General features: G+C 72.0%; 53 protein-coding genes and 1 pseudogene (2 of these 54 cut by a window edge). 27 read left to right on the forward strand and 27 right to left on the reverse strand.

Annotated elements, in window-relative coordinates; genetic code table 11:
* The 8 genes from AB0Q90_RS36205 to AB0Q90_RS36240 all read right to left on the reverse strand — a co-directional run.
* A protein-coding gene (locus AB0Q90_RS36205) for an FAD-dependent oxidoreductase (RefSeq protein ID WP_363158429.1) crosses the window boundary here: on the reverse strand, positions 1-239 show its 5' end (the start). It extends 1,387 nt beyond the left edge of the window; 239 of the gene's 1,626 nt are visible here — the first part of the coding sequence; it begins with the start codon at positions 237-239; its stop codon lies beyond the left edge, outside the window.
* Positions 223-459: a hypothetical protein gene (locus tag AB0Q90_RS36210; RefSeq protein WP_363158428.1), complete on the reverse strand. Its 237-nt coding sequence runs from the start codon at positions 457-459 to the stop codon at positions 223-225. Before AB0Q90_RS36210 ends, AB0Q90_RS36205 begins: the two co-directional genes overlap by 17 nt.
* 22 nt (positions 460-481) lie before the next feature.
* Positions 482-1,327, reverse strand: coding sequence for an SAM-dependent methyltransferase (locus tag AB0Q90_RS36215; protein WP_363158427.1), 846 nt, complete (start codon positions 1,325-1,327; stop codon positions 482-484).
* Between the two features lies 1 nt (position 1,328).
* Entirely contained in the window at positions 1,329-2,120 is a 792-nt protein-coding gene (locus AB0Q90_RS36220) for a methyltransferase domain-containing protein (protein WP_363158426.1), read from the reverse strand.
* A 44-nt stretch (positions 2,121-2,164) separates the two neighbouring features.
* Entirely contained in the window at positions 2,165-2,881 is a 717-nt protein-coding gene (locus AB0Q90_RS36225; RefSeq protein WP_363158425.1) for a hypothetical protein, read from the reverse strand.
* A gap of 4 nt (positions 2,882-2,885) precedes the next feature.
* Positions 2,886-3,125 carry a hypothetical protein gene (locus AB0Q90_RS36230; protein WP_363158424.1) on the reverse strand — a complete coding sequence of 80 codons (240 nt, stop codon included), beginning with the start codon at positions 3,123-3,125 and terminating at the stop codon, positions 2,886-2,888.
* Positions 3,126-3,355: 230 nt separating this feature from the next.
* Positions 3,356-3,514, reverse strand: coding sequence for a hypothetical protein (locus tag AB0Q90_RS36235; protein WP_363158423.1), 159 nt, complete (start codon positions 3,512-3,514; stop codon positions 3,356-3,358).
* 59 nt (positions 3,515-3,573) lie between these two features.
* Complete coding sequence (locus AB0Q90_RS36240; RefSeq protein ID WP_363158422.1) at positions 3,574-3,714, reverse strand: hypothetical protein; 141 nt, start codon at positions 3,712-3,714, stop codon at positions 3,574-3,576.
* Between the two features lie 181 nt (positions 3,715-3,895).
* On the opposite strand from AB0Q90_RS36240, the gene AB0Q90_RS36245 reads away from it, so the two are divergent.
* Both AB0Q90_RS36245 and AB0Q90_RS36250 read left to right on the forward strand, forming a co-directional pair.
* Positions 3,896-4,336 (forward strand): DUF6278 family protein, encoded by a 441-nt coding sequence (locus tag AB0Q90_RS36245; protein WP_363158420.1) that lies wholly within the window; start codon positions 3,896-3,898, stop codon positions 4,334-4,336.
* 128 nt (positions 4,337-4,464) lie between these two features.
* Complete coding sequence (locus tag AB0Q90_RS36250; RefSeq protein WP_363158419.1) at positions 4,465-5,208, forward strand: amino acid ABC transporter ATP-binding protein; 744 nt, start codon at positions 4,465-4,467, stop codon at positions 5,206-5,208.
* A 260-nt stretch (positions 5,209-5,468) separates the two neighbouring features.
* Here the strand turns inward: AB0Q90_RS36250 and AB0Q90_RS36255 are convergent.
* A pseudogene (locus AB0Q90_RS36255) lies at positions 5,469-6,454 on the reverse strand (CocE/NonD family hydrolase).
* Between the two features lie 114 nt (positions 6,455-6,568).
* The gene (locus AB0Q90_RS36260) at positions 6,569-7,327 is read right to left on the reverse strand and encodes a hypothetical protein (protein ID WP_363158418.1); all 759 of its coding nucleotides are present in this window, start codon (positions 7,325-7,327) and stop codon (positions 6,569-6,571) included.
* A gap of 81 nt (positions 7,328-7,408) precedes the next feature.
* On the opposite strand from AB0Q90_RS36260, the gene ggt reads away from it, so the two are divergent.
* Complete coding sequence (ggt, locus tag AB0Q90_RS36265) at positions 7,409-9,208, forward strand: gamma-glutamyltransferase (protein WP_363158417.1); 1,800 nt, start codon at positions 7,409-7,411, stop codon at positions 9,206-9,208.
* Here ggt and AB0Q90_RS36270 read toward each other — a convergent pair whose 3' ends face one another.
* The gene (locus tag AB0Q90_RS36270) at positions 9,209-11,746 is read right to left on the reverse strand and encodes an ATP-dependent Clp protease ATP-binding subunit (protein WP_363158416.1); all 2,538 of its coding nucleotides are present in this window, start codon (positions 11,744-11,746) and stop codon (positions 9,209-9,211) included.
* Positions 11,747-11,936: 190 nt separating this feature from the next.
* On the reverse strand, positions 11,937-12,704 hold the full coding sequence (map, locus tag AB0Q90_RS36275; RefSeq protein ID WP_363158415.1) for a type I methionyl aminopeptidase: 768 nt from the start codon (positions 12,702-12,704) through the stop codon (positions 11,937-11,939).
* A 32-nt stretch (positions 12,705-12,736) separates the two neighbouring features.
* Between map and AB0Q90_RS36280 the strand changes: the two genes are divergently transcribed.
* The 9 genes from AB0Q90_RS36280 to AB0Q90_RS36320 all read left to right on the forward strand — a co-directional run bounded on the left by AB0Q90_RS36280 (position 12,737) and on the right by AB0Q90_RS36320 (position 23,946).
* Positions 12,737-12,988 (forward strand): helix-turn-helix transcriptional regulator, encoded by a 252-nt coding sequence (locus AB0Q90_RS36280; protein WP_363158414.1) that lies wholly within the window; start codon positions 12,737-12,739, stop codon positions 12,986-12,988.
* 132 nt (positions 12,989-13,120) lie between these two features.
* Positions 13,121-14,914, forward strand: a complete 1,794-nt coding sequence (locus tag AB0Q90_RS36285; RefSeq protein ID WP_363158413.1) for a hypothetical protein — start codon at positions 13,121-13,123, stop codon at positions 14,912-14,914.
* A gap of 158 nt (positions 14,915-15,072) precedes the next feature.
* Positions 15,073-15,915 carry a nitrilase-related carbon-nitrogen hydrolase gene (locus tag AB0Q90_RS36290; RefSeq protein ID WP_363158412.1) on the forward strand — a complete coding sequence of 281 codons (843 nt, stop codon included), beginning with the start codon at positions 15,073-15,075 and terminating at the stop codon, positions 15,913-15,915.
* The gene (locus tag AB0Q90_RS36295; protein WP_363158411.1) at positions 15,912-17,195 is read left to right on the forward strand and encodes an aspartate aminotransferase family protein; all 1,284 of its coding nucleotides are present in this window, start codon (positions 15,912-15,914) and stop codon (positions 17,193-17,195) included. The genes AB0Q90_RS36290 and AB0Q90_RS36295 overlap by 4 nt, the downstream gene beginning before the upstream one ends.
* A gap of 26 nt (positions 17,196-17,221) precedes the next feature.
* Complete coding sequence (locus AB0Q90_RS36300; RefSeq protein ID WP_363158410.1) at positions 17,222-18,754, forward strand: PucR family transcriptional regulator; 1,533 nt, start codon at positions 17,222-17,224, stop codon at positions 18,752-18,754.
* A gap of 155 nt (positions 18,755-18,909) precedes the next feature.
* The gene (locus tag AB0Q90_RS36305; RefSeq protein ID WP_363158409.1) at positions 18,910-19,752 is read left to right on the forward strand and encodes a nitrilase-related carbon-nitrogen hydrolase; all 843 of its coding nucleotides are present in this window, start codon (positions 18,910-18,912) and stop codon (positions 19,750-19,752) included.
* 82 nt (positions 19,753-19,834) lie between these two features.
* Entirely contained in the window at positions 19,835-21,238 is a 1,404-nt protein-coding gene (hydA, locus tag AB0Q90_RS36310; protein WP_363158408.1) for a dihydropyrimidinase, read from the forward strand.
* Positions 21,239-21,249: 11 nt separating this feature from the next.
* Entirely contained in the window at positions 21,250-22,269 is a 1,020-nt protein-coding gene (locus AB0Q90_RS36315) for a TIGR03842 family LLM class F420-dependent oxidoreductase (RefSeq protein WP_363158407.1), read from the forward strand.
* Positions 22,270-22,416: 147 nt separating this feature from the next.
* Positions 22,417-23,946 carry an NCS1 family nucleobase:cation symporter-1 gene (locus tag AB0Q90_RS36320; RefSeq protein WP_363158406.1) on the forward strand — a complete coding sequence of 510 codons (1,530 nt, stop codon included), beginning with the start codon at positions 22,417-22,419 and terminating at the stop codon, positions 23,944-23,946.
* A 24-nt stretch (positions 23,947-23,970) separates the two neighbouring features.
* On the opposite strand, the gene AB0Q90_RS36325 is transcribed toward AB0Q90_RS36320, so the two are convergent.
* On the reverse strand, positions 23,971-24,633 hold the full coding sequence (locus AB0Q90_RS36325; protein WP_363158405.1) for a hypothetical protein: 663 nt from the start codon (positions 24,631-24,633) through the stop codon (positions 23,971-23,973).
* A 147-nt stretch (positions 24,634-24,780) separates the two neighbouring features.
* A complete protein-coding gene (locus tag AB0Q90_RS36330; protein WP_363158404.1) occupies positions 24,781-25,794 on the reverse strand; it encodes a carboxymuconolactone decarboxylase family protein in 1,014 nt (337 codons plus the stop codon).
* A 167-nt stretch (positions 25,795-25,961) separates the two neighbouring features.
* Here AB0Q90_RS36330 and AB0Q90_RS36335 point away from each other — a divergent pair, with 167 nt between their 5' ends.
* The 7 genes from AB0Q90_RS36335 to AB0Q90_RS36365 all read left to right on the forward strand — a co-directional run bounded on the left by AB0Q90_RS36335 (position 25,962) and on the right by AB0Q90_RS36365 (position 35,880).
* Positions 25,962-27,059: a sensor histidine kinase gene (locus tag AB0Q90_RS36335; RefSeq protein ID WP_363158403.1), complete on the forward strand. Its 1,098-nt coding sequence runs from the start codon at positions 25,962-25,964 to the stop codon at positions 27,057-27,059.
* Positions 27,060-27,143: 84 nt separating this feature from the next.
* Positions 27,144-27,809 carry a response regulator transcription factor gene (locus tag AB0Q90_RS36340; protein ID WP_363158402.1) on the forward strand — a complete coding sequence of 222 codons (666 nt, stop codon included), beginning with the start codon at positions 27,144-27,146 and terminating at the stop codon, positions 27,807-27,809.
* A gap of 88 nt (positions 27,810-27,897) precedes the next feature.
* Positions 27,898-31,011, forward strand: a complete 3,114-nt coding sequence (locus AB0Q90_RS36345) for a BTAD domain-containing putative transcriptional regulator (RefSeq protein ID WP_363158690.1) — start codon at positions 27,898-27,900, stop codon at positions 31,009-31,011.
* 49 nt (positions 31,012-31,060) lie between these two features.
* Positions 31,061-32,872 (forward strand): gamma-glutamyltransferase, encoded by a 1,812-nt coding sequence (locus AB0Q90_RS36350; RefSeq protein WP_363158401.1) that lies wholly within the window; start codon positions 31,061-31,063, stop codon positions 32,870-32,872.
* 116 nt (positions 32,873-32,988) lie between these two features.
* Entirely contained in the window at positions 32,989-33,834 is an 846-nt protein-coding gene (locus AB0Q90_RS36355) for an inositol monophosphatase family protein (protein WP_363158400.1), read from the forward strand.
* A 130-nt stretch (positions 33,835-33,964) separates the two neighbouring features.
* A complete protein-coding gene (locus AB0Q90_RS36360) occupies positions 33,965-35,374 on the forward strand; it encodes an NAD(P)/FAD-dependent oxidoreductase (RefSeq protein ID WP_363158399.1) in 1,410 nt (469 codons plus the stop codon).
* Positions 35,371-35,880, forward strand: coding sequence for an O-acetyl-ADP-ribose deacetylase (locus AB0Q90_RS36365; protein WP_363158398.1), 510 nt, complete (start codon positions 35,371-35,373; stop codon positions 35,878-35,880). The genes AB0Q90_RS36360 and AB0Q90_RS36365 overlap by 4 nt, the downstream gene beginning before the upstream one ends.
* Before the next feature lie 15 nt (positions 35,881-35,895).
* Here AB0Q90_RS36365 and AB0Q90_RS36370 read toward each other — a convergent pair whose 3' ends face one another.
* Together AB0Q90_RS36370 and AB0Q90_RS36375 are read right to left on the reverse strand one after the other, a co-directional pair.
* Positions 35,896-36,294 carry a hypothetical protein gene (locus AB0Q90_RS36370; RefSeq protein ID WP_363158397.1) on the reverse strand — a complete coding sequence of 133 codons (399 nt, stop codon included), beginning with the start codon at positions 36,292-36,294 and terminating at the stop codon, positions 35,896-35,898.
* On the reverse strand, positions 36,284-36,886 hold the full coding sequence (locus AB0Q90_RS36375) for an RNA polymerase sigma factor (protein ID WP_363158396.1): 603 nt from the start codon (positions 36,884-36,886) through the stop codon (positions 36,284-36,286). The genes AB0Q90_RS36370 and AB0Q90_RS36375 overlap by 11 nt, the downstream gene beginning before the upstream one ends.
* Positions 36,887-37,214: 328 nt before the next feature.
* Between AB0Q90_RS36375 and AB0Q90_RS36380 the strand changes: the two genes are divergently transcribed.
* Together AB0Q90_RS36380 and AB0Q90_RS36385 are read left to right on the forward strand one after the other, a co-directional pair.
* Positions 37,215-38,738 carry an ABC transporter substrate-binding protein gene (locus AB0Q90_RS36380; protein WP_363158395.1) on the forward strand — a complete coding sequence of 508 codons (1,524 nt, stop codon included), beginning with the start codon at positions 37,215-37,217 and terminating at the stop codon, positions 38,736-38,738.
* 6 nt (positions 38,739-38,744) lie between these two features.
* A complete protein-coding gene (locus AB0Q90_RS36385; protein WP_363158393.1) occupies positions 38,745-40,499 on the forward strand; it encodes an ABC transporter permease subunit in 1,755 nt (584 codons plus the stop codon).
* Between the two features lie 20 nt (positions 40,500-40,519).
* Here AB0Q90_RS36385 and AB0Q90_RS36390 read toward each other — a convergent pair whose 3' ends face one another.
* The gene (locus tag AB0Q90_RS36390) at positions 40,520-41,656 is read right to left on the reverse strand and encodes an MFS transporter (RefSeq protein WP_363158689.1); all 1,137 of its coding nucleotides are present in this window, start codon (positions 41,654-41,656) and stop codon (positions 40,520-40,522) included.
* Positions 41,657-41,675: 19 nt separating this feature from the next.
* Positions 41,676-42,032, reverse strand: coding sequence for a metalloregulator ArsR/SmtB family transcription factor (locus tag AB0Q90_RS36395; protein ID WP_363158392.1), 357 nt, complete (start codon positions 42,030-42,032; stop codon positions 41,676-41,678).
* Between the two features lie 57 nt (positions 42,033-42,089).
* Between AB0Q90_RS36395 and AB0Q90_RS36400 the strand changes: the two genes are divergently transcribed.
* From AB0Q90_RS36400 to AB0Q90_RS36420, 5 genes are read left to right on the forward strand one after another with little or no spacing between them, the layout of a single operon-like run.
* Positions 42,090-44,006 carry a heavy metal translocating P-type ATPase gene (locus AB0Q90_RS36400; protein WP_363158391.1) on the forward strand — a complete coding sequence of 639 codons (1,917 nt, stop codon included), beginning with the start codon at positions 42,090-42,092 and terminating at the stop codon, positions 44,004-44,006.
* 49 nt (positions 44,007-44,055) lie between these two features.
* The gene (locus AB0Q90_RS36405; RefSeq protein ID WP_363158390.1) at positions 44,056-45,531 is read left to right on the forward strand and encodes an AlkA N-terminal domain-containing protein; all 1,476 of its coding nucleotides are present in this window, start codon (positions 44,056-44,058) and stop codon (positions 45,529-45,531) included.
* A 9-nt stretch (positions 45,532-45,540) separates the two neighbouring features.
* Positions 45,541-46,095: a methylated-DNA--[protein]-cysteine S-methyltransferase gene (locus AB0Q90_RS36410; RefSeq protein WP_363158389.1), complete on the forward strand. Its 555-nt coding sequence runs from the start codon at positions 45,541-45,543 to the stop codon at positions 46,093-46,095.
* A 42-nt stretch (positions 46,096-46,137) separates the two neighbouring features.
* A complete protein-coding gene (locus tag AB0Q90_RS36415) occupies positions 46,138-46,599 on the forward strand; it encodes a DUF6325 family protein (protein ID WP_363158388.1) in 462 nt (153 codons plus the stop codon).
* Between the two features lie 30 nt (positions 46,600-46,629).
* Positions 46,630-46,923 carry an SHOCT domain-containing protein gene (locus AB0Q90_RS36420; RefSeq protein WP_363158387.1) on the forward strand — a complete coding sequence of 98 codons (294 nt, stop codon included), beginning with the start codon at positions 46,630-46,632 and terminating at the stop codon, positions 46,921-46,923.
* A gap of 12 nt (positions 46,924-46,935) precedes the next feature.
* Here AB0Q90_RS36420 and AB0Q90_RS36425 read toward each other — a convergent pair whose 3' ends face one another.
* The 3 genes from AB0Q90_RS36425 to AB0Q90_RS36435 are packed head-to-tail and all read right to left on the reverse strand — an operon-like array spanning position 46,936 to position 49,349.
* Positions 46,936-47,676: a Sir2 family NAD-dependent protein deacetylase gene (locus tag AB0Q90_RS36425; protein WP_363158386.1), complete on the reverse strand. Its 741-nt coding sequence runs from the start codon at positions 47,674-47,676 to the stop codon at positions 46,936-46,938.
* A gap of 50 nt (positions 47,677-47,726) precedes the next feature.
* On the reverse strand, positions 47,727-48,218 hold the full coding sequence (locus tag AB0Q90_RS36430) for an NUDIX hydrolase (protein ID WP_363158385.1): 492 nt from the start codon (positions 48,216-48,218) through the stop codon (positions 47,727-47,729).
* Between the two features lie 60 nt (positions 48,219-48,278).
* Positions 48,279-49,349 (reverse strand): ADP-ribosylglycohydrolase family protein, encoded by a 1,071-nt coding sequence (locus tag AB0Q90_RS36435; protein WP_363158384.1) that lies wholly within the window; start codon positions 49,347-49,349, stop codon positions 48,279-48,281.
* 170 nt (positions 49,350-49,519) lie between these two features.
* Between AB0Q90_RS36435 and AB0Q90_RS36440 the strand changes: the two genes are divergently transcribed.
* Positions 49,520-50,638 carry a glycerate kinase gene (locus tag AB0Q90_RS36440; RefSeq protein WP_363158688.1) on the forward strand — a complete coding sequence of 373 codons (1,119 nt, stop codon included), beginning with the start codon at positions 49,520-49,522 and terminating at the stop codon, positions 50,636-50,638.
* Positions 50,639-50,872: 234 nt separating this feature from the next.
* On the opposite strand, the gene pssA is transcribed toward AB0Q90_RS36440, so the two are convergent.
* The 6 genes from pssA to AB0Q90_RS36470 all read right to left on the reverse strand — a co-directional run.
* Complete coding sequence (gene pssA / locus AB0Q90_RS36445; RefSeq protein WP_363158687.1) at positions 50,873-51,691, reverse strand: CDP-diacylglycerol--serine O-phosphatidyltransferase; 819 nt, start codon at positions 51,689-51,691, stop codon at positions 50,873-50,875.
* Positions 51,692-51,713: 22 nt separating this feature from the next.
* Positions 51,714-52,370: a phosphatidylserine decarboxylase gene (locus AB0Q90_RS36450; RefSeq protein WP_363158383.1), complete on the reverse strand. Its 657-nt coding sequence runs from the start codon at positions 52,368-52,370 to the stop codon at positions 51,714-51,716.
* Between the two features lie 170 nt (positions 52,371-52,540).
* Positions 52,541-53,746, reverse strand: a complete 1,206-nt coding sequence (locus AB0Q90_RS36455; RefSeq protein ID WP_356925391.1) for an acyl-CoA dehydrogenase family protein — start codon at positions 53,744-53,746, stop codon at positions 52,541-52,543.
* Between the two features lie 2 nt (positions 53,747-53,748).
* On the reverse strand, positions 53,749-54,261 hold the full coding sequence (locus AB0Q90_RS36460; protein WP_015656728.1) for a MaoC family dehydratase: 513 nt from the start codon (positions 54,259-54,261) through the stop codon (positions 53,749-53,751).
* Positions 54,262-54,265: 4 nt separating this feature from the next.
* Complete coding sequence (locus AB0Q90_RS36465; RefSeq protein WP_007385825.1) at positions 54,266-55,231, reverse strand: CoA ester lyase; 966 nt, start codon at positions 55,229-55,231, stop codon at positions 54,266-54,268.
* Positions 55,228-55,838: the final stretch of a protein meaA gene (locus tag AB0Q90_RS36470; RefSeq protein ID WP_363158382.1), read on the reverse strand. Its footprint extends 1,417 nt past the window's final position; 611 of the gene's 2,028 nt are visible here — the last part of the coding sequence; its start codon lies off the right edge, out of view; the stop codon is at positions 55,228-55,230. Before AB0Q90_RS36470 ends, AB0Q90_RS36465 begins: the two co-directional genes overlap by 4 nt.

Consider the following 55,838-nt stretch of genomic DNA (forward strand, 5'->3'; position numbering starts at 1 on the left):
GCCGGCAGCATACGGCCCACCGGCCGGCCGGCCGCGACCAGCGCGTCGGCGTGCCCGCGCAGGTCGAGCACCTCCAGCGTCCTGGGGTACAGGGCCATGGCGCGCGACTGCGCGGAGGTGCTCAGGCGGCGCTCCAGGACCGTGCACGACACACCGGCGGCGGCCAGTTCACAGGCCAGCGCGAGTCCGGTCGGTCCGGCTCCGACGATGATCACGGACTGTTCAGGGGTGGGAGCCATGGGTTCCTCCTTGGCGGGTGGTCAGCGGCAGGGCCGGCTGTGCGGGCGCGCCGACGGGCGGCCGGCCCACGCGCGCCGTCCAGGCACCGGTACGGAGGACGAGGGCGCCGGGCGACGGCCGTCCTCGTCGGGGGCGAGGGCGTGGGACATCGCCGAACACGGCGGTGAGCAGGGCCACCGCCGTGTTCCCCGATCGCTCCCGCTCCGGGGGCTCGCTCATCTCGGCTCCGTCCGGGAGAGGTTCAGTAGTAGTGCCGCATCAGCTCGTCCACCCACTCGGGCTGTACGACGTCCTCGGGCGGCGCGAACTGGCGCAGATACGGCTTGATGTCGAGGACGGGCGTGCCGTCCACGGCGTCGAGCCCGCGCACATGCACGTCCAGCCCGTCCACCTTCAGCAGCCGGCAGCGCGAGACCCCGATGCGGTTGGGGCGGTTCTTGGCGCGCTGGGCGAAGATCCCGGCCCGCGGCCACTCGGGGTTGCCGCGCGGATGCCGGGCCCCCGTGTGGATCTTCTCCGGCTCGACCCGGTGGAAGTGGAAGACGACCTCCACGTGGGAGAAGGCATCCAGGCCGAGCAGTGCCTCGGGGGTGAACCGCTCCGCGTCCAGCCGGATCACCGACGTCACGTTCCCCCAGTGGTCGTCGGAGAGGTCGGTGCGGTCGGTGCGGACGTGCGCGATCGGCACGATCCCGCCGATCGCGTCCGGCCGCGGTTCCTCCAGGTGCGAGAACCACACCTCGTCCCGGACCAGCAACTCGCCCTCGGCGGCGCGCTGCACCGTCAGATAGGTGTCGTCGGCCCGCACGTCCAGCAGCTCGGCCAGCCGGCCCTGGATCAGCCGCAGCAGCGCGCCCACCTGGTCCTTGCTGTAGCTCTCCTTGCACACCACGAACCCGACCGGCGCCGGGGTGACATCCGCCGTGCGCCACTCGGGCCGGTAGTAGGTGCCGGGTTCCAGCCGCTGCCACCACAGCCAGCAGTGGCCGTCGGGCAGGCCGAGCAACTCCTCCACATCGGCGGCGAGTCGTTCGAGACAGGCGCTGCCCGGACTGGCGGCGGGGGAGAACAGCCTGATGACCGGCATCTCAGCGCCCCCCGCCCCGCGGCTTGATCCCGATCACCAGGCAGGTGCGCAGCGGAACGAGGAACGCGTCGCCGTGCGCGCGAATCCCCAGCGCCTCGCGGTGGGCCGCGGGTGCCTGGGCCAGCCGGCGCCGGACCGACGCCTCGGTCGCGGTCGCGGCGCTGTCGCAGCGGCGCCGCACCGGCATGTCGGCGCGGTCCTCGGTCTGCCCGCCGCGGGCCACGGGGACCCTCAGCCCGGCGCCCTTGAGGAGGGCGATCCACTCCGTGCGGGTGTGGCTGCGCCGGTGCGTGGGGTCGCGCAGGACCTCCAACTCGTTGCCCAGTGCATCGATCTCGGGATCCTCGTGCCCCTCCAGGTCGATCACGGCGAGCCGCCCGCCGGGCCGCAGCAGCCGGGCCATCTCGCCCACGGCCCTCGGCACGTCGGGGAAGCGGTGCGCGGCAAGCCGACAGGTCACCAGATCGAACGAGCCGTCGGGGAAGGGAAGTTCCGCCGCGTCGGCCCGAACCGTCTGCACGGCGACCGAGCGTGCGGCGGCGAGGGCGCGGAAGGCCGCCAGCCGCGCGGGTTCGGGGTCCACACCGACGAGACGGGCCGGGTAGTCGGCGGCGAAGGACAGCGCCAGCCGGCCCGTACCGCAGGCGATGTCGCAGATCGCGCTGCCGGTCTGCGGTCCGAGCGCTCTGTGCAGCGCCTGCGTGGACGGGTTCGACCGATGCGTCCCGCCCGTCGCGAGGGTGTCGACGACCATGGGGGGACGCCGGCTGGAGAGCGTACCGCTCGCGGGCATGCCGTTCCCTTTCCTGTGGTGCCGCTGCTGGATCCGGAGCATCGTCATGAGGTCATGTCCATCAGCGAGATGAGCGCGGGCAGCGGATCCCGGGCCGGACCCGGACCGCACGGGTTCAGGGTGTGACCGACCCCTTTGAACACATGGACCCGGACCGCCGGCGAGTGGGGGCCGATGAGGTGACGGGCGGACCAGTCGGCGTACATGGCCGGTTCGAACACCGCGGGCGGCAGCTCGTCCTCCGCGTCGTCGGTGAGATAGCCGACCAGGTCGAAACCGCCGTAGACCAGCTCGATCAGGGGGATGCGGGAGATGAGGAAGGCGTCCGACTCCACCACCGTGCCGATCAGGACGACGCGGTCGGCGTGCGGGGGTACGCCGGACTCCAGCAGCCGCAGCAGGGCCTGGCCGCCGAGCGAGAAGCCGACCAGTGACAGGGGGCCGGTCGTCAGGTGGCGGCTGCCGTTCAGCAGTTGTTCCAGTCGCTCGGCGTGGGCCCGCTCGTCGGCCTCCGACGCGGGGGCGCCGGGCTCCCGGGCCGGCATGTCGCAGCGCAGCACCTGGGCCCCGGCCGCCACCAGACGTTCCGTCAGATCGGTCAGCAGCAGGTCGTCCCGGCCCTCGCCGTCGAGCGCCGTGACGCTGCCGGGGCCGGCGAGCAGCACGGTGGAGGTCGCCGGCGCCGCGGGGAACGACCGCATCGCCCGATACGGCCTGCCGTCCGGGTCCCGGCGCCACTGGATGTGCCGGTGGATGCTCATCGGTTCACCTCCCGCACGCGGCTTCGGCCTCGGTCGGCCGGAGGGTCACCGGGGAGGCATGTTCCCCCTCCGGACCGCCGAGGCCGGCTCTCGGGTGGCTCCGCGGGGCGCCGTCGTGCGCCGACCGGTCGGCGCGGTCGATGGAGCGGCCGCTCGGGCCGATGCGCGGCGCGGGGTGCTTCCGGAGCGGTCCGGTGCCGGCGCGCACGGCGGTGGTGGCTGCTGCGGCAACCGTCCTGCTCATCGGGACCTCGTCTCCTCACGCCTGTTCGGGCACGGTCCGCGCTTCCGGATCACGCCCGGTCACGGGCCCTTCCCGGCCCGTCCCTCTACGGGCCGGGAAGGCCGTGCAGCGCTCGTTTACGCCCTCGCCCCGTCCCCACGGTCGGGGGCTGTCGAGCGCTCTCCGGGACCCGTCCCTCGTCGGGCCCGGGAGGTCGTTCTCCGCCTCGGTTCCGGTCGGCACGTCAGGGGTCAGATCTCGACCTCGATGACGGTGGCCTCGGTGATGTTGGTGGCCTCCACCAGGGTCTCGACGGGCGCGGTGGCCGAGGCGGCGGCGACGGCGCTCAGGGTGATGCCCTCCTCGCCCGGCTCCAGATGGATGCGGATGACCTTCGTCTCTTCGTGCATGTCCGTGTTCCCTTCGGTGAGGGGCGGCAGCGATGGCACCGCCCGCGGACGGGGCCCGCTCACGTGCTGGGGAGCGGGGTGGGTGCGGCGCGGCGTGCTGCGTCCTGGAGTCCGGGCGAGTCCGTCCGGCCGCGGACCGTGCGCTCCCGCAGGAGAGCGACTCGTCCGCCCTCGTTCACCTGGCAGGGGATCTTCTGCACGACTTCCCGCCTTTCGGAAGCCCGGAGTCCACATTTCTGAACTCATTGCTCAGTGAACTCATTACCCGATGAACTCTACGGACGTTGAATAACTTTTGGCAAGGGGGGTCCCGGGGCCGTGTCCCGTCTGTGTCCCGCGTGCCGGTAGTGCTGGAGGCGTCCTCGATGCGAGGCTGAGCGTATGAACATCCCTTTCCTGGGCAACTGGCGGAAGAGGCACGGCCCCGCCTTCGGCGTCGCGGTGTTCTCGGACGGCGACGAAGGCCGCGAGGGCATCGCCGAGCTGCTCTCCGAGTGCGACCTGCTGCGCTCCCAGGCGGCCCGGGAGGGAATCCAACTGGACGACACCGCGGCCTCGTTGGAGGCGCTCGACCAGCTGCTGCCGCGCTGGCGGGACGACGAGGAGGTGCTGCCCTGGCTCGGCAATGACGCGGGCCTGTATCTCGGCACCGTCATCGTGCGCACCGTCCCCGGGGCGCTCTGGGAGATCTGGCCCAACGGTCAACCCGTCGTCCGGCTCGCCTCCGGGCGCGAGTTCGACGTCGTGGCATCCGGGCACGAGTGGGCTTCGAGCGGAGTCCCCGAGCTGTCGCAGCTGTATGCGGAGGTCGCGGAGGCGTGAATCCCTGGCCTGAGCTGCGGCTTAAATACGGCTAATGCCCGAAAAGTGCGTGTCGTCCATTAACTCCACTTGTGTCTGGATAGTTTGCGGCAACCACGACACAGCTGAGACTGAGATAGGGCTGGGGCATGGTTGTCGATCCGTTGATCGAGCTACGTGACGTGAACAAGTACTTCGGGGAGCTGCATGTCCTGCAGGACATCAACCTCACCGTCGGCAAGGGGGAGGTGGTCGTGGTCATCGGCCCGTCGGGGTCGGGAAAGTCGACGCTGTGCAGGGCGATCAACCGGCTGGAGCCCATCCGCTCCGGCACGATCCTGCTCGACGGAAAGCCGCTGCCCGAGGAGGGCAAGGCCCTCGCGCGGCTCCGGGCCGACGTCGGCATGGTCTTCCAGTCCTTCAATCTCTTCGCCCACAAGACGGTTCTGCAGAACGTCTCGCTGGGCCAGATCAAGGTCCGGGGACGCAAGAAGGAGCAGGCCGACCAGCGCTCCCGTCAACTCCTCGACCGCGTCGGCCTCGCCGACCAGGCCGACAAGTACCCGGCCCAGCTCTCCGGCGGCCAGCAGCAGCGCGTGGCCATCGCCCGCGCCCTCGCCATGGAGCCCAAGGCGCTGCTCTTCGACGAGCCGACCTCGGCCCTCGACCCGGAGATGATCAACGAGGTCCTTGAGGTCATGCGGCAGTTGGCCCACGAGGGCATGACCATGGTCGTCGTCACCCACGAGATGGGCTTCGCCCGCTCCGCCGCCAACCGCGTCGTCTTCATGGCCGACGGCCGCATCGTCGAGGACCGCAGCCCCGAGGGGTTCTTCACCGCGCCGGAGAGCGAGCGGGCCAGGGACTTCCTCTCCAAGATCCTCAAGCACTGACCGGGGGGAGTACGCCCATGTGCCCTACCACACCTGTGCCTTCGGCGGGGCCGGGCGGCCGGTGCTCGCGGCCCGGCCGCCGCCCGGGACGACCGGCGCGCCGGGCCTCGACTAGGATGTGCCGTTCGTCCCCGTAGCGGCCGCACAGGCCGCCCCGGTCCACCGGGGGACGCTGCTGCCGGCCGGGGAAACCGCAACGGCACCCCGGGCCGCAGGGGGCAGCAGACACAGAGCCATACCCGCCCGGCGCCGGCCGGAGATCACTGCTCGCGCAGGGGGATCGACACGTACGACGGGTCGTTCGCCGGCGAGGAGAAGGTCAGCTGAGCGCCGGACGGGTTGTGCTCGCTGCAGAGCGGGTCGACTGTGTCGACCACCAGGGCCGGCCGATGGCCCGCCGGGACGTCGTAGGCCGTGGAGAACAGCTCCACGTCGACGCCGAACGGCCGCCCGGGCGTGCGTCCGTGGAAGGTGTACGGCGCGGTGCTGACCAGCTTGCCGAGGCCGAGCGCCCCCACGTCGTAGAGGCAGGCGACAAGGGTGCCGCTCTCCTTGGTGGGGGTGAGGGTGGTGTGCAGGCGGACCGTGCCGCGCACCCGCTGGACGGTGGGGTACTTCTCCGACTGCCACACGGCCGCCCAACGGCGCGGGAGCAGGGGGATGGCGGCCGTCGGGGGCACCTTGGCGATCTGGTCGAGGAGGCCGGACAGCAGCACGATTCCGCCGTCCGTGACCGTTCCGGTTCATCCCGTGATGACGCTGGTGCTCCGCCCCTGTCCGTCGTGCGCGGCGATGACGCAGGCTGATCCCGGCGCCGTACGAGGCGTCCATCATGCCGATCCGCTGCGCGTCTGCCGGGGTGTTGACGAGTGCCCAGTCGATGACTTTGGAGGCGTCGGCCATGTCGGGCGGGCCGGCTGCTTTGTCTCGCCGCCCGACTGCCGGAAGCCGCGCGCTTTGCAACTGGCCACTGGATAGCCGGAGTCCGCCAACTTCTGGGCGTGGGCGAGGTGCTCGGCCTACGGCATGCCCCAGCTCGTGGGGAGTATCAGCAGCGGGTAGCGGGGCGTGCCTCGGCGCCGGCGAGCGTGGCGACATTCGCCTTGAGGGCCGTGCCGCCCTAACCGGCGATGTCGACGAAGCGGATGCCGCCCGTCGACGCCGACGCGACGGGGGCGACGTCGGCGATCAGGGCCGCCGAGACGACGCCCACGGCGGTGGTGCGCAGAGACTTGCGGTGTTCCACGGGGCACTCCTCACTCGTGTCAGTGCAAAGTGACGCGACGGTAACCGCGGCCTCTTACCGTAGGTAACCCGTCGGTAAGTTGCGCGGGAGTAGCGATTGTTGAGTTGGGGGGACTCAGGAGGCGCGGTGGGAGTTCCGGGGAGCTGCCGCAGCCGGCAGGGGTGCCTGCGCGGTCCGGGTGACATCGCCGACCAGTTCGACCACGTCCGGACCGTAGGCCTGGGAGTTGATCACCTTCAGGAGCAGGACGAAGGAGCCGGTGCCGTACTTGCGGGCCAAACGCTCGTGGTTGCGGGCCAGATAGCGGGTCGCCGCCTGGTTGGTGATGGCGCGCTGGCCGCAGAAGAGGAAGACCGGCCGGCTCTGCTTCGGGTCGCCCGCGGTGAGCCGGGCCAGCAGGACGTACTCCGCCACGCCCGCCTCCAGGCGGTAGCGCTCGGTGCCGATCTGGAACGCGCCCCGGTCCGGGCCGGGTTCGGGGTCGATGTTGACGCGTATCCCGGGCAGCATCGCCGACATGTGCGCCACCATGCGCCGGTTCGAGCCGGGGCCTCCCACACAGAACTCGGTGCGCTCGCCGAAGCCCTGATGGACCGAGTCCTGGGTGACCACCTGGACATGGGCGCCGCAGTCCTTGATCAGCGCGGACAGCTCCAGCAGCGCGAACACGTCGAAGCGGTGCACCGCCGGCTCGGAGGTGGCCGGGTCGCGGTTGACGACGAGCAGTGACTCCGAGTTCTCCGGTAGCCCGAGGAAGGCCTGCTTGCGGCGGAGCTTGCGCCGCCACAGATAGGTACGGGCGATCCAGCCCAGTCCCGCGCTGATGGCCGCCGCCACCACGCCGAGGACGATGTTGCGCACGTCGTCATTCATGGGGGCGCATGGTAGCGGGTGCTCCTGACGGGGCCATGTCCATCTAATAGGCTGCGCGAACGGTCTCCCCCGGAGGTGCGGATGCGTCGTCCTGTCGCGCGCAAGCTGTCGGTCCTGGCGGTCTCGGCCGCCGTCGTGTCGGTGGGGGCCGCGGCGCCTCCCTCCGCTGAACATACGGCCGTCGAGAAGGCCCCCGTCGCCGTCGGATACGGCGGCGCCGTCGCGAGCGTCGACCCGGACGCCTCCGCCGCCGGTATCGAAGTGCTCAGAAGGGGCGGCAACGCCGTCGACGCGGCCGTCGCCACCGCCGCCGCCCTGGGCGTCACCGAGCCCTACTCCGCGGGCATCGGCGGCGGCGGTTACTTCGTCTACTACGACGCCAAGTCCCGTGCGGTACGCACCATCGACGGCCGTGAGACCGCCCCGCTGAGCGCGGACTCCGGTCTCTTCCTGGAGAACGGCACGCCGATCCCCTTCGCCGAGGCCGTCAGCAGCGGACTGAGCGTGGGCACCCCCGGCACGCCCGCCACCTGGCAGCGGGCGCTGGACAAGTGGGGGAGCAGGAGCCTCGGGACGCTGCTGAAGCCCGCCGAGCGCCTCGCCCGCGACGGCTTCACCGTGGACGCCACCTTCCGCGCGCAGACCGCGGCCAACGAGACCCGGTTCCGCTACTTCCCGGACACTGCCGAGCTGTTCCTGCCGGGCGGCGAGCTCCCGGTCGTCGGCTCTACCTTCAAGAACCCCGATCTCGCCCGCACCTACGCCGAGTTGGCGACGAAGGGCGTCGGCGCGCTGTACCGGGGCGACCTGGCGAAGGACATCGTCGACACGGTCAACGCCCCGCCCGTGGACCCGGCCTCCGGCTGGAAGGCCCGCCCCGGCGACCTCACCGCCGAGGACCTGGCCGCCTACCGCACCAGGCTCCAGGCGCCCACGAAGACCTCGTACCGCGGTCTAGGCGTCTACTCCATGGCGCCCTCCTCCTCCGGCGGTACGACCGTCGGCGAGGCGCTCAACATCCTGGAGAACACCGACCTCTCCGAGGCGAGCGACGTCCAGTACCTGCACCGCTACATCGAGGCGAGCCGCATCGCGTTCGCGGACCGCGGGCGCTGGGTCGGCGACCCCGCCTTCGAGGACGTACCGACGAAGGAGCTGCTGTCGCAGAAGTACGCCGACTCGCGCGAGTGCCTGATCGAGGACGACGCCGTGCTCACGAGCCCGCTCGCGCCCGGCGACCCGCGTGATCCGGCGGGCTGCGAAGCGAGCGGTACGGCGGCCCCGACCACCTACGAGGGCGACAGCACCACCCACCTCACCGTGGCCGACAAGTGGGGCAACGTCGTCTCCTACACGCTGACCATCGAGCAGACCGGCGGCAGCGGCATCACCGTCCCGGGCCGTGGGTTCATCCTCAACAACGAGCTCACGGACTTCTCCTTCGCCCCGGCCAACCCGGCCGTCCACGACCCGAACCTGCCGGGCCCGGGCAAGCGTCCGCGCTCCTCGATGTCCCCGACCATCGTCCTCGACCAGCACAACAAGCCGGTCGTGGCGCTCGGTTCACCCGGCGGCGCGACCATCATCACCACCGTGCTGCAGACCCTCACCGGGTTCCTCGACCGGGGCGTGCCGCTCGTCGACGCCATCGCCGCGCCGCGCGCCAGCCAGCGCAACCAGACCACCACCGAACTCGAACCGGGGCTCTACGACAGCCCGTTGAAGGCCGAGCTGGAGTCGATCGGGCACGGGTTCCGGCTCAACCCCGAGATCGGCGCGGTGGCCGGCGTGCAGCGGCTGCCGGACGGCAAGTGGCTCGCCGCCGCCGAGAAGGTACGGCGGGGCGGCGGCTCGGCGATGGTCGTGTACCCGGCGCCGTAGTCACAACTCGGGGGCGGGCGCGGTGTCTTCCGTGCGGAAGGCCAGCCGTCCGCCCTCGACGTCCACCGTCACCCGGCCGCCCTCCTCGACCCGGCCGTCCACCAGCAGCCGGGACAGCCGGTTGTCGACCTCGCGCTGGATGGTGCGGCGCAGCGGGCGGGCGCCGTACTCGGGCTGGTAGCCGCGTTCGGCCAGCCAGTCCACGGCCGCCTCGGTGAACTCCACCGTGACGTCCTGCGCGTGCAGCAGCCGGCGCGTCCGGTCCAGCAGCAGGTTGGTGATCTGCCGCAGCTGGTCCGGGTCGAGCTGCTTGAACACCACGATCTCGTCGATGCGGTTGAGGAACTCGGGCCGGAAGTGCTCGCGCAGCGGCCGGAGGATCCGCTCGCGCCGCGCCTCCTCGTCCGACTCGGTGTCACCCGCGCCGAAACCGATGCCCGCGCCGCGCCGGGTGATCGCCTCCGAGCCGAGGTTGGACGTCATGACGATCACGGTGTTGGTGAAGTCCACCGTGCGGCCCTGGCTGTCGGTCAGCCGGCCGTCGTCGAGGACCTGCAGCAGGATGTTGAAGACGTCCGGGTGCGCCTTCTCCACCTCGTCGAGCAGCAGCAGCGAGTACGGATGGCGGCGCACGACCTCGGTGAGCTGGCCCGCCTCCTCGTGCCCGACGTAGCCGGGCGGGGCGCCGACCAGGCGGCTGACGGTGTGCCGCTCCTGGTACTCGCTCATGTCGAGGCGCACCATGCGCTCCTCGCTGCCGAACAGCGCCTCCGCCAGGGCGCGCGCCAGCTCGGTCTTGCCGACGCCGGTCGGCCCGAGGAAGAGGAAGCTGCCGATCGGCCGGTCGGGGCTGGCGAGCCCGGCCCGCGAACGCAGCACCGCCTCGGACACCACGCGCACGGCCTCGTCCTGGCCGACGACCCGCTCGTGCAGATGCTGCTCCAGGCCCAGCAGCCGGTCCTTCTCCTCCTCGGTCAGGCTGCTCACCGGGATGCCGGTCTGCCGCGACACGACCTCGGCGACGGCCTCGGCGGTGACCTCCAGGTTCTGCCCCTCGTCGGCCTCGCCGTCCCCGGCGTCCGCGATCCGCTGCTTCAGCTCCACGATCCGGTCGCGCAGCTGGGTGGCCTGCTCGTACTGTTCGTCCGCGACGGCCTGGTCCTTGTCCCGGGCCAGCTGCTCGACCTCGCGCTCCATGGCCCGTACGTCCGTGCCCTTGGTGCGCGCCCGCAGCCGTACCCGGGCGCCCGCCTGGTCGATCAGGTCGATCGCCTTGTCCGGCAGCCGGCGGTCGGAGAGATAGCGGTCGGACAGCTCCACCGCGGCGACGAGCGCGTCGTCGCTGTAGCGGACCTGGTGGTGGGCCTCGTAGCGGTCGCGCAGGCCGCGCAGGATCTCGATCGCGTCGGCGGTGGTCGGCTCGGGCACCAGGATCGGCTGGAAGCGGCGGGAGAGCGCCGCGTCCTTCTCGATGCGCCGGTACTCCTCCAGCGTGGTGGCGCCGACGATGTGCAGCTCGCCGCGGGCGAGGGCCGGTTTGAGGATGTTCCCGGCGTCCATCGCACCGCCCTCGCCGCCGCCTCCGGCGCCGACGACCGTGTGCAGCTCGTCGATGAAGACGATCAGCCGGTCGGAGTGGGCGCGGATCTCGCCCACGATGTTGGTCATCCGCTCCTCGAAGTCGCCCCGGTAGCGGGTGCCCGCGACGACCGCCGTCAGGTCGAGGGCCACCACGCGCCGCCCGATCAGTACGTCCGGCACGTCCCCGTCGGCGATCCGCTGGGCCAGGCCCTCCACGATCGCGGTCTTGCCGACGCCCGCGTCGCCGATCAGCACGGGGTTGTTCTTGCCGCGCCGGGAGAGCACCTCGATGGTCTGTTCGATCTCCTCGTCGCGTCCGATCACCGGGTCGATCCGGCCCTGGCGGGCCAGGTCGGTGAGGTCCCGGCCGAACTTGTCCAGGGTCGGGGTGTCGGCGGAGCGGGGCCGCTCCGGCCGCTGTGCGGTCTCCGGCGCCTCGGACGGCAGGCCCGCGGGGGAGAAGCGGGCCGAGTTCAGGATGTGCCCGGCGGCCGAGTCGGGGTTCGCGGCGAGCGCGCTGAGCACGTGCTCCGGGCCGATGTAACCGGCGCCGCGGGACCTGGCCAGGTCGTGCGCGTCCAGCAGGGCCCGCTTGGCGGCCGGGGTGAGCGACAGCGAGGTCGGGGGCGGCACCTCGCCGGGTGGGTGCTGGACCGGGCCGGAGCGCTCGTCGATCTCCGTGGCCAGGGAGTCGGGGTCGGCCCCGGCCCGGCTGAGCAGGCTCCGGGTCGGCTCGGCGGACAGCGCCGCGCGCAGCAGGTGCTGGGTGTCGAGGTCCCGGCTGCCGTGCTCGGCGGCGTACTGGGCGGCGCCGCGCACGAGTTCCCTGGCCGGCTGGCTGAGCAGCTGGCCGATGTTGATCTGACGGGGACCGGGGCGCGGGCCGCCGAAGAAGCGGGCGAGGAATTCGCCGAAGGGGTCGCCGTAGCCCTCCGGGCTGTTGAAGCCGTTGGTCATCGGTTCCGTACCTTCGCTGACGACGTACCGGAAGCGGGTGCCCGGCACTACGTGCGCTTATGCCACGATTGCACGAACTTGTGCGAGGGGCATGCGCAGGGCGCCTGCGGATGGGGGCTTCGGGGGGTCGTCGGCGGGCGCGGGTGAGTTGTGGTTGCTCGCGCAGTTCCCCGCGCCCCTGAAGGGCGCTTCACCTCGCTGTCAGGATGCGAGGGCCGCCCTCCGTGATCGCCACCGTGTGTTCCGCGTGGGCCGCCCTTGAGCCGTCGTTCGTCCTGAGGGTCCAGCCGTCCGGGGCCGCGTGGTAGCCGTCCGTGCCGCCCGCGATCACCATGGGCTCGATGGCGAGGACCATGCCACGGCGCAGGGGGAGGCCGCGGGCGGGGCGGCCCTCGTTGGGGACCGGGGGGTCCTCGTGCATACGGCGGCCGATGCCGTGGCCGCCGAAGTCCTCGGGGATGCCGTAGCCGGCCTTGCGGCACACCGTGCCGATCGCGTGGGCGATGTCGCCGATGCGGTTGCCGACGACGGCTGCCTCGATGCCGGCCGCCAGGGCCCGCTCGGCCGTCTCGATCAGGCGCAGGTCCGCCGGGCGCGGGGTGCCGACGGTGAAGCTGATCGCGGAGTCGCCGACCCAGCCGCCCAGTTCGGCGCCGAAGTCGATGGAGACGAGGTCGCCGTCGCGCAGCCGGTAGGCGGTCGGGATGCCGTGCACGATCGCGTCGTTCACCGAGGCGCAGACGACGGCCGGGAAGGGCGTCGGCGCGAAGGAGGGGCGATAGCCGAGGAAGGGCGACGAGGCGCCCGCCGCGCGCAGGACGTCGTGCGCCACCTCGTCCAGCTCCAGCAGGGAAACGCCCACGTCGGCGGCTTCCCGTACGGCCGTCAGGGCGCGGCCGACGACCTGTCCTGCCTCGTACATGGCATCGATCGATGTGTCTGTCTTGAGCTCCACCATGCCAATTACTATACCGGTATTAGAATGGGGGCATGGTACGTACCCCTCTCACCCCCGAAGAGCGCGAGCGCGGCGAGCGGTTCGGCCGTCTGCTCCGTGAGGCCCGCGGCGGCCGCAGCATGGCGGAGGTCGCGGCGGCCGCCGGCGTCTCCGCCGAGACGCTCCGCAAGATCGAGACCGGCCGTGCGCCGACCCCGGCGTTCTTCACGGTGGCCGCGCTGGCCCAGGTGCTCGGGCTGTCGCTGGACGAGCTGGTCGTGATGTGCGCGCCGGTCGGTGTGTGAGGGGACCTGACCTCACGTTGTGCCAGCGCGGGCGTACTCTGCGTCCGGCCGGAAAACTCCCCGTAGCGTCCCCGTAACACGACTGGTGTTGCCTTACGGACCGGAGTGCTCCGGTCTGGCGGGAGTTGGGCGATGACTGTGAAACAACTCCCGGGACAGGTGCGGGAGTTCGCGAACTACCTGGACGGTCTGCTGGCGCGCCTGGATCAGGGCGGCGGCTGGTGCGGGGTGTTCTGGCAGCGCGATCCTGACGGCATGCAGGCCTGCGTCGACGGGCGTGAAGTGCCGCCCTGGGACGTGGTGGAGGCGCTGCTCCAGGATCTTGCGGCGGGGTACGGCCCCGATGCCGCCCGCGCCGAGGCCGAACACGCCCGTGCACTGCACGCCGCCGCGCTCACCGCGTACGACGCCCGGCCCGGCGGCCGGGACGCCCTCGGTGACCGCCTCGACGTCATGCTCCGCGAACAGCGCTACGCCGCCGAACGGCAGGCGGAACTGGGCCGCTTGCTCGCCGTCGCGACCTCCCCGGAGGAGGCCGACGCCATCCGCCTCGACCTCGCCTGGGCCCGCGACGACCATGAGCGGGCGACGGCCCGGTGCGCGGAACTCCGGGCGCGGAAGGAGGAGTTGGAGCGCCTCGACGCCAGTGGACAGGCGGCGGCGATCCGACGGGGGCGCGGGGACGAGGGGAGTGCGGTGTTCCGGGTCGAGGGGGTCGAGGGGGGAGCCTCGGAACGGGCGGCCGGGCCCTCGGGGGCGCGGGGCGCCCCGCACGAAGGCGACGGGTGGGGTCCCGCGGTGCCTCAGCAGCGAGCGGCACAGGGGCGGTGGGACGCACCGCACGCGGGGGCCCCTGCGGGGGCGCAGAGCCGGGCCGCCGGTCGACGCTTCGAGGCGACCGGGGATGGGGCAGCGGCTTCCGGCGCTGGGCGGTTCGATGTGACTGGGCCTGGGGCGGGGGCTTCCGGTGCCGGGCACCCCGCCCCCGGGTCGGATGCCTTTGGCCCCGGCGTCGGACACCCCGCCCCCGGTCCGGACGCCTATGGCCCCGGCGCCGGACAAACCACCCCCGCTACCCCCTGGTCGCACGCCGACTCCACCCACCCCACCCCACAGTCGGCGGCGCCCACCCCGCAGCCGCCGGCGCCCACCCCGCCGCCAGCGGCTCCCGCCCCACAGCCGGCGCCCCCCGCCCCCAAGCAGCGCAAGCGCCGCCGTGGCAGTGCACGGTTCGCCGGGATGGCGGAGGAGGAGGTCGCTCCCGTCGCCGTGCCGCCCGCTGTCGTGCCGGTGCTGCCCGAGCCGGCCGCGGGGTCCGGCCGTACCCCGCGCGGTGCGCGGTTCGCGGGGGCCGACGCCGTGGAGCAGCCGGAGCCGCAGGCCGTGCCGCTCGACGGGGCGGACCGGCAGGAGATCGCCGGGGCCGTCGCCAGGCTCGTGCGGCTGCGCACCGAGGGCCGTAGCGGCGAGGCGCACGCCCTGCTGGCCGAGATCGCGTACTCGGCCGCTGCCCGCTACCCGCTGCTCGCCGTGGAGATGCAGCACGCCGGGCTGGGCGCCGACTGGGCCACCCTGCTCTGGGAGGCCGCCTCACTGCCCGCCGACCGGCTGGTCGCCGCGGCCGACGCCCTGGTCGCCGGGGGCCGCGGCGCCGACGCGGAGCAGATCCTGCGGCAGGGCGTGGTCCGGCCCCCCGAGGAGATAGGGCGGGCCGTGCTGGGGCTGGCGCAGGAGGGCCGCCGGCGCGAGATCCGCGCGCTGCTCGACGCCTACGTCCGCGTCCGCACCCCCGAGGAGGCCGCCCGCAGCGCCGCCGCCGACCCGCAGACCCTCGTACCGTTGCTTCTGGAGGCCGCGCGGAGCGTCTCGGAGCAGCGGCACTGGGACCTCGTCCATGCGCTGCGGGTCGCCGGATTCACCACCTGACCGGGTGTGTCGCTCACCCGCAGGAGTGTGAAACCTGATCGACTCAGCGGGTTAACGACGATGGTCTTGGCAAGCCTGTCCGGGAGGCTTACGTTCGTCCCTCTACGGCCTGCGTCTACGGGCGTAGAGGCTCTGACGTCCCGTCGAAGGAGCAGCTCATGGCCAACGTCGTCCGCGCCGCCCTGGTCCAGGCCACCTGGACCGGCGACACCGAGTCCATGGTGGCGAAACACGAGGAGCACGCCCGCGAGGCAGCCCGCCAGGGCGCCAAGGTCATCGGGTTCCAGGAAGTCTTCAACGCTCCCTACTTCTGTCAGGTGCAGGAGCCGGAGCACTATCGGTGGGCCGAACCGGTGCCCGACGGGCCGACCCTGCGTCGTATGCAACAGCTCGCGCGCGAGACCGGCATGGTGATCGTCGTGCCGGTCTTCGAGATCGAGCAGTCGGGCTTCTACTACAACACCGCGGCCGTGATCGACGCCGACGGCTCGTACCTCGGCAAGTACCGCAAGCACCACATCCCGCAGGTCAAGGGCTTCTGGGAGAAGTACTACTTCAAACCGGGCAACGCCGGCTGGCCCGTCTTCGACACCGCCGTGGGCAAGGTGGGCGTCTACATCTGCTACGACCGCCACTTCCCGGAGGGCTGGCGGCAACTCGGCCTGAACGGCGCCCAGTTGGTGTACAACCCGTCCGCCACCCACCGTGGTCTGTCCTCCTACCTGTGGCGTCTTGAGCAGCCCGCGGCGGCCGTCGCCAACGAGTACTTCGTCGCCGCGATCAACCGCGTCGGCGTCGAGGAGTACGGAGACAACGACTTCTACGGGACGAGCTACTTCGTCGACCCGCGCGGACAGTTCGTGGGCGGGACCGCCAGTGACACCAAGGAGGAACTCCTCGTCCGCGACCTCGACTTCGACGTCATCGAAGAGGTGCGGCAGCAGTGGGCCTTCTACCGAGACCGCCGCCCCGACGCCTACGAAGGGCTGGTGCAGCCGTGACCGACCTCTACGCCCGCCATCGCACCGTCCTCCCCGACTGGCTCGCCCTCTACTACGAGGAGCCCCTGGAGATCACCCACGGCGAGGGCCGCCACGTCTGGGACGCCGAGGGCAACAAGTACCTCGACTTCTTCGGCGGCATCCTCACCACGATGACCGCGCACGCGCTGCCCGAGGTGACCAAGGCGGTGAGCGAGCAGGCCGGGCGGATCATCCACTCCTCGACCCTGTACCTCAACCGTCCGATGGTCGAACTGGCCGAGCGCATCGCCCAGTTGAGCGGCATCCCGGACGCCCGCGTGTTCTTCACCACCTCCGGCACCGAGGCCAACGACACCGCGCTGCTGCTGGCCACCGCCTACCGGCGCAGCAACACGATCCTGGCCATGCGCAACAGCTACCACGGCCGCTCCTTCAGCGCGGTCGGCATCACCGGCAACCGCGGCTGGTCCCCGACCTCCCTCTCCCCGCTCCAGACGCTCTACGTCCACGGCGGCGTCCGCACCCGTGGCCCCTACGCCGGGCTCAGCGACGACGCCTTCATCGCGGCCTGCGTCGAGGACCTGACGGACCTGCTCGGCCACACCCGCGCGCCCGCGGCCCTGATCGCCGAGCCGATCCAGGGCGTCGGCGGCTTCACCTCCCCGCCGGACGGCCTCTACGCCGCCTTCCGCGAGGTGCTCGCCGAGCGCGGCATCCTGTGGATCGCCGACGAGGTGCAGACCGGCTGGGGCCGCACCGGCGACCACTTCTGGGGCTGGCAGGCGCACGGCGCTTCGGGGCCGCCGGACATCGTCACCTTCGCCAAGGGCATCGGCAACGGCATGTCCATCGGCGGGGTCGTGGCCCGCGCCGAGGTCATGAACTGCCTGGACGCCAACAGCATTTCCACCTTCGGCGGCACCCAGATCACCATGGCGGCGGGCCTCGCCAACCTGACGTACCTGCTGGAACACGACCTCCAGGGCAACGCCCGACGGGTCGGCGGGCTGCTCATCGAGCGGCTGCGGGCGGTCGCCGCGCACGTCCCGCACGTGCGCGAGGTGCGCGGCCGCGGCCTGATGATCGGCATCGAGCTGGTGAAGCCCGGCACGGACCAGGCCGATCCGGAGGCCGCGAGTGCCGTCCTGGAGGCGGCCCGCGCGGGCGGACTGCTCATCGGCAAGGGCGGCGGACACAGCACCAGCGCGCTGCGCGTGGCCCCGCCGCTGTCCCTGTCCGTCGCGGAGGCGGAGGAGGGCGCCGCGATCCTCGAAAGCGCTCTGAGGAGCCTGCAATAAGACAGTCAGTGAGGGAAGCGACAGCCATGACCACCACCCTGGAACCCGCCCTGTCGGTCCGTCAGGTCCTCACCCTGGAACGGGTGCTCGCCGGGGAGCCCGAGGTGGTGGCCGGCGCCGGTCAGCTCGACCGGCCCGTGCGCTGGGTGCATGTGGCGGAGGCCGCCGATGTCGGCGTGATGCTCACCGGCGGCGAGATGGTCCTCACCACCGGCGTGCTCCTCGCCGGCGACGAGGACAAGCAGGCCGAGTACATCCGGTCCCTGCACCGTGCGGAGGCGTCGGCCGTCGTCCTCGGACTCGGGCGCGCCTTCCCGGCCGCGCCGGACGTGATGCGCCGGGCGGCCGAGCGGTGCGGGCTGCCCATGGTCGTCCTGCACCGGCCCTTTCCCTTCGCCGAGCTGACCGAGGAGGTCCAGTCCCGGCTGGTGCGGCGGAAGTTCGCCGCCGTCAGCCTGTCGGAGTCGGTCCGCACCGCCCTCACCGGTCTGATCACCGCGGGCGCCCCGCTCCAGCGCCTGATCGACGAGATCGCCCAGCACAGTGCCTGTCCCGTCGTCGTCACCAACCTCGCGCACCGCGTGCTGGCCACCGCGGGGGAGCGGCCGGCCGTGGACGACGTGCTGCGCGACTGGGAGCGCATCGCCCGTCAGGCCGGCGGCAGCGAGGGCGACGGCTGGATCCGTTCCGAACTCGGCGGGCGCGGCGAACGCTGGGGCCAGATCATGCTGTGCGGCTACCGCGGCGACACCGCCACCGGACGGCTGCTCGCCGACCGCGCGGCCGAGGCCCTGGTCCTGCACCGCATGCTCGGCGGCAACTCCGCCTGCACCTGGGAGGAGCAGTCCGCACAGAGCCTGTTGACCGACCTGGTCAGCGGGGTCGTACCGGCCCGGCAGCTGCTGCCGCGGGCGCGGGCGGCGGGACTGCCGGTCAACCGGCGCACGTTCGTGCCGATGGTGGTGCGGGACGGCGATCCGGCCGAACTCGACCGTGTCCTAAGGCTGCTGGGGCTGCCCGGCCTCGTCGCCGAGCTCGCCGACGGGGCCACCGCGGTGCTGCTGAGTCTCGCCCGGGACCAGGACGCCGCCGTGCTCACGGCCAACTTCGCGGCCCGGCTGACCCGGACGGTCGTGGCCGCCGCGGACCCGAGAACCGCGTGGGACGACGTTCCCGCCGGTATGCGCGAGGCTCAGCACGTCGCGGACGCCGTCGCCTCGGGCGTGCTCGACCTCCCGCTCGTCGTCCGCCTCAGGGACGTCCATCTGCGCGGCCTGATCCGGCTGTTGCGGGACGACCCACATGTGCAGTCCTTCGCGGAGCGGGAGTTGGACGGGCTGCTGTGCGGGGCCGGGGACGATCTGCTCGCCGTACTGCGCACCTATCTCGCCACGGGCCGCAACAAGTCCCGCACCGCCCAGCTCCACCACGTCTCCCGGCCCGCGCTCTACCGCCGGCTGGAGGCCATACAGGCGCGCCTCGGGGTCGACCTCGACGACTTCGAGCAAGCGGCGTCGGTGCACATCGCGCTCCTCGCGCATGACGCGCAACAGGGGTGAAACATGGGACGACCTGGGAAAACGGTGGTGAAACATGGGCCCACGACAGGGTGACACCGTGGCACGCCGGGCGCCCGCAGACGTGACACGGTGCAACTCAAAGCCGGTTTTCGGACTTCCTAGTCTTCTCGCACACCGAGCGACCGGAGGTCCCGATGAGCAGAGTGATCCGTGCCGCCCTCTTCCAGACCGCGTGGACGGGCGACAAGGAATCGATGATCCAGGTGCACGAGCAGGCGGCCCGCGACGCGGCCGCCCAGGGTGCTCAAGTCCTGTGCTTCCAGGAGCTGTTCTACGGGCCGTACTTCTGCCAGGTCCAGGACAAGGCGTTCTACGAGTACGCCGAGCAGATTCCGGACGGGCCGATCGTCAAGCGATTCCAGGCGCTGGCCAAGGAGTTGGGCATCGTCCTGATCCTGCCGATGTACGAGGAGGAGCAGCCCGGCGTCCTCTACAACACCGCGGCCGTGATCGACGCGGACGGCTCGTACCTCGGCAAGTACCGCAAGCACCACATCCCGCAGGTGCCCGGCTTCTGGGAGAAGTTCTACTTCCGCCCCGGCAACAGCGGTTGGCCGATCTTCGACACGGCCGTAGGCAAGATCGGCGTCTACATCTGCTACGACCGCCATTTCCCGGAGGGCTGGCGGGCGTTGGGCCTGGCCGGTGCCGAGATCGTCTTCAACCCGTCCGCCACCTCACGCGGCCTGTCCGCCTACCTGTGGCAGCTGGAGCAGCCGGCGGCGGCCGTCGCCAACGAGTACTTCGTCGGCGCGATCAACCGGGTCGGGGTCGAGGAGCTGGGCGACAACGACTTCTACGGGACGACCTACTTCGTCGACCCGGAGGCCCAGTTCGTCGGCGAGGTGGCCTCCGACAAGGAGACCGAACTCGTCGTCCGCGACCTGGACATGGCCAAGCTGCGCGAAGTCCGCGACCGCTGGCAGTTCTACCGGGACCGCCGCCCCGACGCGTACGAGCCGCTGACCGCTCCGTAGCCGACCGCGACGTCCGCCGGTCCGGCGCACGGGGGCCGGGCCGGCGGCACCGACCGACTCGCACGACACCAGGAGAGGGAGCATGAGCAGCCGTACCGTGATCCGTGGTGGTCTTGTCATCACCGCGTCCGACGAGATCCACGCCGATGTCCTGATCGAGGACGGCCGCATTGCCGCCCTCGCCGCCTCCGGCACCCCGGCCGCCGAGGCCTGGACGGCCGAGCGGACCATCGACGCCACCGGGAAGTACGTCATCCCGGGCGGGGTCGACGCCCACACCCACATGGAGCTGCCGTTCGGCGGCACCTTCGCCTCCGACACCTTCGAGACCGGCACCCGGGCCGCCGCGTGGGGCGGTACGACGACCATCGTCGACTTCGCCGTGCAGAGCGTGGGGCACAGCCTGCGCGAGGGGCTCGACGCCTGGCACGCCAAGGCCGAGGGCAACTGCGCCATCGACTACGGCTTCCACATGATCGTCTCCGATGTGAACCAGGAGACGCTCAAGGAGATGGACCTGCTGGTCGAGGAGGGAGTCACCTCCTTCAAGCAGTTCATGGCCTACCCGGGCGTCTTCTACAGCGACGACGGCCAGATCCTGCGCGCCATGCAGCGCTCCGCCGAGAACGGCGGCCTGATCATGATGCACGCCGAGAACGGCATCGCGATCGACGTCCTGGTGGAACAGGCCCTGGCGCGCGGGGAGACCGACCCCCGCTATCACGGCGAGGTCCGCAAGGCCCTGCTGGAGGCCGAGGCCACCCACCGCGCCATCAGGCTCGCGCAGGTCGCGGGGGCTCCGCTGTACGTCGTGCACGTCTCGGCCATGGAGGCAGTGGCCGAGCTGGCGCGGGCGCGCGACGAGGGGCTCAACGTCTTCGGCGAGACCTGCCCGCAGTACCTGTTCCTGTCGACCGACAACCTCGCCGAGCCCGACTTCGAGGGCTCGAAGTACGTGTGCTCGACGCCCCTGCGCCCCAAGGAGCACCAGGCCAAGCTGTGGCAGGGCCTCAGGACCAACGACCTCCAGGTCGTCTCCACCGACCACTGCCCCTTCTGCTTCGTGGGCCAGAAGGAGCTGGGCCGGGGCGACTTCTCGAAGATCCCCAACGGGCTTCCGGGCGTGGAGAACCGGATGGACCTGCTCCACCAGGCCGTCGTCGACGGGCACATCTCGCGCCGCCGCTGGATCGAGATCGCCTGCGCCACCCCGGCCCGGATGTTCGGGATGTACCCGAAGAAGGGCACGATCGCGCCGGGCGCCGACGCCGACGTGGTCATCTACGACCCGCACGCCGAGCAGACCGTCTCCGCCGAGACGCACCACATGAACGTCGACTACTCGGCGTACGAGGGCAAGCGCATCACGGGCCGGGTCGAGACGGTCCTCTCGCGCGGCGAACCCGTCATCACCGAGCGGGAGTACACCGGACGCGCGGGTCACGGCGTCTACACCCCGCGCTCCACCTGTCAGTACCTCAACTAGGAGTGGCGCACATGGACTTCGGACTCGTCCTGCAGACCGACCCGCCGGCCTCCAAGGTCATCAGCCTGATGAAGCGGGCCGAGCGCAACGGCTTCACCTACGGCTGGACCTTCGACTCCGCCGTGCTGTGGCAGGAGCCGTTCGTGATCTACAGTCAGATCCTGTCGAACACCACGAAGTTGACGGTCGGGCCGATGGTCACCAACCCGGGCACCCGCACCTGGGAGGTCACCGCCTCGACCTTCGCCACCCTCAACGACATGTTCGGCAACCGCACGGTGTGCGGCATCGGACGCGGCGACTCCGCGATGCGCGTCGCGGGCCGTGCGCCCAACACGCTGGCCCGTATCAGCGAGGCCATGAAGGTCATCCGGGCGCTGGGCTCCGGTAAGGAAGCCGACCTCGGCGGCACGGTCGTCAGGTTCCCCTGGATCAAGGAGGACGCCCAACTCCCCGTATGGATGGCCGCGTACGGCCCCAAGGCCCTGAAGATGACGGGCGAGGAGGCCGACGGGTTCATCCTCCAGCTGTCCGACCTGTATCTGACGGAGTACATGGTCAAGGCGGTGAAGGACGCGGCCGTCGCCGCCGGGCGCGACCCTGCCGAGGTGAAGATCTGTGTCGCCGCCCCGGCCTACGTCACCGAGGACGACTCGCCCGAGGCGCTCGCCCACGCGCGCGAGCAGTGCCGTTGGTTCGGCGGCATGGTCGGCAACCATGTGGCCGACCTGGTGTCGAAGTACGGCGAGCACTCCGCGGCCGTACCCGATGAACTCACGGACTACATCAAGGCCCGTGAGGGGTACGACTATTCGCACCACGGACGCGCCGACAACCCCGACACCGCGTTCGTGCCCGACGAGATCGTCGACCGGTTCTGCATCATCGGCCCGGTCGAGAAGCACATCGAGAAGCTGAACGCGCTGCGTGAACTCGGCGTCGACCAGTTCGCCGTCTACGACATGCATGACGCCCAGGAGGCCGTCATCGACGCGTACGGGTCGACGGTGATCCCGGCCGTCAACGGCTGAGGCCAACGGCTCAGGTCCCTCCCCACTCCTGTGAACTCCCCCTTCCCGCCGTCCCGGGAAGGGGGTCCAGGGCGCGATTTCGCGCACCCCCCATCGGCGTTACCCGCACGGCCTTTCCCGTCCCGCCTTCCCTTGATTGGCCTGCCCATGACCGACACCGCTCCCACGGCCATACCGCCGTCCTCCCAAGTCACCCTCGCCGACGGCCGGGTGGAGATCGCCCCGGGTGCCCCCGCTCCCAGCGGCCCCTACGCCAACGAGGACCTGCTGCCGGTCCCGGTGGAGAAGCGCACCTGGACCACGTACAACTTCTCCGCGCTGTGGGTCGGCATGGCCCACAACACCGCCTCCTGGACCCTCGCCTCCGGGCTCATCGCCGTCGGCATGGACTGGAAGCAGGCGGTGCTCACCATCGCGCTGGCCAACGTCATCGTGCTGGTGCCGATGCTGCTCACCGGGCACGCCGGACCGAAGTACGGCATCCCCTTCCCGGTCTTCGCCCGCGCCTCCTTCGGTATCCGTGGCGCCAACCTCCCCGCTGTCGTACGGGCGTTGGTGGCGTGCGGCTGGTTCGGCATCCAGACCTGGATCGGCGGCGAGGCGATCTACTTCCTCGCCGGGAAGCTCATCGGCGACGGCTGGACGGACGCCGGGAGGATCGGCGGCTACGCCTGGACCATGTGGCTGTCGTTCGCGATCTTCTGGGCGCTCCAGGTCGCCATCATCTACCGGGGCATGGAGACGATCCGCCGCTTCGAGAACTGGGCGGCGCCCTTCGTGCTGGTGGGCGCCTTCGTGATGCTGTGGTGGATGAGCGACAAGGCCGGCGGCTTCGGCCCGCTGCTCGACCAGCCCTCGAAGCTGGGCTGGGGCGGCGACTTCTGGAAGCTGTTCTGGCCGTCCCTCATGGGCATGATCGGCTTCTGGTCCACGCTGTCGCTGAACATCCCTGACTTCACCCGGTACGGCAAGAGCCAGAAGGCCCAGACCTGGGGTCAGGCGCTCGGCCTGCCGACGACGATGACCCTCTTCGCGTTCCTGTCGGTGATGGTCACCTCCGGTTCGGCGGCGGTGTACGGCGAGCCGATCTGGGACCCGGTACAGCTCGCCGCGAAGACCGACAACGTGGTCGGACTGCTCTTCGCGCTGGTGACCGTGCTGGTGGCGACCCTGTCCGTGAACATCGCGGCCAACCTGGTCTCACCGGCCTTCGACTTCTCCAACATCGCGCCCCGGAAGATCAGTTTCCGGGCCGGCGCGCTCGCCACCTGTGTCCTCGGCGTGCTGATCTTCCCGTGGAAGCTGTACTCGGACCCGCAGGGCTACATCTTCACCTGGCTCGGCCTGGTCGGCGGTCTGCTCGGCACGGTCGCGGGCATTCTCATCGCCGACTACTGGCTGCTGCGCCGCGCCCGGCTCGACCTGGCCGACCTGTATCGCACGGGCGGCCGTTACTGGTACGAGGGCGGCTGGAACTGGCGGGCCGTCGTCGCCTTCCTGACCGGCGGCGTGCTGGCCGTCGGCGGCGCCGACTTCGATCCGCTGATCGACGGGCGGCCGATTCCGGCGCTGGCCGATCTGGCCGACTACGGCTGGGCGGTGGGTCTGGCCACGTCGATGCTGCTGTACCTGGCGCTGATGAAGCTGACGCCTCCCGCGGTGCGAACCGACGCCTGAGCGCACGGGGGAGGGCGGCCGGTCCTACCGGTCGCCCTCCAGCGCCGCCACCGCGTCCTTGGCGGCCTTGATGGCCCCCTTGTTGATCTCGTCCGTGGCCGGTGCTTCCTTCGATTCGAAGTCGCTGCCGTTGTACGTGACGACGATCAGCGCGTTGGACGCACGGGCGATCACGACGCCCTCGCGGGTCTCCTGCTTGTCCTCGGTGGTCAGGTTCACCACCGAGTAGCCCGCGTCACCGAGTCCCGGTACGTCCCCTCCGCCGCTCTTGTCCGCAATGCGCTCCTTGTATGACTTCTCTGCCGCTTCGTCCGACTTGGCGACCTCGAAGGACACGTCGAGCCAGCGGTAGTCGTAGCCCTTGAGTGCGTTCCAGGAGCAGGTGCGCCGCAGCTTCGTGTCCGTCGACGGGATCTCCTTGCCGGCCGCCTTGGCGCCCGGAACAAGCGATTTGACCGTTTTTTCGGTAATGCTGTCGCAGGGCGCGGGAGCACTGGAGTACGTCTGCGACGCGGCCGCCGTCGACGGGGCGGAGGCGGACCTGTTCTCCGTCTTCTGCCCCGCCTCGGGCTCGGCGGCAGGCGCCGCGGAGAGCGGACCGGACGTCAGGGTCCAGCCCGCCACGGCGAGCACGGCGACGGGAGACAGACGTGCGGTGAGGACGAGCGGCAGGGAAAAGGAACGCACGGCGCACTTCTCGTGGGGGACGGACGGTGCGGAAGGTGTCCGCACTGCGGACGGGACGACAGTGTCACACGACTCCCTGTGGGGCGGAAGTGCCAACTCGCTCCGTGCCGACGCGGTCACAGGACCTGACCACGTTGACGCTCGTGGTCATGACGTCCCGCGGGTGGCGGCGGGCCGGGAGAGCGTGCTCTCGATGCGGTCGACGGCCAGGAAGGCGCCGTACGCGATCAGATGCACCAGACAGTGGTCGGTGTGTTCCGGGCGCCGCCAGGCCGCCACGTCCTCGTCCGTGATCCGGTACGGCGCGAGCGCCGCCAGCAGCGCGAGGCGCGCGCCGGGCCGCTCCCGCCGGTCCGGGAAGCCGTCCAGGGCGAGCGGCGGGTGCGCTCCGTCCCAGTCCTGCAGGGTCTGCTCCATGAGGTCCTGGTCGTCGGGGCCGAGCAGGTCGGCGCCCGCCATGGCCGCCCTGAGCAGCGCCGCGTAGGCGGGACCGACGGGCGTGCCGCCCGCCCATGCGGGGGCCTCGCCGGCGTCGGGCAGATCGAGCAGGGTGAGGGCCGCTCCGGGCCGGGCCGGACGGCGTACGGTGCGGGCGAGGGTGCGGCCCGTGAGGCTGCGTACCGCCCGGAAGCGCTGGGCGTTGCCCGGCAGCAGGCTCTCGGTCAGCAGCGCGGACACGATCCGGTTGATGAAGTGGAAGGCGAGCACGGTGCCGAGGTAGCCGGGGGCGTGCTCGCGCGGGAACGGGAACGGCCCGGCGTCGAGGCCGCCCGGCACGCGGCTCCGCCTGCCCCACTCCAGTACGCGCGCGTGCTCCTCGTTCTCCGGCCGCTCGCCACGGGCCACGCGCTCGGCCAGGGCGTGGTCGCCGGTGGCGTGCAGCAGCACGGTGTGCGCGTCCACGCAGAACGGGCACTTGTTGGCGAGCGAGGCGCCCAGCGCCGCCAGCTCCTTGCCGGTGCGGCTGCCGGGGCCCGCGATGAGCGACTCGCGCATCAGGGCCCAGGTGGGCGCCAGGAGTTCGGGCGCGGAGGACAGCACGACGAAGGTGGGCGGGTCGGCGATGCCGAAGTCCCGGCCGATCTGCGCGAGGACGTCGGCGACGCGGCCCGTGGCCGCCTTGGGAGGCAGAGGCTCGGTGTAGCGGAAGGGTGAGGTCATGGGCAGCAGCGTGCGCCGCTCGGGTGCTCCCGGTCGTCGTACCGCCGAATGCAGTTGACGCTGCGCCGGCCGGGCGGCCCGCCAACGGAAAGTACTGCGTGGGGAGTAGTCGGGGAGTTGTCCACAGGGCTGACGCCGGTGTCGGTGCGAGCGTCTAGTGTGCGGGCATGAGCGGGCACTCGGTCACACGCAGGCGCTTCGCCGACGCGGCCCTCGCGGTCGTCGTCGGCGCCTTGGTGCTGGCCTCGGCCGCCGGTGACGCGGACACCACCGCCGTCGACTACGCGCTCATCGCGCTGAGTTCGGCCGCCCTGGGGTTCTACCGGGCGGCTCCGCGGGCCGTGCTGGCGGTGGCGACCGCGACCGGCGCCGCGTACGTGCTGCACGCCCACCCCGGCACGCTCGCCGCGCTGCCGGTGATCGGGGCGGTCCACACGGCGTCCCGGGTGGGGCACCGGGCGCTCGCGGCGGCGGCCGGCGGGGTGTTCCTCGTGGCGTACGTCGCGACCGGCCCCCAGGACGTGCTGGAGAGAGCGACACTGCTCGCGGGCTGGTTCCTGTGCGCCGTCGTGACGGGCCTGGCCGACCGCAACTGGCAGGCCTACCTGCGCCAGACCGAACAACGCGCCCTGGAGGCGGAACGCACCCGCGAGGAGGCGGCGCTGCGCCGCGCGGGCGAGGAACGCCTGCGCATCGCACGGGAGTTGCACGACTCGCTCACCCACAGCATCTCGATCGTGAAGCTCCAGGCGGGCGTTGCCGTGCACCTCGCCCGCAAGCGGGGCGAGGAGATACCGCCCGCCCTGCTCGCCATCCAGGAGGCGAGCGGCGAGGCGATGCGCGAACTGCGCGCCACGCTGGAAGTGCTGCGCACCGACGAGCCGACCGGCACCCCCGCCCTGCTGGTGGAGCGGGCGCGGGCGGCGGGCCTGGCCGTCGAACTGACCGTGACCGGCGAGGAACGCCCCCTGACCGCGACGGTCGACCGGGCCGTCTACCGCATCGTGCAGGAGGCGCTGACCAACGCGGCCCGACACGCGGGCCCGGCGAAGGTGCACGTCGTGCTGGACTACGGCACCGACGACGTCACGATACGGATCGAGGACGACGGCACCGCCGACCCAAACCGGCCGCCCACGGCCGGCGTCGGCCTCACCGGGATGCGTGAACGGGTCAGCGCCCTCGGCGGCACCCTGCTCGCCGCCCCGCGCGCGGAGGGCGGATTCGCGGTACGGGCCGAACTGCCGCTGGGGGAACCGGGATGACGAGTGTGGTGCGGGCCGAACCAGCGCTGGGGGAACCGGGATGATCAGAGTCGTGCGGGCCGAACCGCCCCTGGGGGAGCCGAGATGATCAGAGTGGCCCTCGTCGACGACCAGGCGCTGATGCGGGCCGGCTTCCGGGCCCTCCTCGACGCCGAGGACGGGATCGAGGTGGTCGGCGAGGCGGCCGACGGGGAACGGGGCCTGGACCTGGTGCGCGCCGAAGTCCCCGACATCGCGCTGATCGACGTACAGATGCCGGTGATGACCGGTATCGAGGCCACCCGGCGGATCGCCGCCGACCCCGCCCTGGCCGCCGTACGCGTGGTGATCCTCACCAACTACGGCCATGACGAGTACGTCTTCGAGGCTCTGCGGGCGGGCGCCAGCGGCTTCCTGCTGAAGGACACCGAACCGGCGGACCTCCTCCAGGCGATCGAGGTCGTGGCCCGGGGCGAGGCCCTGCTGTCCCCCTCCGTCACCCGCACCCTGATCGGCGAGTTCGTCTCCCGCCCCCCGGACCGGGCCACCGCCCCCGGCCTGGAGGGCCTCACCCGCCGCGAACGCGAGGTGACGGCGCTGGCCGCCCGCGGTCTCACCAACGAGGAGATCGCCGAGCACATGGTCATCAGCCCGTTCACGGCGAAGACCCACATCAGCCGGGCGATGACCAAGCTGGGGGCACGGGACCGGGCCCAACTGGTGGTGTTCGCATACGAGTCGGGGCTGGTCACGGCCCGCTCCGGGAACTGACGTGATCCGTCGTGCAACAACCCTGCAGGAAACCTAGAATCCGCAGCTAGGGCAGTGTGCGGCCGTGCGACACAGTGGGGGGTTGGGTGTGGAGTTTCGGCTGCTGGGCGGTGTTGAGGCAGGGACGGCGGCCGGACCGATCGAGCTCGGGCCGGCCCGGCAGCAGAGGGTGCTGGCTGCTCTTCTCGTGGACGTCAATCGGCCGGTGACGGTCGAACAGCTGGTACACCGGGTGTGGGGGGACAAGCCGCCGCAACGTGCCACGCAGACCCTGTACAGCTATGTGTCCCGGCTGCGCCGCCTGCTGCCGGGGGTAATCGCCCGGGGGTCGGGCGGCTATGCACTCAGCGCAGACGAACCGATGGTCGACATACACCGGTTCCGCCGGCTGCTCGGGCTGGCCCGGCAGGCCGACGACGACGCGCGGGCGGTGGCACTGTTCCAAGAGGCACTGGCGCTGTGGCGGGGGGAGCCGTTCCTCGGCGCCGACACTCCCTGGTTCAACGCCGCCCGTGACACCCTCCGCAAGGAGCGGTGGGCCGCCGAGCTGGACTGCACCGACCTGCGTCTGCGGCTCGGCGAGCACACCGTGCTGCTCGCCGTGCTCGCCGAGCGCAGCGCCGAACATCCGCTGGACGAGCGGCTTGCCGCCCAGTACATGCTCGCCCTGCACCGCTGCGGCCGGCAGGCCGACGCCCTCGCCCACTACCGGCACGTACGCGGCATCCTCGCCGAGGAGCTGGGCATCGACCCCAGCCGGGACCTGCAGCGGCTGCACGAGGCGATGCTCGGCGGGGAGGAGCTGAGCCCCGCCGTGCGCCCGGGTCCCCAACCGGCAGCCGCACCGGCATCGCCAGCCGCGCCGACCACCGCCTCGCCCGGCGTGGGCACCGCCGCCGGCCCCGCGGGCCCGATCCCGTCCCACCTGCCCCTCGACGTCCGGGGTTTTGTCGGCCGGGGCGCCGAGCTCGACGAGCTGGACGGCCTGCTGTCCGCCGGCTCACCCGCGGTCATTGCGGTCCTGGCCGGCACTGCGGGGGTCGGTAAGACGGCGCTGGCGGTGCGGTGGGCGCACCGGATGCGCGACCGGTTCCCGGACGGCCAGCTCTATGTGGACCTGCGTGGCTACGGCCCGGACGAGCCGGTGTCGGCAGCCGACGCGCTTGCCGGCTTCCTCCGCGCGCTCGGATCGGACGGCTCCGGGATCCCCGATGACCTCGCCGAGCGCGCGGCCCGCTTCCGGTCCCTGGTCGGCCGGCGCCGGATGCTGGTTCTGCTGGACAACGCCCGTACCGTGGACCAGGTGCGCCCGCTGCTGGCCGGCATGTCCTGCTTCACCCTGGTGACCAGCCGTGACTCGCTGGCCGGGCTCGTCGCCAGGGACGGCGCGCACCGCATCGGGCTCGACCGGCTGCCGCGGGCCGAGGCTGCCGGCCTGCTGCGCACGTTGCTCGGCGCCGACGCCGAACCGGCCGCGGTCGACTCCCTGGTCGAGCGGTGCGCAAGACTGCCGCTGGCACTGCGGATCGCGGCGGAACTGGTCCGTTCACGACCGGCCCGTACCATCGGCGACCTGGCCGACGAACTGGCCGAGGAGGTCACCCTGGACCTGCTGGAGGTCGACGGAGACCCGCAGACGGCGGTGCGCGCGGTGTTCTCCTGGTCGTACCGGCAGCTCGACCCGGCCGTGGCGCGGGTCTTCCGGCTGTTCGGCGTGCATCCCGGACACGACACGGACGCCTACGCCGTGGCGGCGATGACCGGGAGCGGGCTGCGGGACTCCCGCAGGGCGCTCGACGTGCTGGTCCGTGCCCACCTCGTTGAGCAGACTCCCGGCAGCCGCTACCAGCTGCACGACCTGCTGCGTGTCTACGCCGCCGAGCTTGCCGAGACCGCCGCCGACAACACGGGACCGCTGACTTGGCTGCTTGACTACTACCTCGCCGCGGGGGCCGCCGCCATGGACGCCATCGTCCCGCACGAGGCCGAACGCCGGCCGGTTATCGCCGCACCGGACGCCGAGACACCGACATTCGGCGACTACCACGCGGCGTTGGGCTGGCTGGACAGCGAACGCACCAACCTGCTCGCCGCCACACAACACGCCGAGCCGGACTACGTGATCAAGATGTCCGACACCGTGTGGCGCTACCTCAACATCGGCGGATACCACGACGACGCCATCGTGTTGCACACATGCGCAGTCCATGCCGCCGAAGCTCTGGGCGACGTCAAGGCCGAGGCCAACGCGCGGCGGGTACTCGGCGGTGCGGCACTCAGGACGGGAGACGTGTCACCGGCAGTCGCTCACCTGGAGCGGGCCCTTGCCCTGTACCGGCAGATCGGCGACCGGTCATTGCAGGCAGCGACGCTGAACAACCTCGGCGTCGGGAACTGGCGGCGGTCGAACCTGGTTGCGGCGGCGGACTGCTTCCGTCAGGCTCTGGCCCTCTACCGGGGGCTCGGCAACCGGCGCATGTGTGCGCCCGCCACGAACAACCTCGCACGCATCCTGCACATCCTGGGCCGTTCCGACGAGGCGCTCGAACTGTTCGGGCAGGCGCTGGCCATCGCGCGGGAGAACGGGAGCCGAGGCAGCGAGGCGAGCACGCTGTGTGGTCTGGCGGAAGTGAGCGCCGCGGCCGGTCGTCACCAAGAGGCGCTGGACTACGCGCATCATGCCCTGACGCATGCGCGCAACGCGGGTCACCGCAGCCTCGAAGGCACCGCCATCCGGGCGCTCGGTGTCGTGCACCGCCGCCGGGGGGATCACGAGCCGGCGATACGCCATCTCGACACCGCACTGCGGATCACCCGTGGCGTGGGCGATCTGGAGGAGGTCATGGCGACCCTCAGCGCGCTGGCCGAGGCGCACGCTGCCGCGGGGAACCCGAGCGAGGCGCTCCGGCTCTATCACGAGGCGTTGACCGTGGATGTCGGGTGCGGCCAACGCGACCTTCGGGCCCACGCGCTTGCGGGCATCGCTGATATCCACGCCGCACTCGGCGAGCACGGGTCGGCCCGCGATTTCTGGCAGCGGGCGCTGGTGATCTACCGCGAGCTGGGCATGCCGCAGGCCGACGAGACGAGGGCCGACGGGCACAACCAAAAAGGACGCCGGGCGATCGACAGCCTGCTCGGTGATCAGAGGGAGACGCATCCTGACTCGAACTCCCCAGATTCTCCCCAGGACGGTTCCTGAGCGCCGATCGGACGGACCGAAGTGCGCAAACAGCGAGGTGAGAGGCTGTATGTTCACCACCCGCCCCACCCTCCAGGGCACCTTCGGCATGGTGTCCTCAACCCACTGGCTGGCCTCGCAGTCCGCGATGGCCGTCCTGGAGAACGGGGGCAACGCCTACGACGCCGCCGTGGCCGGCGCGTTCGTGCTGCACGTCGTCGAGCCGCACCTCAACGGGCCCGCCGGCGAGGTGCCGATCCTGCTCGCCCCGGCGGGTGGCGAGGTGCGGGTGCTGTGCGGACAGGGTGTCGCCCCGGCCGGCGCGACGGTCGCGCACTACAGGGGGCTCGACCTGGATCTCGTCCCCGGTACCGGACCGCTCGCCGCCGCCGTGCCCGGCGCCTTCGACGCATGGCTGCTGCTCCTGCGCGACCACGGCACCAAGTCCCTCGCCGACGTCCTCCAGTACGCCATCGGGTACGCCGAACACGGGCACGCGCCCGTGGAGAACGTCGGCGCGACCGTCGAGACCGTACGGGAGCTGTTCGAGACGGAGTGGACGTCGTCGGCGGAGGTCTATCTGCCCGGCGGCCGGTCGCCCCGCCCCGGCCGGCTCTTCCGCAACCCCGCCCTCGCGGCCACCTGGAAACGGCTGCTCGACGAGGTCGAGGGAGCGGGCGACCGGGAGGCCCGAATCGAGGCCGCGCGGCAGGTGTGGCGCACCGGCTTCATCGCCGAGGCGCTCGTACGACAGGCCGGGCGGCCCACCCTGGACACCAGCGGCGAGCGGCACACCGGCACGCTGACGGCCGCCGACCTGGCCGGCTGGTCGGCGAGCTACGAGGCGCCGGTGATGTACGACTGGAACGGCTGGACCCTGTGCAAGGCGGGCCCCTGGAGCCAGGGCCCGGTCCTGCTTCAGCAGCTGGCCCTGCTCCCGCCCGAGCTGCCCGCGTACGGCTCCGCCGACTACCTCCACCTGTTGATCGAGGGCTGCAAGCTCGCCATGGCCGACCGGGAGGCCTGGTACGGGGACGCGGCCGAGGTGCCGCTCGACGATCTGCTCTGCGCCGACTACAACGCGGCCCGGCGCGCCCTCGTCGGCGCGAAGGCCTCGTACGAGCTGCGGCCCGGCAGCCCCGGGGGCCGCACCCCACGGCTGAGCCGGCACGCGCGCGTGGCGGCCACGGAGCCGCCCGGGGTCGCGGCGCCGGGGGCCGGGGAGCCCACGGTGGCGAGGCTGCCCCCGGCGCCGGGTGTCGGCGCCGACGGCAACACCCGCGGCGACACCTGTCATCTCGACGTCGTCGACCGGTGGGGCAACATGGTCGCCGCCACGCCCAGCGGCGGCTGGCTGCAGTCCAACCCCGTCGTACCCGAGCTGGGATTCCCGCTCGGCACCCGGTTGCAGATGACCTGGCTGGAGGAGGGGCTGCCCAATGCGCTGACCCCCGGCCGGCGGCCCCGCACCACCCTCACGCCCTCGCTCGCGCTGCGCGACGGGGTGCCCGTCATGGCGTTCGGCACCCCCGGCGGCGACCAGCAGGACCAGTGGCAGCTGCACTTCTTCCTGGCGGTCGCGCTGCGCGGGAACGTGCGCGGCGGCCTCGACCTCCAGGGCGCGATCGACGCCCCGAACTGGCACAACGACAGCTTCCCCGGGTCGTTCCACCCGCGCGGGATGCGGCCGGGCAGCGTCACCGTGGAGGCCCGCACGGACGCGGACGTGATCGAGGAGCTGCGGCGGCGCGGCCACCGGGTGAGCGTCGGCGAGCCCTGGTCGGAGGGGCGGCTGTGCGCGGTCGCGCGGGACCCGGAGACGGGGGTTCTGTCGGCGGCCGCGAACCCGCGGGGCATGCAGGGGTACGCGGTGGGACGCTGAGCCCGCCGGGGACGCCGAGCCCGCCGAGGATCACGAACGCCACGAGTTCATGCCGATTCCACCCCGCATACACCCACCGGGTAGGGATTGTCAGTGGGGCGTGCTCTCATGGAGGCATGATCGAAGACAACGAAACCATCGACGAGTTTCTCGCCCGACACGCCTCTGACGTGGAGGAAGCCGTCCGCAAGGCCGCCGCTCAGGAGATCATGCCCCGCTGGCGCCAGCTCGCGGAGCACGAGGTCGACCAGAAGAGCGGACCGCACGACCTGGTGACGGACGCCGACCGCAAGGCCGAGCTGTACCTCACCGAGGCGCTCGGCGCGCTGCTGCCCGGCTCCGTCGTGGTGGGCGAGGAGGCGGTGCACGCCAACCCGGCGTCCTACGAGGCGATCCAGGGCGACGCGCCGGTCTGGATCGTCGACCCCGTCGACGGCACCCGCCAGTTCGTGCACGGCGACCCCGGCTTCTGCACGCTGGTCGCCCTGGCGTGGCGCGGCGTTCTGTACGCCTCCTGGACCTACGCCCCCGCCCGCGACCAACTGGCCACCGCGATACGCGGCAAGGGCGCCTTCCTCGACGGCGAGCGGCTGCTGTCCGGCGCCCCGCAGCCCGGCCGCGACCTCCAAGTGGCCACCTCCCACCCGGACTACACCACGGACGAGGAGAAGCACGCCCTGCTCGGCCTGTGGACGGACGGCATCGCACCGCGGCCCTGCGGCTCGGCCGGACTGGAGTATCTCGCCATCGCCCGCGGCGAGTCGGATGCGGTCGCGTTCTCCTGGGAGGCGGCCTGGGACCACGCGGCAGGCCTGCTGCTCGTCGAGGAGGCCGGCGGCGCCCATCTCACCCGCGCGGGCGAGCCGTTCCGTATCACCGGGGGCAACGCCCTGCCGTTCACGGCCGCCCGCGACGCGGCCACCGCACGCCGGGTGGCGGAGCTGCTCAAGGCGGGGGCCTGACGGGACGCAAGGGCGCGGTCCACCTTCGCGGCGCGGCCCACCGGCACCGCGCCCCCTGCCCTGTCAGTGCCCCGGCATATCCTGATCCCGAGTGGCCATCGGCTGACGAAGGGGTCCGAAGGTGCCGTCGATGCTCGATGCGGTCGTGGTGGGAGCGGGGCCGAACGGGCTGACCGCTGCCGTGGAGCTGGCCCGCCGCGGCTTCTCCGTGGCCCTGTTCGAAGCGCGTGACACCGTGGGCGGGGGAGCCCGCACCGAGGAGCTCACCCTGCCGGGCTTCCGCCACGACCCGTGCTCCGCGGCGCACCCCCTCGGGATCAACTCCCCGGCGTTCCGCGCCCTGCCCCTGGAGCGCTACGGACTTGAGTGGCTGCACGCCGACCTGCCGATGGCGCACCCCTTCCCCGACGGCACCGCCGCAGTGCTGTCCCGCTCGGTCGGCGAGACGGCTGCCTCCTTCGGCGCGCGCGACGCGGGCGCGTACCGCAGACTGGTCGAGCCCTTCCTGCCCCAATGGGACACGCTGGCCCGCGACTTCATGTCGCTGCCGTTGACCGCGCTGCCCCGCGACCCGGTCACCCTCGCCCGCTTCGGCCTCGTCGGACTGCCCCCGTCGACCTGGCTGACCCGCCGCTTCCACGACGAGCGGGCCAAGACCCTCTTCGCCGGTCTCGTGGCCCACGTCATGGCCCCGCTGAGCGGCTTCGCCACCGGCGCCATCGGCCTGGTCTTCGCGCTCGCCGCGCACGCCCGGGGCTGGCCCGTCGCCCGCGGCGGCTCCCAGGCGATCTCCGACGCGCTCGCCGCGTATCTGACGGACCTCGGCGGCACGATCCACACCGACTACGAGGTCAAGCGCCTGGACGACCTGCCGCCGGCCCGCGCCTACGTCTTCGACACCTCACCCACCGCCCTGGCCCGTATCGCGGGCTTCGGCCGCTACTACGAGGGCTACCGGTACGGCCCGGGCGTCTTCAAGATCGACTACGCGCTGGACGGCCCGGTCCCCTGGACCGCGAAGGAGGCCCGCGCCGCCGGAACCGTCCAGATCGGCGCCGACAGCGCGGAGATCGGCACGGCCCTGCACGCGGCGGCCCGGGAGGGCCGGGCCCCCGACCGGCCGTTCATGATCACGGTCCAGCCCAGTGTCGTCGACCCCACCCGGGCCCCCGCCGGCAAGCACGTCTTCTGGGCCTACGCCCATGTGCCCAACGGCTGGACCGGAGACCTCACGGACGCGATCGAGCGCCAACTGGAGCGTTTCGCCCCGGGGTTCCGCGACCGGATCCTCGCCCGTGCCACGGCGGGCCCGCCCGAACTCGCCGCCCGCAACGCCAACTACGTCGGCGGCGACATCGCCTCCGGCGCGGTCTCCGGACTCCAGCTCCTGCTGCGTCCCAGACTGACCCTTTCCCCGTACCGCACCCCGCACCCAGCCGTCTTCATCTGCTCGTCGGCCACCCCGCCCGGCCCCGGTGTACACGGCATGTCGGGGCACAACGCGGCCAAGGCCGTGTGGAGGAGGCTGCGACAGCCATGACCACCCTCACCTTCGTCCAGGGCGACATCACCCGGCAGAGCGCCGACGCGATCGTCAACGCCGCCAACTCCTCGCTGCTCGGCGGGGGCGGCGTCGACGGCGCCATCCACCGCCGAGGCGGCCCCGCCATCCTCGACGAGTGCCGCAAGCTGCGCGCCTCGCGGTACGGCAGGGGCCTGCGGACCGGCCAGGCGGTCGCCACGACCGCCGGTGAACTGCCCGCCCGCTGGGTGATCCACACCGTCGGCCCCGTCTTCAGCCAGAGCGAGGACCGCTCCGACCTCCTCGCCTCCTGCTACCGCGAGTCCCTGCGCGTCGCCGACGAGTTGGGCGCCCGTACGGTCGCCTTCCCGGCCATCTCCACCGGCGTCTACCGCTGGCCGATGGAGGACGCCGCCCGCATCGCTGTGGAGACCGTACGAGCCGCCAGGACGTCGGTCGAGGAGGTCACGTTCGTTCTCTTCGACGAGCGGGCGTACGAGGCGTTCGCCGCACAGCTCCGTTGACGCCGGTCGGCGCACCTAGGGCTTGGCGCGGGTCAGTTCGCACCTCCCGTCCTCGCAGGACCGGCGCAGCCGGCCAGCCGAGATGGTCTCCACAAGACCGATCGCCCAGCACATCGGGCAGCCGCGCAGCGCGATCAGGCCGACCGGGGCGAGCAGCAGGCTGACCGGTCCGACGGCGGGCAGCAGGGCCAGGGACGCGACGAGCGCGCCGAACCCGACGGCGCCGCGCGCCAGATGGCGTGGGACGCTGGCGCTGGCGAAGCCGCCGCGCTTCGGCGCACCGCGGGCACTGGCGGTGCCGGGGGCCATGGCGGTGCCGAGAACGTCGGTGGCGCCGCGTACGACGGTTGCGCCGGGTGCGGAACCGGGTGTGGCGGTGCGGGTGCGGGTCGCCGTGGTCGGGTCAGGTGTCATCGTCGGTTCCTCTCGTTCCGGCCGGTTCCTCGCGCAGTGCCTCGCGTACCGTCGAACGGGCCCTGTGCAGGCGGGACTTCATCGCGGCGGTGCTCAGCCCGAGCCGGTCGGCGACGGTGCGGCCGGGCAGACCCTGGATGTCCCGCATGACCAGCACCTGCCGCTGGTCGTCGGGCAGGGCGGCGACGGCGGCCGCGACGCGTTCGGCCTCCAGGCGCAGCAGGACGTCCTCCTCGGCGGACCGTGCGGTGCCGCCGAACGCGTCGGACGGGCCCGATGTGCCCAGCGGGCCGGGTTCGTCGGCCGGTGCGCGGTGCAGCAGGGCACGGGTGCGCCGCAGGCACTCGTTGCGCACGATCCGGAACATCCACGACGCCAGCGCACCGGAGGCGCGCAGCATGCCGATCTTCCGGTAGAGGATGATCAGCGCTTCCTGGGCGGCGTCCTCGGCGTCCTGGGGCGTGGCGCACAGCGTGTGCGCGAACCGGTGCACATGCGGATACGAGCCGTACACCAGCGCGGTGAGCGCGTCGACGTCGCCGCGTTGCGCCGCGGTGACCAGGGTCGCGCCGGGCCAGGTGTGCTCAGCCACGCTGACGCCTCCGGCGGCGCCGCAGGGTGACGGTGCACGCGCACAGCAGCAACGCGGCGGCCGCGGCGACGATGACGACGGTGGTCATGGGGTCCTCCCGGTGGGATACGGAGCGGACACGGTCGTCCGCACCCTTATGAGAGGCGCGGTGGGCGCGAAAGGATTCACCTCTGTGTGCGGTCCGTTGATTCCGCGACCGATCTCGGTGGTTGAGATTTCACCCACCCGATGAAAGTTCGGTAAGGCTTGCCTTATAGGGTGACGTCGTCCCGACCGCCGCAGGCGCTGCGCCGGGACGTGAACGTCACCTCCGCACGACAGGAACACCATGCGCACCACCTCCCGCGGCCTCGTCGCGGCGCTCGCTCTCACCCCGCTGCTGGCCGGTTGCTTCGCGTCGAGCGAGAGCGGCTCGCAGACGGACGCCGACGGGGGAACGGGCGGTCGGCTGCGCGTCGCCCTGGCCGTGCCGCCGGTGCAGGCCCTGTCGCCGTACAGCAATGACGCCACCGTACTGAGCAAGCTCTCCGTGGCCGAAGGGCTCACCGCGCTCGACGAGGACGGAGCCGCCGCGCCCGCGCTGGCGGAGTCCTGGAAGCAGGTCGACGACACGACCTGGACGTTCGAACTGCGCAAGGCCACCTTCCAGGACGGCACCGACGTCACCGCCGCATCGGTGGTCAACGCACTCGACCACGCGGGCGCCGCCGAGACCAAGCCCCGTGTTCTCAGCGATGTCACCCTCACCGCCAAGGCCGAGGACAGCGACACCGTCACGATCACCACCAAGACGGCCGACCCGGTCCTCCCGCTGCGCCTGGCCAGCCCCGCCCTCGGCATCCTCGCCGCGAAGGCCTACGCCGAGGACGGCACCGTCAGCCCGCTCGGCACCGGCACTGGTCCCTTCGAGATCACGAAGCTCACCGGCAAGACCGAGGCCGCCCTCGACCGTTACGACGGCTACTGGGGTGGGCAGGCCAAGGCGTCCGGCATCGACGTGACCTGGATCGCCGACGGCCCCGCCCGCGCCAACGCCCTGCGCGGCGGCGAGGTCGACATCGCCGAGTGGATCCCCACCGCCCAGGCGGAGCTGCTGGAGAAGGACACCCGCCACGAGGTGCCCTCCGTGCGCACCGACAGCCTGGTCCTCAACACCGGCAGCGGCCTGTTCACCGACGCCTCGCTGCGTGCCGCCGCCCGCGAGGCGGCCGACGGGTCCGCCCTCGTCGACTCCGTCTTCGGCGGCTACGCCGACCCCGCGCAGGGCCTGTTCGGGCCCGCCGTCTCCTGGGCGGCCGACCGGCGCGTGGACGTCACCGGCCGCGCCACGGCCGCGACCGCCGCGCAGGTGAAGTCGAAGGCCAAGGGCAAGACCCTGCGCCTGGCCACCTACACCAACCGCACCGAACTCCCCGAGGCCGCAAGCGTTCTGCAGCAGCAGCTGGAGGACGCCGGGTTCACCGTGAAGCAGGACGTGCGCGAGTACACGCAGATGGAGGCCGACCTCCTCGCCGGCAAGTACGACGCCCTCGTCTTCTCCCGGGTGACGCTCCTCGACACCGGCGACGCCGTCGCCTACCTCGCGAGCGACTTCACGAGCGAGGGCGTGTACAACATTGCGGGCCTGAAGGACTCGGGCGTCGACCGGGCCGTCAAGTCCGCCGCGGCGGAGGGCGACAACGCGCAGCGGCAGCAGAAGATCATGCGGGCCGAGGCGGAGATCCTGCGCACCGACGCCGTCGTGCCGCTGGTCCACGAGAAGGTCGTGCAGGGCATCGCCACCGACGTCGAGGGCGTGCTCCTCGACCCCCGCGAGCGCTCCCTGATCGACGTCGACACGCACCTGAAGTAGCCGCGTATGACTGACACTCACGGCCGTCCGCCCCAGGGGCGGACGGCCGTCGGCCGCGTCGTCGCCGGGGCCGCGCTGCTGACGGCCGTCTCCCTGCTGCCCTGGCTGTCCGGGACCGACCCCGCGCTGACGGTCCTGCGGGCCCGCTCCGCCGACCAGGACCCGACCGCCGCCCAGTTGGCCGCCGTACGGGAGCAACTCGGGCTGGACGAGGGGCCGTTGCCGCATCTCCTGCACTGGCTCGGCGGTTTGCCGCGCGGGGACGCGGGCGTCTCCTGGGTGTCGGGCGAGGCCGTCCTGCCGCAGGTGACGGCCGCCTTCGCGGTCTCCGTGACGCTGATGCTCGGGGCGCTGGCGGTCACGGTCGCCGTGGCCGGGCTGCTCAGCGCCCGCACCCTGTACCTCGGCTCCCGGCGACGGCTGCGGCGCGGGCGCAACGGCACCGTCGCCGCCGTTCTCGCCGCGCTCCCCAAGTTCCTGCTCGCCTCTCTGCTGGCCACCGTGTGCGGGGTCTGGCTCGGCTGGTTCCCGTCCAGCGGGTGGGAGGGGCCGGCGTCGATGGTGCTGCCCTCGCTGGCGCTCGGGGTGCCCTCCGGGGCGATGATCGGCGGTCTGCTCGACCAGTCCCTGCCCGCCGCCTTCCACGAGCCGTGGGCACGGACCTGGCACGCCTACGGCTTCTCGCCCGGCCGGATCGCCCGGCACGCGCTGCGCCGGACGATGTCCGGGGTGCTCCCGCAGCTCCTGCCGACCGTCGTGGCCCTGGTCGGCGGGGCGGTCGCGGTGGAGAAGATCTTCAACATCCCCGGCCTCGGCCGGCTCGCGCTGGATGCCGCCCTCGCCCAGGACCTGCCGCCGCTCCAGACGGCCACCCTGGTCCTGGTCCTGCTCGGGGTCCTCGCGGGCGTCCTGATCCAGGCCCTGCGCCGGGCCCTGCTCGGCCCCGCACTGCGCGACGGCGCGCTGCCCGCGCTGCATCCGCCGAGGCTGACGCGCCCCCGCTCCGCGCGCTGGATCGCCACCTTCTGCGCCCTCGCCCTGCTCACCCTGGTCGGAACGGGCCTCCTCCGCGACCCCCTGCACGTCGACACGGCGGCCCGCCTGCTCGCGCCGTCGCTCGAACATCCGCTCGGCACGGACTCCCTCGGCCGCGATCTGCTGGCCCGCCTCGGCCACGGCGCGCTGCGCACGGCCGGCCTCGCGCTCGCGGTGACCGCGGTCAGCGTCCTGATCGGGCTGCTGCTCGGCATCACGGCACGCGTCGGCACGGGCCTGACCGAAGTGGCCTCGACCCTGCCCGCCGTCCTCGCCGGACTGCTCACGACGGCGGTGACCGGACCGTCGGTCTCGGGCGTCGCGCTCGCGGTCTGCCTCGTCGGCTGGACCCCCTACGCCGCCCAGGCCGCGGCCCTGCTCGAACAGGAACGGGCAAGCGGGCACATGCTCGCGTCGATCTCGTTCGGTGCGGGCCCGGGGTACCTGCTGCGCCACCACCTGCTCCCCGCGGTACTGCCCCCGGTCCTCCGCAACGCCCTACTGCGCCTGCCCACCACGGTCCTCGTCCTGGCCTCCCTGGGCTTCCTCGGCCTCGGCGAGCAACCCCCCACTCCGGAATGGGGCCGCCTCCTCTCCGAGAACCAGCCGTACGGCGAACTGGCACCCTGGACCGTCCTCGCCCCGGCCGCAGCCCTCGTCCTGCTGTCGGTGCTGGCCGTGTCCGCGACGGCGTCGGGACGGGGGAGGCCGCTCCGGCGTGGGTAGCCCCGCAGGCAGCCGTCACCTCACCCCGCCCGCCCCCGCCGCCGTACCCCCGAAACCACCGGCCCGCACACCAACACCACGGCCAACACCCCGTACCCGTACGTCAACGTTGTCGCCGCGGCCACCCCGGCCACCAGCAACGGCCCACCCGCGTCGCCGAGTTCGCGGCCCAGTTCCGCGGCGCCCATGGTCTGGCCCAGCCGTTCCTTCGGAGTTGAGGAGGCGAGGGCCGCGAAGCCCAGTGGGGTGATCAAGCCCGTTCCGGTGCCGATGAGGGCCGCGGCGAGCAGTACGCCCGCCAGCCCGGGCAGCATCGCGCAGGCTGCTCCGGCGCCGGACAGCAGGAGTCCTGCGGCGAGTCCGCCGCGTACCCCGATCCGCCCCGCGTCCAACGCCCGCCCCGCGCGCGGCTGGACGACCGCAGCGCAGGCGGCCAGGACCGAGACCGCGGCGCCCGTCGCCACCGTGCCGAGGCCGGCCGCCGCGCCCGACACGGGCAGGAAGCCGACGCCCACCGACAGCGCGGCGGTCGCCCCCGCGAGCGCGGCCGTCGGCGTGAGGAACGCCGGGTCGGCCAGCCGCCGGGCGAGGTCCACGACCGTCTGCCGGGCGCGGGGGAGGGGCGGCACGACGGGGACGGCGGCCAGCGCCCACACCGCCACGCCCGCGCCCAGCACCGCCAGCACGACGAACAGCAGTCTGAGTCCGCCCGCCCACACCAGCACGCCGCCCAGCAGCGGGCCCAGCGTGTATCCGACGGACTTGTAGAAGCCGTAGCTCCCGAACGCCCGCCCGTGCCGGGCCGCCGGATTGAGCCGGGCCACCAGTGCCGAGGCGGCGGGGGAGAAGGCGGAGGCCGCGGCCCCCTGGCCCAGACGCGCGGCCCACAGCCAACCGGCGCTGTCGGCAAGGGCGTACAGGGCGGAGGCGAGCGCGAACGCCACCAGCCCGCCGAGCAGCACCGGACGTGCCCCGACCCGGTCGGCGAGCATGCCGAACACCGGCTTCAGCAGCACCTCGGCGCCGTCGTAGAGCGCCAGCAGCCCGCCGAGGACGAGCAGTGAGGTGACCGCGTCCTCGCTGTCGGCGCCGAGGTTGGCGGCGATGCCGTGCGCGCCGAAGGCGGTGGTGAACCCGGCCGCGTACAGCGGCCACATGCGGTGGGCCTCAGGGGCCTCACTCGGTGACGTCACTGAGCCCGAGTCGCAGGTGTTCCACGTGGTACACGGCCTGGTCGAGGAGTTCGGCGACATGGTGGTCGTGCAGCGCGTACACCACCGAACGGCCGCGCCGCTCGCCGACCACCAGACCCAGGTTGCGCAGCAGCCGCAGCTGGTGCGAGCAGGCGGACTGCTCCATGCCCACCTCGGCGGCCAACTCCGTGGCGGGCAGCGGGCCTTCGCGCAGCCGGGCGAGGATCAGCAGGCGGGACGGGGTGGACAGGGCCTGGAGGGTGGTCGCCACCTTCGCGACGTTGTCCGCGTCCAGGCGTACGCGCTCGCTGTCGGTGGTGGTGACGGCTCCATGACCCATGGGCGGTATCTTACCCACGACGTATGAACAGATGAATGGGTCTTCATGTGTTCCTGTATGGTGGGCCGGGTGTCCACCACTCTCGCCCCCGCTCCTGCCCCAACGGCCCCACCCGCAGCCCCCCGTCGCCGCACCCGGATCCTCGCCCTGCCCGAGGCCCGCTGGGCGCTCACCGCGACCCTCGCCTTCCTGCTGGGCCTCGCCCTCGACCTCACCGGCGCACCCGCCTGGGCGTACGGCCCGCTGTACGCCGTCGCCTATGTCACCGGCGGCTGGGAACCCGCGCTCCAAGGGCTGCGGGCGCTGCGCGAGAAGACCCTCGACGTCGACCTGCTGATGATCGTCGCGGCACTCGGCGCGGCCGCGATCGGACAGGTGCTGGACGGCGCCCTGCTCATCGTCATCTTCGCCACCTCCGGCGCCCTGGAGGCCCTGGCCACCGCCCGCACCGCCGACTCCGTGCGCGGCCTGCTCGACCTGGCGCCGACCACCGCCACCCGCGTCAACGACCACGGCGAGGAGAACGTCCCGACCGCCCAACTCGCCCTCGGAGACGTCCTGTTGATCCGCCCCGGCGAGCGCATCGGCGCCGACGGCCGGGTCCTGGACGGCAGCAGCGAGGCCGACGAGGCGACCATCACGGGCGAGCCCCTCCCGGTCGTCAAGCGCCCCGGCGACGAGGTCTTCGCGGGCACCCTCAACGGCGCCGGCGCCCTGCGCGTCCGCGTCGAGCGCGACCCCGCCGACTCGGTGATCGCCCGCATCGTGACGCTCGTCGAGGAGGCCTCGCGCACCAAGGCGCCGACCCAGCTGTTCATCGAGAAGATCGAGCAGCGCTACGCCGTCGGCATCGTGCTCGCCACCCTCGCGGTCTTCGGCGTGCCCGTGGCGTTCGGCGCCGAGCTGACGGACGCCCTGCTGCGCGCGATGACCTTCATGATCGTCGCCTCCCCGTGCGCGGTCGTCCTCGCCACCATGCCGCCGCTGCTGTCCGCCATCGCCAACGCCGGCCGGCACGGCGTCCTGGTCAAGTCGGCCGTCGCCATGGAACGCCTCGGCGAGATCGACACCACCGCCCTGGACAAGACCGGCACCCTCACCGAAGGCGCCCCCGAGGTGACCGAGGTGCGCCCGCTGCCGGACTCCGGACTCGACGAGGACGCCCTCCTCGCGCTGGCCGCCGCGGCCGAGCATCCCAGCGAGCACCCGCTGGCCCGCGCCGTCGTCTCCGCCGCCCGCGCCCGGGGCCTCCGCCTCGCCCCCGCCGAGGACTTCACGGCCGCCCCGGGCCGCGGCGTCACCGCCACCGTCGCCGGGCAGACCGTGACCGTCGGCCGCGCGGACGTCGACAGCGACGCCACCGTCGTCGAGGTGACCCGGGACGGCACGCCCGTCGGCACCCTCACCCTCACCGACCGCCTCCGCGCCGAGGCCCCCGCCACCACGGCCGCCCTCACCGCCCTGACCGGCACCGCCCCCGTCCTCCTCACCGGCGACAACGCGGGCGCCGCCGCCCGCGTCGCCGAGGCCACCGGCCTGACCGACGTCCGCTCCGGCCTGCTGCCCGAGGACAAGGTCGACGCCGTACGGGACCTCCAGGACCGAGGCCGCAAGGTGCTCTTCGTCGGCGACGGCGTCAACGACGCCCCCGCCCTGGCCACCGCCCACTCCGGCATCGCCATGGGCCGGGCCGGCTCCGACCTGGCGCTGGAGACGGCGGACGCGGTGATCGTGCGCGACGAGCTGACGACCGTACCCGCCGTCGTCCGGCTCTCCCGGGCCGCCCGCCGGCTGGTGGTGCAGAACCTGGTCGTCGCGGGCGTCTTCATCACCGGCCTGGTCCTGTGGGACCTGATCGGCCATCTGCCGCTCCCGCTCGGCGTCGCCGGCCACGAGGGCTCGACCGTGCTGGTCGGCCTCAACGGGCTGCGGCTCCTGCGTGAATCGGCATGGTCCCAGGGCGGCCGAGGTTGATGTCGGATTCTCGCCAGCCCCGGCCGCGGGCGTGGCCGATGCTGGACGCATGCAGAAGGGGATGCACACCGACACCGAGACGTGCCTGCGGGCCGTCCAGGCCAAGGACGCACGCTTCGACGGCTGGTTCTACACGGCCGTCCTGACGACCGGGATCTACTGCCGGCCCAGCTGCCCGGTGGTCGCGCCGAAGCCGGAGAACATGGTGTTCCACCCGAGCGCGGCCGCCTGTCAGCAGGCCGGCTTCCGGGCCTGCAAGCGCTGCAGGCCGGACGCCAGCCCCGGCTCCCCGGAGTGGAACCGGCGCGCCGATCTGGTGGCCCGTGCCATGCGCCTGATCGCCGACGGCGTCGTGGACCGCGAGGGCGTGCCCGGCCTCGCCGCCCGGCTCGGCTACAGCACCCGCCAGGTCGAACGCCAGCTGCTCGCCGAGCTCGGCGCGGGCCCGCTCGCCCTTGCCCGCGCCCAACGCGCCCAGACGGCACGGCTGTTGATCGAGACGACCGAGCTGCCCATGGCGGAGATCGCCTTCGCCGCCGGCTTCTCCTCCATCCGCACCTTCAACGACACCGTCCGCGAGGTCTTCGCCCTCGCACCGAGCGAACTACGGGCACGCGCACCCCGCCCGGGCCGGACTCCCGGAGCGCTCACCCTCCGCCTGCCGTTCCGCGCCCCCCTCAACCCCGACAACCTCTTCGGCCACCTCGCGGCGACCGCCGTACCGGGGGTGGAGGAGTGGCGGGACGGCGCCTACCGGCGCACCCTGCGCCTGCCGTACGGCCACGGCATCGTGGCCCTGACCCCGACACCCGACCACATCGCCTGCCGCCTCACCCTCAGCGACCTGCGCGACCTCCCCGTCGCCATCAGCCGCTGCCGCCGCATGCTCGACCTGGACGCCGACCCGGTCGCGATCGACGACCAGCTGCGCACGGACCCGCTGCTCGCACCCCTGGTCGACAAGGCCCCCGGCCGGCGCGTCCCGCGCACCGTCGACGAGGCCGAGTTCGCCGTACGGGCCGTGCTCGGCCAGCAGGTCTCCACGGCCGCCGCCCGCACCCACGCCGCCCGCCTGGTCACCGCGCACGGCGACCCGGTCGACGACCCCGAAGGCGGCCTCACCCATCTGTTCCCGGCCCCCGAGGCACTGGCGGCGGTGGACCCGGAATCCCTGGCGATGCCCCGCACCCGCCGCACGACCTTCACCACACTCGTGGGCCAACTGGCCGACGGAGCACTCCACTTGGGCGTGGACAGCGACTGGCAGGAGGCGCGGGCCCGCCTCCTCGCCCTCCCCGGATTCGGCCCCTGGACGGTCGACGTCATCGCGATGCGCGCCCTCGGCGACCCCGACGCCTTCCTGCCGACCGACCTCGGAATCCGGCGCGCGGCGGGCGAGTTGGGCCTGCCCTCCACCCCGGCCGCCCTCACCGCACGCGCGGCCGCCTGGCGCCCGTGGCGGGCGTACGCGGTCCAGTACCTGTGGGCGACCGACAGCCACCCGATCAACTTCCTCCCCGTGTAAGGACCTTCGATGCGCCGGCACACCGTCCTCGACAGCCCGTACGGCCCCCTCACCCTCGTCGCCGACGACGGCGTCCTGTGCGGCCTGTACATGACCGAGCAGCGCCACCGACCACCGCAGGAGACCTTCGGGGAGCGCGACGAGCGGCCCTTCGGCCCCGCCGCCGACGAACTGGAAGCCTATTTCGCGGGCGAGCTGAAGGAGTTCACCCTGGAACTGCGCCTGAACGGAACCCCGTTCCAACGCAGCGTCTGGGAACAGCTCCGCGCGATCCCCTACGGCGAGACCCGCACCTACGGCGACCTGGCCGACGCCCTCGGCAACCCCCGCGCCTCCCGCGCGGTCGGTCTCGCCAACGGCAAGAACCCGATCGGCATCATCGTCCCCTGCCACCGCGTCCTAGGCGCCGACGGCAGCCTCACCGGCTACGGCGGCGGCCTGGACCGCAAGCGCAGGCTGCTGGACTTCGAGCAGGGAACCGCGCCCCTTGAGGACACCCGGCCGGCGCCGCACGACATGCGGGCCGCACAGCCCGGTGATGGAATGAAAACGGTCCGGCGCTGACGCCGGCGCACCCCTGTGCCCGTCCGCTTCTGAGGAGTGACGATGAGTGACGATGTGGAAGACATGGGTCCCGTCGACTACCTGGTCGTCGAGTTCCCCGGAAACCGGATGACCGGCAAGGGACTTCCGCTCCTCGTCGACCTGGTCGACCGCGGCATCATCCGCGTCCTCGACCTGCTCTTCATCCGCAGGGACGAGGACGGCACGGTCTCCGCCCTGGAGCTGACCGACCTGGGCGACGAGGTGGACCTCTCCGTCTTCGAGGGAGCCTCGTCCGGCCTCATGGGCCAGGAGGACATGGACTCGGCGGCCGAGGTGCTCGCACCGGGCAACTCCGCGGCGCTCCTGGTCTACGAGAACGTGTGGGCAGCGCCCCTGGCCCGTGAGCTGAGGCGCGGTGGCGCCCAGATGGTGGCGAGCGGCCGCATTCCGGTGCAGGCCGTGCTGGCGGCCCTGGAAGCCGCGGAGGCCACACCGCCCGGAGCCGGCCCCGCTGCCGCCTGACCGACACACACCGGTGGGAGATGAGTGATCATGCCAGGACTGCTGCGCGGCATGGCGCGTACAGCCGTCGTCGCCGGCACCGCGACCGCGGTGTCGAACCGAGTGTCGCGGCGCCAGGCCGGCCGCTGGGCCCAGCAGAGCAGCGCCCAGCAGCAGGCCTATGCGCAGCCGCCCGCCGCACCTGCTGCGCCGGAACCGGCGGCGGCTCCGGCGGACGACATGACGAGCAGAATCGATCAGCTCAAGGAGCTCGGTGAGCTGAAGGCACAAGGAGTGCTGACCGAGGAGGAGTTCGAGGCGCAGAAGCGCCGCGTCCTCGGCTGAGCCCGGTGCACGCTACGGCGTGGCCCCGGCGCCGCTCAGCGTGCGCAGCAGCTGCGGGAGCGCGGTGCCGATGGGTTCCCGTACGACCTCGTCGGCGCGTTCGTCGTACGGCGTCGGCTCGGCGTTGACGATGATCAGCCGCGCCCCGTGGTCGGCGGCGACGCCCGCCAGACCGGCCGCGGGCTGCACCTGAAGACTGGTGCCGACCGCGATGAAGACCTGGCAGGCCTTGGTGATGGCGAGGGCATCGCCGAGGACGACCGGGTCGAGCCGCTCGCCGAACATGACGGTCGCCGACTTCAGGATCCCGCCGCACTCCAGGCACGCCGGGTCGTCCTCGCCGGCCTCGACCCGGGCGAGGGCGTCCGCCATGGGCCCGCGCGCATGGCACTTCGTGCACACCACGCCGTGCGCGCTGCCGTGGAGTTCGAGCACCTTGCGGGCGGGCATCCCGGCCAGCTGGTGCAGCCCGTCCACGTTCTGCGTGATCACCCTGACCGGCACCCCGGACCGCTCCAGCTCGGCAACCGCCCGGTGCGCGGCGTTCGGCTCGGCCTTCAGCGTGCGGTTCTGCCGCCGCATCTGCCACGAACGGCGCCGGATCTCCGGATCGCCCATGTAGTACTCGTACGTCACCAGCTTCTCGGCCTCGGGATCACGCCGCCACAGGCCGTTCGGCCCGCGGTAGTCGGGGATCCCGGAGTCGGTGCTGATACCGGCGCCGCTGAGGAGGGCGACGAGGGGCTTGTTCATGTCACCGAGGGTAGGCGGGGCGCCGACCCTCGGCGAACGGATATTCGGGGTCAGCCGACCCGGTGGCCGTCCTCCAGCTCCGCCGTGCCGGTGCCCTCCGCGAGGGCGTCCAGCGCGGCCAGCACCCTACGGCCCAGGGCGCCCGGCAGGTGGTCGGTGAGCTCCTCGCGTGCGACCAGGCGCCAGGACAGCAGTTCCTCCTCCTGGAGCCGGATCGCCTTGAGGTCCTCCTCGCCGAGCACCCCGCCGTCGTAGAGGTACGCCACCAGCGGCGGCCGTGCCGTGCCCTGCACCCAGTCCACCGCGAGCAGTCGGCCCAGCTCCACGTCGAGGCCGATCTCCTCGGCCGTCTCACGGCGCGCGCCCTGCCGCGGGGTCTCGCCGTCGTCGGACTCGACGGTGCCGCCCGGAAGCGCCCAGCCGTCACGGTAGTTGGGCTCGACGAGCAGCACCCGGCCCTCGGCGTCCCGGAAAAGGGCGGCGGCACCGGCGAGGATGCGGGGGAGACCGGCGATGTACGTGGCGAAGTCCTGGGTGGTCATCCAGGAAGGGTAACGAGCCGCCGGGCGCGGCAACGACGACCGCGCGATCGGAGCCGGCCGTCACTCGCTGCCGACCAGCCTCACCGTCCGCTCCGCCAGCTCGCTGATCCGCACCCCGTCGAATCCGAACACCGCACTGCGCACCGTGTCCTCCAAAGGGTCACGCCACTGCGCCGGAATCGCCTCCGCCCCGGTGAGCACCCCGGCCACCGATCCCGCGGTGGCCCCGTTGGAGTCGGTGTCCAGCCCGCCCCGCACCGTCAGCGTGATGGTGCGGGTGAAGTCGCCGTCGCCGTACAGGAGCCCGGCGGTGAGCACGGCGGCGTTCGGGACGGTGTGGATCCAGCCGAGGCCCGCGGTCTCCTCGGCCACCGTGGTGAGGGTGTCCTCCCAGGTCATCCGGGTGTCGTGGAGCGAGATGACCCGGCGGACGGTGCGGGCGAGACGGCTGCTCGCCGGGATCACCGCCAGCGCCTGGTCCAGGGCGGGCCGTACGCCGGAGGCGGTGAACGCGGCCGAGATCAGCGCCGCCGCCCACATCGCGCCGTACACGCCGTTGCCGGTGTGGGACAGCACCGCGTCCCGGCGGGCGAGCGCCGCGGCGTGGCGCGGGGCGCCCGGGCAGGTCCAGCCGTAGATGTCGGCCCGGATCAGCGCCCCGATCCACTCCTGGTACGGGTTGTCGTAGGTGGCGGTCAGCGGCGGCTTGAGGCCGTTGGCGAGGTTGCGGTAGGCGGCCCGCTCGGCGGTGAAGGTCTGCAGATACGGCAGCCGCAGCAGCCACAGGTCGCCGACCTGCTCGGTGCTGAAGGCGAAGCCGTGGGTCTCCAGCAGGTCCAGGCCGAGGATCGCGTAGTCGACGTCGTCGTCGCGGCAGCTGCCGTGGATCCGGCCGCGTACGCACTGGCGCCACTCGGGGCGCAGCTCGAAGCCGTCGTCCTCGCTCGGGGGCTCGGGAAGGTAGTCCGTGAGGGGCAGGGCGGCGGCCTGCCGCAGGTATTGGTCGATGCGCTCCCGCGTCCACAGGTCGCCCTGCTCGACCGGCTTGCCCAGCATGTTGCCGGCGATCCGGCCCAGCCAGCCCCCGAGTACGCGGTCGGCGAGCTCTGGCTCAGTGCCGACAGGGGTCATAGCACCGGTCTACCCGATTCCGGGCGCCCGCACAGCGGGTCCTTCGGGACGGTCCAGGGGCTGGTCGGGGCATGACGGCGGGGGCGCCTTGAGGTTAAGGTCGCAGCGGCGCGACTGGCCTTGACATGCGTGAGGCCCGGAGAGCAAGGGGAACACAGGTGACACAGCGCGTGCTCATCGCCGCGGACAAGTTCAAGGGGTCGCTGACGGCCGTACAGGTCGCCGAGCGCGTCATGGCCGGACTGCGGCGGATCGTGCCCGACCTCGACGTCGAGGCCCTGCCCGTCGCGGACGGCGGCGACGGGACCGTGGACGCCGCGGTCGCGGCCGGGTTCGAGCGGCGCGAGGTACGGGTCGCCGGGCCCCTGGGCGACGAGGTGACGGCGGCGTTCGCGCTGCGCGGCGACACGGCCGTCGTGGAGATGGCGGAGGCCAGCGGTCTCCAGCGGCTCCCGGCCGGCGTCTTCGCGCCGCTCACGGCGTCAACGTACGGCTCCGGGGAGCTGCTGCGGGCCGCGCTCGACGCGGGCGCGCGGACGATCGTGTTCGGCGTCGGCGGCAGCGCCACGACGGACGGTGGCGCGGGGATGCTCGCCGCGCTGGGCGCGCGCTTCCTGGACGCGGACGGGGAGCCGGTGCCGCCGGGCGGCGGGGGACTGGCCGGCCTGGCCTCCGCGGACCTCTCGGACCTGGACCCGCGTCTCGCCTCCGTCGAACTGGTGCTCGCGAGCGACGTCGACAACCCGTTGACCGGCCCGAAGGGCGCACCCGCCGTCTACGGCCCGCAGAAGGGGGCCTCGCCGGACGACGTGGCGGCGCTGGACGCTGCGCTGGCGCACTTCGCGGAGGTGCTTGAGCGGGCCGTCGGGGGCCGGGCCGCGGAGTACGCGGCCTCGCCGGGCGCGGGTGCGGCGGGTGGCATCGGCTACGGTGCGCTGCTCGTCGGCGCGCGGTTCCGTCCCGGGATCGAGGTCATGCTCGATGTGCTCGGCTTCGCGCCGGCGCTGGAGCGGGCGGACCTGGTGATCACCGGGGAGGGCTCGCTGGACGAGCAGACCCTGCACGGGAAGGCTCCGGCGGGTGTCGCCGCGGCGGCTCGGGCGGCGGGCAAGGAGGTCGTGGCGGTTTGTGGCCGCCTGGCGCTGCCGCCGGAGGCCCTTGGCCGGGCGGGCATCCGGCGCGCGTACGCCCTCACGGACCTCGAATCGGACGTCTCGAAGTGCATCGCGGACGCGGGCCCGATCCTGGAGCGATCGGCGGCCCGCATCGCGGAGGACTTCCTGCGCTGAGGCAGGGCTTGTTTCGCCCCCGCCGCCCCTACCCATTCCCGCCCCCTGGGGGCTGCGCCCCCAGACCCCCGCTTCGGCCCTGAACGGGCCTCGTCCTCAAACGCCGGACGGGCTAACTTCAGCCCCTCCGGCGTTTGAGGAGCGGGGGTCCAGGGGGCAGAGCCCCCTGGACGGGGGCAAAAAAACGCAAGGCCCCGGACCCGTCACCAGATCCGGGGCCCACGTACGTACGCCCTACGGAAGCTGCGCCGCCCGCGCCTCGCGGCGGTTGTCGCGGAAGTTGTTCACCCGGCGAGCCGTGGCGAACAGGGGGATCACCGCGCCCATGACCAGCTGAAGCGCGCAGCCGGTCTGCAGCAGCAGCTGGCCGCTCGGGGCGTCGAACGCCCAGGCCGCCAGCAGCCCCATCGACAGCACGATCCACGAGAGCATCGCGACCGCCAGCCGGCCCCGCGGCTTCGGGTACTCGACCCGGCTCACCATCAGCCACGCCGTCCCCAGGATCGCCAGCAGCGTCGCCACGAACGGCAGCTCCAGCAGCACGATCGAGACCACCGTCAGCGCCCCGAACGGCGACGGCATGCCCTGGAAGGTGCCGTCCTTCACCGTCACGCACGAGAACCGCGCCAGACGGAGGACCACAGCCAGCAGCACCACGATCGCCCCGACCGCAGCCACTCTCTGGTGCGCGTCGTCCGCGACCATGCCGTACACCAGCACGAAGTACGCCGGCGCCAGCCCGAAGCTGATCAGGTCCGAGAGGTTGTCCAGCTCCGCGCCCATCGGCGAGGAGCGCAGCTTGCGCGCCACCAGGCCGTCGAAGAGGTCGAAGACGGCCGCGCACAGCATGAGGATCACGGCGGTCGCCGCGCTGTGGCGGGCCATGCCCGTCTCCTGGCTGCCCGTGAGGTGCGGGATCAGGATCCCCGTGGTGGTGAAGTACACCGCCATGAAGCCGCACGTGGCGTTGCCGAGGGTGAGGGTGTCCGCTATTGAGAGGCGGAGAGAAAGAGGCATCTCCTCCTCGTCGTCCACCTCATCGGCCTCGGGCACCCAGCCCGCCTGCGTCTCCGGATCAATCACGGTCAATGCGAGTCACCCCAGCCACGGTCTTCTGCCCGACCTCGACCGCGACCTCCACGCCCTCGGGCAGGTAGATGTCGACGCGCGAACCGAAGCGGATCAGACCGATGCGGTCGCCCTGCTCGACCTTCGTCCCCTGCGGGATGTAAGGCACGATGCGACGAGCCACTGCGCCGGCGATCTGGATCATTTCGATGTCGCCGAGTTCGGTGTCGAAATGCCAGACTACGCGCTCGTTGTTCTCGCTCTCCTTGTTGAACGCCGGAACGAACCCACCCGGGATGTGCTCGACCGACGTCACCGTGCCGGAGAGGGGCGCACGGTTGACGTGGACGTTGAGCGGGCTCATGAAGATCGCGACGCGGGTGCGACCGTCCTTCCACGGCATGATGCTCTGCACCACACCGTCGGCCGGCGAGATGACCCGGCCCGGGGCGATCTCGCGCTCGGGGTCGCGGAAGAACCACAGCATGCCCGCCGCGAGCGCGGTGGCGGGCACGGCCACGGCCCTGGCGGCGCCGGAGCGGCGCGCCTTGGCCAGGCTGAGGGCTGCGGTGGCGACGGTCGGGAGAAGCCACGGCGATGCTCCGCGCGCGAGGCGTACGCCGACTCGGCTGTCGCGAGGTGCAGAGGTTTGGCTGTGGGGCATGGATGACCTTCGTAGCGGATGATGCCGCGCAGTAACGGGGGACGGCGGCTTTCCCGGGATCGTACCGGTCGCGGGCCACAACTGGGCAAGCCAGGAAGCCGAGTCGGCGGCTGAAGAGTGTTGACGGGGTGTGATCTTCTTCTCGAAGAAAACACCCCGAAACCAGACATCTAGCCCTGGAATCGATACTCTTCGAGCAACCTGCGCCCGATGATCATTTTCTGGATCTCGGCGGTACCTTCACCGATCAGCAGCATCGGGGCCTCACGGTAGAGGCGCTCGATCTCGTACTCCTTGGAGAAGCCGTAGCCGCCGTGGATCCGGAAGGCATCCTCCACGACCTCCTTGCAGTACTCGGAGGCGAGGTACTTCGCCATCCCAGCCTCAAGGTCGTTTCGTTCCCCGGAGTCCTTTTTGCGTGCCGCGTTCACCATCATCGCATGAGCGGCCTCGACCTTGGTAGCCATCTCCGCGAGCTTGAACTGGATCGCCTGGTGCTGGGCGATCGGCTTGCCGAAAGTGTGACGTTGCTGGGCGTACTGGACACCCAGTTCGAAAGCACGCTGAGCGACGCCGCAGCCACGCGCCGCGACGTTGACGCGCCCGACTTCCACGCCGTCCATCATTTGGTAAAAACCTCGGCCGGTGACCCCGCCGAGCACCCGATCCGCCGGAATGCGCAGGCCGTCCATGATGAGTTCGGTCGTGTCTACGCCCTTGTAGCCCATCTTGTCGATCTTGCCCGGGATCGTCAGACCGGGGCGCACCTCGCCGAAGCCCGGCTCCTTCTCCACGAGGAAGGTCGTCATCGACTTGTGGGGCGCCGTGCCCTCGGGGTGTCCTTCGTCACTTCGGACGAGAACGGCGACCAGAGAGGACGTTCCGCCGTTCGTCAGCCACATCTTCTGGCCGTTGAGGACGTACTCGTCGCCGTCCTTGACCGCCTTGGACGTGATGGCCGACACATCGGAGCCCAGGCCCGGCTCCGACATCGAGAAGGCGCCGCGGATGTCGCCGGCCGCCATGCGCGGCAGGAAGTGGTCCTTCTGCTCCTGCGTGCCGTGCTGCTTGAGCATGTACGCCACGATGAAGTGCGTGTTGATGATGCCGGACACCGACATCCAGCCGCGGGCGATCTCCTCGACGCACAGCGCGTACGTCAGGAGCGACTCGCCCAGACCGCCGTACTCCTCCGGGATCATCAGGCCGAACAGGCCCAACTCCTTGAGGCCGTCGACGATCTGCTGCGGGTACTCGTCGCGGTGCTCCAGCTCGGTCGCGACCGGGATGATCTCCTTGTCCACGAAGTCGCGGACGGTGGACAGGATCTCCTGCTGGATGTCGGTCAGACCGGCGGTCTGGGCGAGGCGCGCCATGGCTACTTCCCCTGTTCCTTGAGCTCGGGGCGGCCCGGCTGCTCGCCGCCGCGCTCCTTGATGTACGTCTCGGTCGGCACCATCACCTTGCGGCGGAACACACAGACCAGGGTGCCGTCCTGCTTGTAGCCCTTGGTCTCGACGTAGACGATGCCGCGGTCGTTCTTCGACTTCGAGGGCGTCTTGTCGAGGACCGTCGTCTCGCCGTAGATCGTGTCACCGTGGAAGGTCGGTGCCACGTGCCGCAGCGACTCGATCTCCAGGTTGGCGATCGCCTTGCCCGACACGTCCGGCACGGACATGCCCAGCAGCAGCGAGTAGATGTAGTTCCCTACGACGACGTTCTTGCCGAAGTCCGTCGTGTTCTCCGCATAGTTGACGTCCATGTGGAGCGGGTGGTGGTTCATGGTGAGGAGACAGAAGAGGTGGTCGTCGTACTCCGTGACCGTCTTCCCGGGCCAGTGCTTGTAGACCGCCCCGACCTCGAACTCCTCGTAGGTGCGCCCGAACTGCATGGCCTTACGCCTCCGGAATCTCGAACTTGCTGGTGCGCTGCATGCCGGCGGCCCGGCCCTTGCCGGAGATGACCAGCGCCATCTTGCGGCTGGCCTCGTCGATCATCTCGTCGCCGAGCATCGCGGAGCCCTTCTTGCCGCCCGCCTCGGACGTGTAGTAGTCGTACGCGTCCAGGATCAGCTCGGCGTGGTCGTAGTCCTCCTGCGAGGGCGAGAAGATCTCGTTGGACGCCTCGACCTGGCCCGGGTGCAGTACCCACTTGCCGTCGAAACCGAGGGCCGCGGCGCGCTGGGCGACCTCGCGGTAGCCGTCGATGTTGCGGATCTGGAGGTAGGGGCCGTCGATCGCCTGGAGGTTGTTGGCGCGGGCGGCCATCAGGATCTTCATCAGGATGTAGTGGTAGGCGTCCGCCGGGTAGCCGGGCGGCTGCTCGCCGACGACCAGCGACTTCATGTTGATCGACGCCATGAAGTCGGCCGGGCCGAAGATGATCGTCTCGACGCGCTGGGAGGCCGTCGCGATCTCGTTGACGTTGTTCAGGCCCTGCGCGTTCTCGATCTGCGCCTCGATGCCGATCTTGCCGACCTCGAAGCCCATCGTCTTCTCGATCTGCGTCAGCAGCAGGTCCAGGGCGACGATCTGCTCGGCGGTCTGCACCTTCGGCAGCATGATGCAGTCGAGGTTCTGGCCGGCGCCCTCGACGACGGTCACGACATCGCGGTACGTCCACTCCGTCGTCCAGTCGTTGACGCGCACGACCCGCGTCTTGCCGGTCCAGTCGCCCTCGTTGAGGAACTTGACGATGGTGTGCCGCGCCTCGGGCTTGGCGAGCGGGGCGCAGGCGTCCTCAAGGTCCAGGAAGACCTGGTCGGCGGGGAGGCCCTGCGCCTTCTCCAGGAAGCGGGGGTTGCTTCCCGGCACCGCGAGGCAGGAGCGTCGCGGACGCAGACGGTTGACGGGCGTGGTCATGCGGGGACCTCCAGGGGGTCGAGCTTGTTCGCTTTGCGGATCTCGTCGACGATGCGGCCGATGATTCCGGTGATGTCGAAGTCCTTCGGGGTGAAGACCGCGGCGACTCCGGCGGCCCTGAGCTGCTCGGCGTCACCATTGGGGATGATGCCACCGGCGATCACCGGGATATCTGTGGCACCGGCCACACGGAGCCGTTCCAGCACGTCCGGCACCAGCTGGGCGTGCGAGCCGGACAGGATGGACAGGCCGACCGCGTGCACGTCCTCGGCGAGGGCCGCGTCCACGATCTGCTCCGGGGTGAGCCGGATGCCCTGGTAGACCACCTCGAACCCGGCGTCGCGGGCCCGCACGGCGATCTGCTCGGCGCCGTTGGAGTGCCCGTCCAGGCCCGGCTTGCCGACCAGGAAGCGCAGCTTGCCCACGCCCATGTCGCGGGCCGTCGCGTCCACCCTGCGGCGGACGTCGGCCATCGCCGTGCCCTCCTCGGCGGTCACCGCGACGGGCGCGGAGGAGACGCCGGTGGGGGCCCGGAACTCGCCGAAGACCTCGCGCAGGGCGCCCGCCCACTCGCCGGTCGTGACGCCGGCCCGGGCGCACTCCAGGG

It is taken from the genome of Streptomyces sp. NPDC079141 (assembly GCF_040686775.1).
Taxonomy (GTDB): domain Bacteria; phylum Actinomycetota; class Actinomycetes; order Streptomycetales; family Streptomycetaceae; genus Streptomyces.

Bases quoted from the DNA above. Each gene is read 5' to 3' on its own strand.
- AB0Q90_RS36420 (WP_363158387.1), top strand. From the start codon at position 46,630: ATGCCAGGACTGCTGCGCGGCATGGCGCGTACAGCCGTCGTCGCCGGC.
- AB0Q90_RS36285 (WP_363158413.1), top strand. From the start codon at position 13,121: ATGACTGTGAAACAACTCCCGGGACAGGTGCGGGAGTTCGCGAACTAC.
- AB0Q90_RS36385 (WP_363158393.1), top strand. From the start codon at position 38,745: ATGACTGACACTCACGGCCGTCCGCCCCAGGGGCGGACGGCCGTCGGC.
- AB0Q90_RS36210 (WP_363158428.1), bottom strand. From the start codon at position 459: ATGAGCGAGCCCCCGGAGCGGGAGCGATCGGGGAACACGGCGGTGGCC.
- AB0Q90_RS36250 (WP_363158419.1), top strand. From the start codon at position 4,465: ATGGTTGTCGATCCGTTGATCGAGCTACGTGACGTGAACAAGTACTTC.
- AB0Q90_RS36370 (WP_363158397.1), bottom strand. From the start codon at position 36,294: ATGACACCTGACCCGACCACGGCGACCCGCACCCGCACCGCCACACCC.
- AB0Q90_RS36350 (WP_363158401.1), top strand. From the start codon at position 31,061: ATGTTCACCACCCGCCCCACCCTCCAGGGCACCTTCGGCATGGTGTCC.
- AB0Q90_RS36220 (WP_363158426.1), bottom strand. From the start codon at position 2,120: ATGCCCGCGAGCGGTACGCTCTCCAGCCGGCGTCCCCCCATGGTCGTC.
- AB0Q90_RS36365 (WP_363158398.1), top strand. From the start codon at position 35,371: ATGACCACCCTCACCTTCGTCCAGGGCGACATCACCCGGCAGAGCGCC.
- AB0Q90_RS36425 (WP_363158386.1), bottom strand. From the start codon at position 47,676: ATGAACAAGCCCCTCGTCGCCCTCCTCAGCGGCGCCGGTATCAGCACC.
- AB0Q90_RS36465 (WP_007385825.1), bottom strand. From the start codon at position 55,231: ATGACCACGCCCGTCAACCGTCTGCGTCCGCGACGCTCCTGCCTCGCG.
- map (WP_363158415.1), bottom strand. From the start codon at position 12,704: ATGGTGGAGCTCAAGACAGACACATCGATCGATGCCATGTACGAGGCA.
- AB0Q90_RS36430 (WP_363158385.1), bottom strand. From the start codon at position 48,218: ATGACCACCCAGGACTTCGCCACGTACATCGCCGGTCTCCCCCGCATC.
- AB0Q90_RS36330 (WP_363158404.1), bottom strand. From the start codon at position 25,794: ATGACCTCACCCTTCCGCTACACCGAGCCTCTGCCTCCCAAGGCGGCC.
- AB0Q90_RS36290 (WP_363158412.1), top strand. From the start codon at position 15,073: ATGGCCAACGTCGTCCGCGCCGCCCTGGTCCAGGCCACCTGGACCGGC.
- AB0Q90_RS36235 (WP_363158423.1), bottom strand. From the start codon at position 3,514: ATGCACGAAGAGACGAAGGTCATCCGCATCCATCTGGAGCCGGGCGAG.
- AB0Q90_RS36300 (WP_363158410.1), top strand. From the start codon at position 17,222: ATGACCACCACCCTGGAACCCGCCCTGTCGGTCCGTCAGGTCCTCACC.
- AB0Q90_RS36245 (WP_363158420.1), top strand. From the start codon at position 3,896: ATGAACATCCCTTTCCTGGGCAACTGGCGGAAGAGGCACGGCCCCGCC.
- AB0Q90_RS36405 (WP_363158390.1), top strand. From the start codon at position 44,056: ATGCAGAAGGGGATGCACACCGACACCGAGACGTGCCTGCGGGCCGTC.
- AB0Q90_RS36340 (WP_363158402.1), top strand. From the start codon at position 27,144: ATGATCAGAGTGGCCCTCGTCGACGACCAGGCGCTGATGCGGGCCGGC.
- AB0Q90_RS36335 (WP_363158403.1), top strand. From the start codon at position 25,962: ATGAGCGGGCACTCGGTCACACGCAGGCGCTTCGCCGACGCGGCCCTC.
- AB0Q90_RS36380 (WP_363158395.1), top strand. From the start codon at position 37,215: ATGCGCACCACCTCCCGCGGCCTCGTCGCGGCGCTCGCTCTCACCCCG.
- AB0Q90_RS36230 (WP_363158424.1), bottom strand. From the start codon at position 3,125: ATGAGCAGGACGGTTGCCGCAGCAGCCACCACCGCCGTGCGCGCCGGC.
- AB0Q90_RS36450 (WP_363158383.1), bottom strand. From the start codon at position 52,370: ATGCCCCACAGCCAAACCTCTGCACCTCGCGACAGCCGAGTCGGCGTA.
- AB0Q90_RS36435 (WP_363158384.1), bottom strand. From the start codon at position 49,349: ATGACCCCTGTCGGCACTGAGCCAGAGCTCGCCGACCGCGTACTCGGG.
- AB0Q90_RS36455 (WP_356925391.1), bottom strand. From the start codon at position 53,746: ATGGCGCGCCTCGCCCAGACCGCCGGTCTGACCGACATCCAGCAGGAG.
- AB0Q90_RS36390 (WP_363158689.1), bottom strand. From the start codon at position 41,656: ATGTGGCCGCTGTACGCGGCCGGGTTCACCACCGCCTTCGGCGCGCAC.
- AB0Q90_RS36280 (WP_363158414.1), top strand. From the start codon at position 12,737: ATGGTACGTACCCCTCTCACCCCCGAAGAGCGCGAGCGCGGCGAGCGG.
- AB0Q90_RS36305 (WP_363158409.1), top strand. From the start codon at position 18,910: ATGAGCAGAGTGATCCGTGCCGCCCTCTTCCAGACCGCGTGGACGGGC.
- AB0Q90_RS36415 (WP_363158388.1), top strand. From the start codon at position 46,138: ATGAGTGACGATGTGGAAGACATGGGTCCCGTCGACTACCTGGTCGTC.
- AB0Q90_RS36410 (WP_363158389.1), top strand. From the start codon at position 45,541: ATGCGCCGGCACACCGTCCTCGACAGCCCGTACGGCCCCCTCACCCTC.
- AB0Q90_RS36320 (WP_363158406.1), top strand. From the start codon at position 22,417: ATGACCGACACCGCTCCCACGGCCATACCGCCGTCCTCCCAAGTCACC.
- AB0Q90_RS36460 (WP_015656728.1), bottom strand. From the start codon at position 54,261: ATGCAGTTCGGGCGCACCTACGAGGAGTTCGAGGTCGGGGCGGTCTAC.
- AB0Q90_RS36315 (WP_363158407.1), top strand. From the start codon at position 21,250: ATGGACTTCGGACTCGTCCTGCAGACCGACCCGCCGGCCTCCAAGGTC.
- ggt (WP_363158417.1), top strand. From the start codon at position 7,409: ATGCGTCGTCCTGTCGCGCGCAAGCTGTCGGTCCTGGCGGTCTCGGCC.
- AB0Q90_RS36360 (WP_363158399.1), top strand. From the start codon at position 33,965: ATGCTCGATGCGGTCGTGGTGGGAGCGGGGCCGAACGGGCTGACCGCT.
- AB0Q90_RS36225 (WP_363158425.1), bottom strand. From the start codon at position 2,881: ATGAGCATCCACCGGCACATCCAGTGGCGCCGGGACCCGGACGGCAGG.
- AB0Q90_RS36260 (WP_363158418.1), bottom strand. From the start codon at position 7,327: ATGAATGACGACGTGCGCAACATCGTCCTCGGCGTGGTGGCGGCGGCC.
- AB0Q90_RS36400 (WP_363158391.1), top strand. From the start codon at position 42,090: ATGGTGGGCCGGGTGTCCACCACTCTCGCCCCCGCTCCTGCCCCAACG.
- AB0Q90_RS36355 (WP_363158400.1), top strand. From the start codon at position 32,989: ATGATCGAAGACAACGAAACCATCGACGAGTTTCTCGCCCGACACGCC.
- AB0Q90_RS36215 (WP_363158427.1), bottom strand. From the start codon at position 1,327: ATGCCGGTCATCAGGCTGTTCTCCCCCGCCGCCAGTCCGGGCAGCGCC.
- AB0Q90_RS36395 (WP_363158392.1), bottom strand. From the start codon at position 42,032: ATGGGTCATGGAGCCGTCACCACCACCGACAGCGAGCGCGTACGCCTG.
- hydA (WP_363158408.1), top strand. From the start codon at position 19,835: ATGAGCAGCCGTACCGTGATCCGTGGTGGTCTTGTCATCACCGCGTCC.
- AB0Q90_RS36270 (WP_363158416.1), bottom strand. From the start codon at position 11,746: ATGACCAACGGCTTCAACAGCCCGGAGGGCTACGGCGACCCCTTCGGC.